This is a genomic window from Pseudomonas entomophila (assembly GCF_029193575.1).
Classification (GTDB): domain Bacteria; phylum Pseudomonadota; class Gammaproteobacteria; order Pseudomonadales; family Pseudomonadaceae; genus Aquipseudomonas; species Aquipseudomonas entomophila_G.
Window position 1 is genome coordinate 55,125 of record NZ_JARGCS010000024.1, and the last position, 54,879, is coordinate 110,003.

At 67.5% G+C, this 54,879-nt stretch carries 56 protein-coding genes and 1 riboswitch (1 of these 57 cut by a window edge); of the genes, 34 read left to right on the plus strand and 22 right to left on the minus strand.

What is annotated here, in order from left to right; genetic code table 11:
* Positions 1-89 precede the first annotated feature (89 nt).
* Both P0Y43_RS11405 and P0Y43_RS11410 read left to right on the plus strand, forming a co-directional pair.
* Positions 90-974, plus strand: coding sequence for a sugar nucleotide-binding protein (locus P0Y43_RS11405; protein ID WP_275637366.1), 885 nt, complete (start codon positions 90-92; stop codon positions 972-974).
* Positions 967-1,899, plus strand: a complete 933-nt coding sequence (locus P0Y43_RS11410) for an NAD-dependent epimerase/dehydratase family protein (protein WP_275637367.1) — start codon at positions 967-969, stop codon at positions 1,897-1,899. Before P0Y43_RS11405 ends, P0Y43_RS11410 begins: the two co-directional genes overlap by 8 nt.
* Positions 1,900-1,954: 55 nt before the next feature.
* On the opposite strand, the gene P0Y43_RS11415 is transcribed toward P0Y43_RS11410, so the two are convergent.
* Entirely contained in the window at positions 1,955-2,401 is a 447-nt protein-coding gene (locus P0Y43_RS11415; RefSeq protein ID WP_275637368.1) for a winged helix-turn-helix transcriptional regulator, read from the minus strand.
* Positions 2,402-2,504: 103 nt separating this feature from the next.
* Here P0Y43_RS11415 and P0Y43_RS11420 point away from each other — a divergent pair, with 103 nt between their 5' ends.
* Positions 2,505-3,683: an MFS transporter gene (locus tag P0Y43_RS11420; RefSeq protein ID WP_275637369.1), complete on the plus strand. Its 1,179-nt coding sequence runs from the start codon at positions 2,505-2,507 to the stop codon at positions 3,681-3,683.
* A 96-nt stretch (positions 3,684-3,779) separates the two neighbouring features.
* Here the strand turns inward: P0Y43_RS11420 and P0Y43_RS11425 are convergent, their stop codons facing one another.
* From P0Y43_RS11425 to P0Y43_RS11445, 5 genes are all read right to left on the minus strand, one after another.
* Entirely contained in the window at positions 3,780-4,463 is a 684-nt protein-coding gene (locus tag P0Y43_RS11425) for an OmpW/AlkL family protein (protein WP_275637370.1), read from the minus strand.
* A 110-nt stretch (positions 4,464-4,573) separates the two neighbouring features.
* Complete coding sequence (locus P0Y43_RS11430; protein ID WP_345774562.1) at positions 4,574-5,098, minus strand: DUF3299 domain-containing protein; 525 nt, start codon at positions 5,096-5,098, stop codon at positions 4,574-4,576.
* 72 nt (positions 5,099-5,170) lie between these two features.
* A complete protein-coding gene (locus P0Y43_RS11435) occupies positions 5,171-6,436 on the minus strand; it encodes an ABC transporter permease (RefSeq protein ID WP_275637372.1) in 1,266 nt (421 codons plus the stop codon).
* Entirely contained in the window at positions 6,436-7,146 is a 711-nt protein-coding gene (locus tag P0Y43_RS11440; RefSeq protein ID WP_275637373.1) for an ABC transporter ATP-binding protein, read from the minus strand. Before P0Y43_RS11440 ends, P0Y43_RS11435 begins: the two co-directional genes overlap by 1 nt.
* A gap of 1 nt (position 7,147) precedes the next feature.
* On the minus strand, positions 7,148-7,741 hold the full coding sequence (locus P0Y43_RS11445) for a DUF2796 domain-containing protein (RefSeq protein WP_275637374.1): 594 nt from the start codon (positions 7,739-7,741) through the stop codon (positions 7,148-7,150).
* 133 nt (positions 7,742-7,874) lie between these two features.
* On the opposite strand from P0Y43_RS11445, the gene P0Y43_RS11450 reads away from it, so the two are divergent.
* Positions 7,875-8,216 carry a hypothetical protein gene (locus P0Y43_RS11450; protein WP_275637375.1) on the plus strand — a complete coding sequence of 114 codons (342 nt, stop codon included), beginning with the start codon at positions 7,875-7,877 and terminating at the stop codon, positions 8,214-8,216.
* Between the two features lie 109 nt (positions 8,217-8,325).
* On the opposite strand, the gene trxA is transcribed toward P0Y43_RS11450, so the two are convergent.
* Genes trxA through P0Y43_RS11465 form a run of 3 tightly spaced genes read right to left on the minus strand, consistent with a single transcriptional unit; the run spans position 8,326 to position 10,345 of the window.
* Positions 8,326-9,198, minus strand: coding sequence for a thioredoxin (gene trxA / locus P0Y43_RS11455; RefSeq protein WP_275637376.1), 873 nt, complete (start codon positions 9,196-9,198; stop codon positions 8,326-8,328).
* Positions 9,199-9,229: 31 nt separating this feature from the next.
* Entirely contained in the window at positions 9,230-9,889 is a 660-nt protein-coding gene (locus P0Y43_RS11460) for a class I SAM-dependent methyltransferase (RefSeq protein WP_275637377.1), read from the minus strand.
* Positions 9,890-10,345: a YbaY family lipoprotein gene (locus tag P0Y43_RS11465; protein WP_275637378.1), complete on the minus strand. Its 456-nt coding sequence runs from the start codon at positions 10,343-10,345 to the stop codon at positions 9,890-9,892.
* Between the two features lie 105 nt (positions 10,346-10,450).
* Here P0Y43_RS11465 and nrdR point away from each other — a divergent pair, with 105 nt between their 5' ends.
* The 12 genes from nrdR (at position 10,451) to P0Y43_RS11525 (ending at position 19,160) form a co-directional block, all read left to right on the plus strand.
* Positions 10,451-10,915, plus strand: a complete 465-nt coding sequence (gene nrdR, locus P0Y43_RS11470) for a transcriptional regulator NrdR (protein WP_275637379.1) — start codon at positions 10,451-10,453, stop codon at positions 10,913-10,915.
* 2 nt (positions 10,916-10,917) lie between these two features.
* The gene (gene ribD / locus P0Y43_RS11475; RefSeq protein WP_275637380.1) at positions 10,918-12,048 is read left to right on the plus strand and encodes a bifunctional diaminohydroxyphosphoribosylaminopyrimidine deaminase/5-amino-6-(5-phosphoribosylamino)uracil reductase RibD; all 1,131 of its coding nucleotides are present in this window, start codon (positions 10,918-10,920) and stop codon (positions 12,046-12,048) included.
* Positions 12,049-12,090: 42 nt separating this feature from the next.
* On the plus strand, positions 12,091-12,756 hold the full coding sequence (locus P0Y43_RS11480) for a riboflavin synthase (protein WP_028690276.1): 666 nt from the start codon (positions 12,091-12,093) through the stop codon (positions 12,754-12,756).
* Between the two features lie 18 nt (positions 12,757-12,774).
* A complete protein-coding gene (gene ribBA, locus P0Y43_RS11485) occupies positions 12,775-13,866 on the plus strand; it encodes a bifunctional 3,4-dihydroxy-2-butanone-4-phosphate synthase/GTP cyclohydrolase II (RefSeq protein WP_275637381.1) in 1,092 nt (363 codons plus the stop codon).
* Positions 13,867-13,957: 91 nt separating this feature from the next.
* Positions 13,958-14,434: a 6,7-dimethyl-8-ribityllumazine synthase gene (gene ribH / locus P0Y43_RS11490; protein ID WP_186669179.1), complete on the plus strand. Its 477-nt coding sequence runs from the start codon at positions 13,958-13,960 to the stop codon at positions 14,432-14,434.
* A complete protein-coding gene (gene nusB / locus P0Y43_RS11495; RefSeq protein ID WP_275637382.1) occupies positions 14,431-14,931 on the plus strand; it encodes a transcription antitermination factor NusB in 501 nt (166 codons plus the stop codon). Before ribH ends, nusB begins: the two co-directional genes overlap by 4 nt.
* An 18-nt stretch (positions 14,932-14,949) precedes the next feature.
* Positions 14,950-15,918, plus strand: coding sequence for a thiamine-phosphate kinase (thiL, locus tag P0Y43_RS11500; protein WP_275637383.1), 969 nt, complete (start codon positions 14,950-14,952; stop codon positions 15,916-15,918).
* On the plus strand, positions 15,915-16,418 hold the full coding sequence (locus tag P0Y43_RS11505; RefSeq protein WP_275637384.1) for a phosphatidylglycerophosphatase A family protein: 504 nt from the start codon (positions 15,915-15,917) through the stop codon (positions 16,416-16,418). The genes thiL and P0Y43_RS11505 overlap by 4 nt, the downstream gene beginning before the upstream one ends.
* A gap of 16 nt (positions 16,419-16,434) precedes the next feature.
* Complete coding sequence (locus P0Y43_RS11510) at positions 16,435-17,181, plus strand: substrate-binding periplasmic protein (RefSeq protein ID WP_275637385.1); 747 nt, start codon at positions 16,435-16,437, stop codon at positions 17,179-17,181.
* 133 nt (positions 17,182-17,314) lie between these two features.
* Entirely contained in the window at positions 17,315-17,932 is a 618-nt protein-coding gene (gene ribA / locus P0Y43_RS11515) for a GTP cyclohydrolase II (protein WP_275637386.1), read from the plus strand.
* Positions 17,929-18,348, plus strand: coding sequence for an MFS transporter (locus P0Y43_RS11520; protein WP_275637387.1), 420 nt, complete (start codon positions 17,929-17,931; stop codon positions 18,346-18,348). The genes ribA and P0Y43_RS11520 overlap by 4 nt, the downstream gene beginning before the upstream one ends.
* Entirely contained in the window at positions 18,348-19,160 is an 813-nt protein-coding gene (locus tag P0Y43_RS11525; RefSeq protein WP_275637388.1) for a cobalamin-binding protein, read from the plus strand. The genes P0Y43_RS11520 and P0Y43_RS11525 overlap by 1 nt, the downstream gene beginning before the upstream one ends.
* Here the strand turns inward: P0Y43_RS11525 and P0Y43_RS11530 are convergent.
* The 4 genes from P0Y43_RS11530 to P0Y43_RS11545 form a co-directional block, all read right to left on the minus strand.
* Entirely contained in the window at positions 19,138-21,021 is a 1,884-nt protein-coding gene (locus P0Y43_RS11530; RefSeq protein WP_430540242.1) for a TonB-dependent receptor domain-containing protein, read from the minus strand. The two genes, P0Y43_RS11525 and P0Y43_RS11530, sit on opposite strands and share 23 nt — an antisense overlap.
* Positions 21,022-21,101: 80 nt before the next feature.
* Entirely contained in the window at positions 21,102-22,997 is a 1,896-nt protein-coding gene (gene dxs, locus P0Y43_RS11535) for a 1-deoxy-D-xylulose-5-phosphate synthase (protein ID WP_275637390.1), read from the minus strand.
* A 188-nt stretch (positions 22,998-23,185) separates the two neighbouring features.
* Positions 23,186-24,073, minus strand: a complete 888-nt coding sequence (gene ispA / locus P0Y43_RS11540) for a (2E,6E)-farnesyl diphosphate synthase (protein WP_275637391.1) — start codon at positions 24,071-24,073, stop codon at positions 23,186-23,188.
* Positions 24,070-24,312 carry an exodeoxyribonuclease VII small subunit gene (locus tag P0Y43_RS11545; RefSeq protein ID WP_186556633.1) on the minus strand — a complete coding sequence of 81 codons (243 nt, stop codon included), beginning with the start codon at positions 24,310-24,312 and terminating at the stop codon, positions 24,070-24,072. The genes ispA and P0Y43_RS11545 overlap by 4 nt, the downstream gene beginning before the upstream one ends.
* 240 nt (positions 24,313-24,552) lie before the next feature.
* On the opposite strand from P0Y43_RS11545, the gene P0Y43_RS11550 reads away from it, so the two are divergent.
* Genes P0Y43_RS11550 through P0Y43_RS11560 form a run of 3 tightly spaced genes read left to right on the plus strand, consistent with a single transcriptional unit; the run spans position 24,553 to position 28,187 of the window.
* Entirely contained in the window at positions 24,553-25,956 is a 1,404-nt protein-coding gene (locus tag P0Y43_RS11550; RefSeq protein ID WP_275637392.1) for an MBOAT family O-acyltransferase, read from the plus strand.
* Positions 25,943-27,001, plus strand: a complete 1,059-nt coding sequence (locus P0Y43_RS11555) for an SGNH/GDSL hydrolase family protein (protein WP_275637393.1) — start codon at positions 25,943-25,945, stop codon at positions 26,999-27,001. The genes P0Y43_RS11550 and P0Y43_RS11555 overlap by 14 nt, the downstream gene beginning before the upstream one ends.
* 1 nt (position 27,002) lies before the next feature.
* Positions 27,003-28,187 (plus strand): SGNH/GDSL hydrolase family protein, encoded by a 1,185-nt coding sequence (locus P0Y43_RS11560; RefSeq protein ID WP_275637394.1) that lies wholly within the window; start codon positions 27,003-27,005, stop codon positions 28,185-28,187.
* Positions 28,188-28,294: 107 nt separating this feature from the next.
* On the opposite strand, the gene ribB is transcribed toward P0Y43_RS11560, so the two are convergent.
* A complete protein-coding gene (gene ribB, locus P0Y43_RS11565; RefSeq protein ID WP_275637395.1) occupies positions 28,295-28,936 on the minus strand; it encodes a 3,4-dihydroxy-2-butanone-4-phosphate synthase in 642 nt (213 codons plus the stop codon).
* 79 nt (positions 28,937-29,015) lie between these two features.
* Positions 29,016-29,157: riboswitch (FMN riboswitch) on the minus strand.
* Between the two features lie 94 nt (positions 29,158-29,251).
* Here ribB and P0Y43_RS11570 point away from each other — a divergent pair.
* Complete coding sequence (locus P0Y43_RS11570) at positions 29,252-30,457, plus strand: RtcB family protein (protein ID WP_275637396.1); 1,206 nt, start codon at positions 29,252-29,254, stop codon at positions 30,455-30,457.
* 87 nt (positions 30,458-30,544) lie between these two features.
* Here the strand turns inward: P0Y43_RS11570 and P0Y43_RS11575 are convergent, their stop codons facing one another.
* Both P0Y43_RS11575 and P0Y43_RS11580 read right to left on the minus strand, forming a co-directional pair.
* Positions 30,545-31,987: a serine hydrolase domain-containing protein gene (locus P0Y43_RS11575; RefSeq protein WP_275637397.1), complete on the minus strand. Its 1,443-nt coding sequence runs from the start codon at positions 31,985-31,987 to the stop codon at positions 30,545-30,547.
* Positions 31,988-32,018: 31 nt separating this feature from the next.
* On the minus strand, positions 32,019-32,936 hold the full coding sequence (locus P0Y43_RS11580) for a LysR family transcriptional regulator (protein ID WP_275637398.1): 918 nt from the start codon (positions 32,934-32,936) through the stop codon (positions 32,019-32,021).
* A 405-nt stretch (positions 32,937-33,341) separates the two neighbouring features.
* Here P0Y43_RS11580 and P0Y43_RS11585 point away from each other — a divergent pair, with 405 nt between their 5' ends.
* The 10 genes from P0Y43_RS11585 to P0Y43_RS11630 all read left to right on the plus strand — a co-directional run bounded on the left by P0Y43_RS11585 (position 33,342) and on the right by P0Y43_RS11630 (position 46,355).
* Complete coding sequence (locus P0Y43_RS11585) at positions 33,342-34,901, plus strand: ABC transporter substrate-binding protein (RefSeq protein ID WP_275637399.1); 1,560 nt, start codon at positions 33,342-33,344, stop codon at positions 34,899-34,901.
* 1 nt (position 34,902) lies between these two features.
* The gene (locus P0Y43_RS11590; RefSeq protein WP_275637400.1) at positions 34,903-35,844 is read left to right on the plus strand and encodes an ABC transporter permease; all 942 of its coding nucleotides are present in this window, start codon (positions 34,903-34,905) and stop codon (positions 35,842-35,844) included.
* Positions 35,845-35,879: 35 nt separating this feature from the next.
* Positions 35,880-36,728: an ABC transporter permease gene (locus P0Y43_RS11595; RefSeq protein WP_430540245.1), complete on the plus strand. Its 849-nt coding sequence runs from the start codon at positions 35,880-35,882 to the stop codon at positions 36,726-36,728.
* Positions 36,725-38,362, plus strand: a complete 1,638-nt coding sequence (locus P0Y43_RS11600; protein WP_275637402.1) for a dipeptide ABC transporter ATP-binding protein — start codon at positions 36,725-36,727, stop codon at positions 38,360-38,362. The genes P0Y43_RS11595 and P0Y43_RS11600 overlap by 4 nt, the downstream gene beginning before the upstream one ends.
* Positions 38,363-38,485: 123 nt before the next feature.
* The gene (locus P0Y43_RS11605; RefSeq protein WP_275637403.1) at positions 38,486-39,733 is read left to right on the plus strand and encodes an OprD family porin; all 1,248 of its coding nucleotides are present in this window, start codon (positions 38,486-38,488) and stop codon (positions 39,731-39,733) included.
* A 75-nt stretch (positions 39,734-39,808) separates the two neighbouring features.
* Entirely contained in the window at positions 39,809-40,927 is a 1,119-nt protein-coding gene (locus tag P0Y43_RS11610; RefSeq protein ID WP_275637404.1) for a succinylglutamate desuccinylase/aspartoacylase family protein, read from the plus strand.
* Positions 40,928-40,940: 13 nt separating this feature from the next.
* Positions 40,941-42,131 (plus strand): ornithine--oxo-acid transaminase, encoded by a 1,191-nt coding sequence (rocD, locus tag P0Y43_RS11615; protein WP_275637405.1) that lies wholly within the window; start codon positions 40,941-40,943, stop codon positions 42,129-42,131.
* Between the two features lie 218 nt (positions 42,132-42,349).
* Complete coding sequence (locus P0Y43_RS11620; protein WP_275637406.1) at positions 42,350-43,513, plus strand: aromatic ring-hydroxylating oxygenase subunit alpha; 1,164 nt, start codon at positions 42,350-42,352, stop codon at positions 43,511-43,513.
* Positions 43,514-43,544: 31 nt separating this feature from the next.
* The gene (locus P0Y43_RS11625; RefSeq protein WP_275637407.1) at positions 43,545-45,206 is read left to right on the plus strand and encodes a choline dehydrogenase; all 1,662 of its coding nucleotides are present in this window, start codon (positions 43,545-43,547) and stop codon (positions 45,204-45,206) included.
* A 111-nt stretch (positions 45,207-45,317) separates the two neighbouring features.
* Positions 45,318-46,355, plus strand: a complete 1,038-nt coding sequence (locus tag P0Y43_RS11630; RefSeq protein ID WP_275637408.1) for a GlxA family transcriptional regulator — start codon at positions 45,318-45,320, stop codon at positions 46,353-46,355.
* 20 nt (positions 46,356-46,375) lie between these two features.
* Here the strand turns inward: P0Y43_RS11630 and P0Y43_RS11635 are convergent, their stop codons facing one another.
* The 6 genes from P0Y43_RS11635 to P0Y43_RS11660 form a co-directional block, all read right to left on the minus strand.
* The gene (locus P0Y43_RS11635) at positions 46,376-46,645 is read right to left on the minus strand and encodes a DUF3077 domain-containing protein (RefSeq protein ID WP_275637409.1); all 270 of its coding nucleotides are present in this window, start codon (positions 46,643-46,645) and stop codon (positions 46,376-46,378) included.
* A 70-nt stretch (positions 46,646-46,715) separates the two neighbouring features.
* Entirely contained in the window at positions 46,716-46,958 is a 243-nt protein-coding gene (locus P0Y43_RS11640; RefSeq protein WP_275637410.1) for a hypothetical protein, read from the minus strand.
* A gap of 349 nt (positions 46,959-47,307) precedes the next feature.
* On the minus strand, positions 47,308-47,550 hold the full coding sequence (locus tag P0Y43_RS11645; protein WP_275637411.1) for a hypothetical protein: 243 nt from the start codon (positions 47,548-47,550) through the stop codon (positions 47,308-47,310).
* Positions 47,551-47,894: 344 nt separating this feature from the next.
* Positions 47,895-48,146 (minus strand): hypothetical protein, encoded by a 252-nt coding sequence (locus P0Y43_RS11650; RefSeq protein ID WP_275637412.1) that lies wholly within the window; start codon positions 48,144-48,146, stop codon positions 47,895-47,897.
* A gap of 367 nt (positions 48,147-48,513) precedes the next feature.
* Positions 48,514-49,452, minus strand: coding sequence for a choline ABC transporter substrate-binding protein (gene choX / locus P0Y43_RS11655; RefSeq protein ID WP_275637413.1), 939 nt, complete (start codon positions 49,450-49,452; stop codon positions 48,514-48,516).
* A 29-nt stretch (positions 49,453-49,481) separates the two neighbouring features.
* Positions 49,482-50,231, minus strand: coding sequence for a class II aldolase and adducin N-terminal domain-containing protein (locus tag P0Y43_RS11660; RefSeq protein ID WP_275637414.1), 750 nt, complete (start codon positions 50,229-50,231; stop codon positions 49,482-49,484).
* 200 nt (positions 50,232-50,431) lie between these two features.
* Here P0Y43_RS11660 and P0Y43_RS11665 point away from each other — a divergent pair, with 200 nt between their 5' ends.
* The 4 genes from P0Y43_RS11665 to P0Y43_RS11680 form a co-directional block, all read left to right on the plus strand.
* Positions 50,432-51,901: an aldehyde dehydrogenase family protein gene (locus P0Y43_RS11665; protein ID WP_275637415.1), complete on the plus strand. Its 1,470-nt coding sequence runs from the start codon at positions 50,432-50,434 to the stop codon at positions 51,899-51,901.
* A gap of 229 nt (positions 51,902-52,130) precedes the next feature.
* The gene (locus P0Y43_RS11670; RefSeq protein ID WP_275637416.1) at positions 52,131-53,114 is read left to right on the plus strand and encodes a helix-turn-helix transcriptional regulator; all 984 of its coding nucleotides are present in this window, start codon (positions 52,131-52,133) and stop codon (positions 53,112-53,114) included.
* 139 nt (positions 53,115-53,253) lie between these two features.
* Positions 53,254-54,123, plus strand: a complete 870-nt coding sequence (locus P0Y43_RS11675; protein ID WP_275637417.1) for a transporter — start codon at positions 53,254-53,256, stop codon at positions 54,121-54,123.
* Positions 54,124-54,133: 10 nt separating this feature from the next.
* A protein-coding gene (locus P0Y43_RS11680) for an MFS transporter (RefSeq protein WP_275637418.1) crosses the window boundary here: on the plus strand, positions 54,134-54,879 show its 5' portion. 436 nt of this gene lie beyond the right edge of the window; the window shows 746 of its 1,182 coding nt (coding positions 1-746); it begins with the start codon at positions 54,134-54,136; its stop codon lies off the right edge, out of view.

Sequence of the window (54,879 nt, forward strand, 5' to 3'; positions counted from 1 at the left end):
TCCCCCGCGCCTGCCCAGGTTGGACTTCCCCGGACGGAAACCGCAAAATGGCCCCTTTCCTTCATTGATCTAGCGGACCTGCTGACTCTATGCGTATGCGCCTGATGCTATTGGGTGGTGGCAATGCCCTCGGGCAAGCGCTGATTCGTCTCGGGGCCGAGGAAGACATCGCGTTCCTGGCGCCGCGCCCGCCCGAGGGCGGCTGGGATGCGGCCAGCCTCACGCTGCTGCTCGACGAACACCGCCCCGATGCCCTGGTCAACCTGGCCTACTATTTCGACTGGTTCCAGGCCGAGTCGGTCAGCGAACAGCGCCTGGCGCAGCAGGAGCGGGCCGTGGAGCGCCTGGCCGAGCTGTGCCAGCACCACCAGATCACCCTGGTGCAGCCCTCCAGCTACCGGGTGTTCGACGGCTCCCGCGCCACCGCCTACAGCGAGAAGGACGAGCCGGTGCCCCTGGGCCTGCGTGGGCAGGCGCTGTTGCGCATCGAACAGAGCGTGCGCGCGGCCTGCCCGCACCATGTGCTGCTGCGCTTCGGCTGGGTGCTCGACGAAAGCCTCGACGGCGTGCTCGGGCGCTTCCTGACCCGCGCCGAACAGCCGCAGGAATTGCTGCTGGCCGATGACCGGCGCGGCAACCCGACGCCGGTGGACGACGCCGCGCGGGTGATCCTCTCGGTGCTCAAGCAGCTCGACTGCGCAGCGCCCCTGTGGGGCACCTACCATTACGCCGGCAACGAGGCGACCACGCCGCTGGCGCTGGGGCAGGCTATCCTTTCCGAGGCGGGCCAGTGGCGCAAGCTGGCCGTGCAGGCCCCCACCGCCCAGGCCCACGCCGCGCGCCCCGACGCCAGCGAAGAGCCACAGCACGCGGTGCTGGCCTGCAAGAAGATCCTACACACCTTCGGTATCAAGCCCCGTGCCTGGCGCGCCGGCTTGCCACCCTTACTGGACCGGTTCTACCGACATGGCTGACGCCCCCATCCTGATTACCGGCGGTGCCGGCTTCATCGGTTCCCACCTGTGCGATGCGTTGCTGGACAAAGGCTATTCGGTGCGCATCCTCGACGACCTGTCCACCGGCAAGCGCAGCAACCTGCGCATCGACCACCCCAACCTGCAACTGCTCGAGGGCGATGTCGCCGACGCCGCGCTGGTCACCCGCGCCGCGGCCGGCTGCGCGGCGGTGGTGCACCTGGCCGCAGTGGCCTCGGTGCAGGCCTCGGTGGAAGACCCGGTGCGTACCCACCAGAGCAACTTCATCGGCACCCTCAACGTCTGCGAGGCCCTGCGCATCAACGGCATTCGCCGGGTGCTGTTCGCCTCCAGCGCGGCGGTGTACGGCAACAACGGCGAAGGCCTGTCGATCACCGAAGACACCCCCAAGGCGCCACTGACACCCTATGCGGTGGACAAGCTGGCCGGCGAGCAGTACCTGGACTTCTACCGTCGCCAGCATGGCCTGGAGCCGGTGGTGTTCCGCTTCTTCAATATCTTCGGGCCACGGCAAGACCCGTCCTCGCCGTATTCCGGGGTGATCAGCATCTTCTGCGAGCGCGCCACCAAGGGCCTGCCGATCACCGTGTTCGGCGATGGCGAGCAGACGCGCGACTTCCTTTATGTCGGCGACCTGGTGCAGGTGATGGTCCAGGCGCTGGAGCAGGCGCAGGTGGAGGACGGCGCGGTGAACATCGGGCTGAACCAGGCCACCTCGCTGAACCAACTGCTGGCGGCGCTGGAGAAGGTGGTCGGCGCGCTGCCGGCGGTGAGCCATGGGCCGGCGCGCTCGGGGGACATTCGCCATTCGCGGGCGGATAACCAGCGGTTGCTGGCGCGGTTCGCGTTTGCTGAGCCGACGCCGATGGTGGAGGGTTTGGCGAGGTTGTTGGGCAAGCGGTAAGTCCGCGGCCATTGGGCTGGCTTGCGGGCCCTATCGCGGGGCACGCACAGGCGCGTCATGCTTGCTGGCGAACCACCCGCCGGTGGCAATCCTCCGGCCCCAGCACCCGCCCATCCCGCGCCCGCACCTGCAACCGCTCCACCGGCTGCCCCTTGCCGTTGTCCAGCAACGCTGAACGCGCCTCGCCTGCGTCGAACAGATACCGTTCCCCCCACTGGCGCAAGCCAACCACGATGGGAAACACCGAGCGGCCTTTCTCCGTCAGCGCATATTCCTTGTAGGCACTGCCGTCCGACGCCGGGCGCAATTCCAGCAACCCGCTCTCGACCAGCAGCTTCAGGCGCGTGGTGAGGATGTTCTTCGCCAGGCCGAGGTTCTTCTGGAACTCACTGAAGCGCCGCACCCCATCGAACGCATCGCGCAGGATCATCAGCGCCCAGCGCTCGCCCAGTACCTGAAGGGCACGAGCCACGGGGCATTGAAGGTTGTTGTCATCGAGCATGGTGTCGCCCCTGTTGGTCAATCTGGTTGCAGATTAAAACCAGGTTTGCTAAATAGCCAGCATGTGGTTTCAATTTGAAACCAGAATGCCCAGGGAGGCGCCCATGTCATCCACCCAGCCCCACCTTCAGCTCACCCGTTCGCTGACCCTGCTGCTGTCCGCCGCTTGTGCCTTGGCAGTGGCCACGGTGTATTTCGCCCAGCCCCTGCTCGAAGCCATGGCCGCCAGCCTGGCGGTGCCGACGCGGCTGATCGGCCTGGTGGTCGGCGCGACCCAGGCCGGGTACGCCCTGGGCCTGCTGCTGATCGTGCCGCTGGGCGACCTGTTCGACCGCAAGCGCCTGATCATCGGCCAGTTGCTGCTGTCGGCGCTGGCCTTGCTGGCGGTTGGCCTGGCCCAGGCCTGGGCGGCGTTGCTGGCGGCCATGGGCATGGTCGGGTTGATGGCGGTGGTGGTGCAGGTGATGGTCGCCCACGCCGCGACCCTGGCCACGCCGGCGCAGCAAGGGCAGGCGGTGGGCACAGTGACCAGTGGCGTGGTGCTGGGCATCCTGCTGGCGCGGCTGGTGGCAGGCGGCGGCGCTGACCTGGTGGGCTGGCGCGGGGTCTATTTCGCCGCGGCCGGGTTGGCGCTGGGCATGGCGCTGTGGCTCTGGCGGGTGATGCCCAGTGCGCGGCCTGTGGCACGGCGACAGGGCTACCTGGCGCTGCTGGGCTCGGTGCTCGAGCTGTACCGCCATGATCGCCTGCTGCGTCAACGTGGCGTGCTCGCGTTGCTGGTGTTCGCGGCGTTCAGCGTGCTGTGGAGCAGCCTGGTGCTGCCGCTGAGCGTGGCGCCATGGCGGTTGAGCCCGGCGCAGGTCGGGTTGTTCGGCTTGGCGGGCATTGCCGGGGCGCTGGCTGCCTCACGTGCCGGAGGCCTCGCTGACAAGGGGCTGGGGCAGCGCACCACGGGGCTGGCGCTCGGGCTGCTGACGCTCTCGTGGTTGCCGATCGGGTTCGCGGGGCAGTCGTTGTTGGCGCTGGTGTTGGGCGTGGTGTTGCTGGATCTGGCAGTGCAGGCGGTGCATGTGACCAACCAGAGCCTGTTGCTGGCGGGGCGGGGGGAGATGGCCAGTCGTTTGGTCGGGGCCTACATGTGCTGTTACTCGGTCGGCAGTGGCGTGGGCGCAGTGGCGGCGAGTTGGCTGTATGGGCAGTGGGGATGGATGGCGGTGTGCGGGTTGGGGGCGGGGATAAGCGCGGGGGCCTGGGTGTATTGGTGGGGAATGCGGCGTGGTTGAGGGCCCTATCGCGGGGCAAGCCCGCTCCCGCAGGATCGCCACCGTTCGCGATAGCGGTGCTGTACCTGCGGGAGCGGGCTTGCCCCGCGATGCGGTTTAGAACTTGTAGCCGATCCCGACCATGTACACCCACGGGTCGACATCCACATCGACCTTGGTCTTGCCCACGCCCAGGGCGGTCGGGCCATCGAGGGTGGCTTTAGTGTCGATGTCCACGTACCACACCGCGGCGTTGACCAGCAGGTTGTCGGTCAGCAGGTAGTCCATGCCCAGTTGGCCGGCCAGGCCCACCGAGTTCTGCAGCTTCATGTTGCTGAAACCCTGCTGCTTGCGTGCGCTGCTGAGGTCTTCATCGAAGAACAGCGTGTAGTTGATGCCGATGCCGGCGTATGGCTGGAACTTCGACGAGGCTTCCATCGGGTAGTACTGCAGCGACAGGGTCGGCGGCAGTTGCTTGATGTCGGCCAGCTTGCCGTCCAGGCCGCCGCCCAGGCCCTTGACGCCCACGGTGTGCTTGAACGGGGTGGCGGCGAGCAGCTCGAGGCCGATGTGGTCGGTGAGCATGTAGGCGAAGGCCAGGCCCAGCTGCGTGTCGCTGTCCAGGGTCGCCTTGGTGCCCGAGACCTTGGCGCCGTCGAGCTTGAGGTCGCTGCTGCTTTCGTTCGGCGCGGTGGTGATGGCGCCGGAACGGAGGATGAAGTCACCCGCCTGATAGGCATGGGCGACGGGTGCTGCGAGCGCCAGGGCAACCAGCGAGGCGCCGAGCAAGGACTTGTTCATGGGGGCTCCCAAAAGGACGTGAGTAATCAAGTAGTCCAATGGTAAGGAGCCGATTAAACAGAAAGTTTGACCCAGCTCAATGAAGCCGCGTCATGGGGTGGACGTAGTTCTCATTTCAGCTCGTAAGCGTAGATTTTCTCGGCTTCCATCTGGTAACCGGCATCGGCCAGCTCGCTGCTGGTGGCCTTGACCTGCATGCGGCCCTCGATCCAGTAGGGCTGGTAGAGGTCTTCGACGCGCACGCCCATCTCGCTGAAGATGTGCACGATCTGGTTGGACGGCGGCGGCGGCACGTGGATGCACGCGCCGTAGTACGGCACCAGCAGGAACTCGGTGGTGCGCCCTTCCTCGCTGACCTCCAGCGGCACGATGTAGCCGGGTAGCTTGACTTGCTGGCCGTCCAGCGCCTGAACCACCGGCGCGTTGGGCGACTGCTGGCGGGCGGCGGGGGCGGACTCGGCGGCCAGGGCGTCGCCGAGCGAGCTGCCCATCTGCGACAGGTCGTGCAGCGGCGTCAGCTGCGGCGGGACCACCGGCGCGCCCTCGGGGATCAGCGCTGGCCAGTCCAGCTCACGCGGCTCGCCCGCCCAGGCCGGGATGATCAGCACCAGCAACAGCAGCAGGAGGATCTGCAGCGCCTTCTTCGCGGGTAAACCCGCTCCCTCAGGCGCGGGGGTGTTTGCAAGCTGGCTGAACATGAACATCTCTCAGAGGTAAATCGACAGGCCATCCGCCAGCGACTGCCGATACGCGCGCCAGGCTGGCACGCTGCCCATCAGCAGCGCCGCGCCAAGGATAACTGCCAGCAGCGTCCATTCGTGAGCGCTCGGCAGCGCCAGGGGCAGATACAGCCCGTAGTTGGCCTGCACGTAGCCTTGGGCCAGGGCGATGCCCGCGTACAGCAGGCCCAGCCCGGCGACGATGCCGGTCAGCGCCAAGGCCAGCGCCTCGAGCACCAGCAACCCGGCGATATGCCAGGGCCGCGCGCCCACCGAGCGCAGGATGGCCATCTCCCGGCGGCGTTCGTTGAGGCTGGTGAGGATCGCCGTGAGCATGCCGATCAGCCCGGTCAGCACCACGAACAGCGAGACCACGAACAGCGCCTGCTCGGCGGTGCCCATCAAGCTCCACAGCTCCTGCAGGGCGACCCCGGGAAGGATCGCCAGCAGCGGCTCGCCCCGGTACTCGTTGATTTCCCGTTGCAGGCTGAAGGTCGCGACCTTGCTGTTAAGGCCCAGCATGAACGCGGTGATGGCGCTCGGTTGCAGGTCCATGGTGCGGGCCTGGTCGGCGCTGATGCGCCCCGCGCCCCGGGCCGGCACGCCGTTGTGCCAGTCGACGTGGATCGCCTCCATGCCCGCCAGGCTGATGTGCAGGGTGCGGTCCACCGGGGTGCCGGTGCGTTGCAGCACGCCGACCACGGTGAACGGCTTGTCGTCGTGCTTGACCAGGCTGATCGCCGCCACGCCATGGGCCAGCACCAACTGGTCGCCGAGCGTGTAGTGCAGCGCCTCGGCCACTTCGGCGCCGAGCACCACCTCGAACGGGTCGTCGGCGAACGGGCGGCCCTGGCTCAGTTGCAGGTGCTGCTGGCGGCCGTACTGGTAGTGGCTGAAATAGTCGCCGGTGGTGCCCATCACCCGGTAGCCGCGGTGCGAGTCGCCCAAGGAAATCGGGATGGCCCACTTCACCCGTGGGTCCTTGGCGTAGTGCTGGTAGCTGTCCCAGCGGATGTTGTTGGTGGCGTTGCCGATGCGGAACACCGAATACAGCAGCAGGTTCACCGAGCCCGAGCGGGCGCCGACGATCAGGTCGGTGCCGCTGAGGGTGCTGGCGAAACTGGCGCGCGCCTCGGTGCGCACCCGTTCGACGGCCAGCAACAGGCACACCGACAGGGCGATGGCGAAGGCGGTGAGAAAGGCGGTGAAGCGGCGGTTGGCCAGGCTGGCCAGGGCAAGGCGGAGCAGGTACATCAGGCCTCCCGGGGCTTGGCGGCGCGGTTGAGCTCGGTCAGGGACAGGTGACGGTCGAACAGCGGCGCCAGGCTCTGGTCATGGCTGACGAACAGCAGGCTGGAGCCGGCGGCGCGGCATTCGTCGAACAGCAGGCGGATGAACGCCTCGCGGGTGTCGGCATCCAGCGCCGAGGTCGGTTCGTCGGCGATCACCAACTCGGGCTGGCCGATCAATGCGCGGGCGGCGGCGACCCGCTGCTGCTGGCCGATCGACAGGCTGTCGGCGCGCCGCGCGAGCAGCGCCGGGTCGCCCAGGCCCAGGTGGGCGAGCAGTTGCTCGGCCGCCTGGTCGATGCTGCCATGGCGCTGGATGGCGCGTTCGGCGCGGCTTTTCGAAAAGCGGCAGGGCAACTCGACGTTTTCCCGCACCGACAGGAACGGCAGCAGGTTGAACTGCTGGAAGATGTAGCCGGTGTGGTCGACGCGGAAGCGGTCGCGCTCGCCCTGGCCAAGTTCGCCAAGCTCCTGGCCGAGCAGGCGGATGCTGCCCTGGCCCGGCCGGTTGACCCCGCCCAGCAGGCCGAGCAGGGTGGTCTTGCCGCTGCCGCTGGGGCCCTTGAGGAACAGCGCCTCGCCGACCTCCAGGCGGAACTCGGGAATGTCCAGCAACGCTGGCTGGCCGGGCCAGGCGAAGCCCAGGCCGTGCAGTTCGATCAGCGGTTTGCGCATGTCAGAAACTGACCACGGCCTTGGCCGGCGTGGTTTCGACGCCTTTCTGGCCGTTCGGGCCGATCAACTGCACATTGATCTTCTGGGTTTGCGGAAAAGCCTTGTACAGCGGCGCCAGGTCGATCTGCGTGAGTTTGGCCGGGGTGGCGCAGCTCAGCTGGTAATGCGCGTGGATCTCGCTGTGTTCGTGGTCATGGCCGTGCTCATGGTCGTGATCGTCGTCGCCATCATCGTCCTTGGCCGAGGGCTGGTCGCCGAACAGCGGGCTTTCCAGGTCCTGGTTTTCCTCCTTGCAGCCGGCGGCGCTGGCCAGGCCGAACAGTTTCAGCGGTTGTTCCAGCACCTGGCGGGCGGCGGCGACCTTGGCCTTGTCGGCGTCGGTGCTGGCAGCGTGCTCGAACCCGACCAGGTTCATCGCCGGGCTGTCCAGCTCCAGCTCCAGGGTGTTGCCGTCGAGCACCGCGTTGAGGCGGGCGACGCCATGCTCGTGGGCGCCCAGCGAGCCGTGTTCATGGTCGTGATCATGGTCTTCGTGGGCGTGGGCCACGGCGAGGGGGAGCAGGGCGAACGGCAGGGCGAGGAGCAGGCGGCGCATGGACGACTCCAGAAGCAGGGATGAGAGATTTTGCAATGTTATAACAACTTTTCGTGAGGGTGCCAGCCCGCCTGGCGCAGGTTTCATGTTCGTGGGAGCATGACGACCGTGCTTTTGACTCAAGGAACGCATCGTGAGAATTCGCGGACAGATCGGCGCCTGGCCGGTGGACCTGATCCTGGAGCTGTCGCCGGAGGAGTGGGCGCAGTTGGGGCGGCGCCTGGAGAGCCCGCCGGTGGCGGTGGAAACGCCCGTGGCGCCCGTGGTGGCGCGTCAGGACGATGGGCAGTGGGCGGCAGCCTGCGAGGTGCTGCGCCAGGCGGGTGCGCTCAGTGGGCCGGAATTGCTGGAGCGGCTGGAAGGGCTGGCCGGGAGCGTCGCGGCGGGCAAGCGGCTGTTGGTGCGGTTGCGCCATAGCGGCGAGGTGAAGGTGGAAAGCGGGGCGGATGCCCCGGTGTATCGCTGGGTGGGCTGAACAGCATCGCGGGGCAGGCCGGCTTCCGCAGGTACCCCGTTGCCCTGAGATCAGCGAGGTACCTGTGGGGCTCGCCCCGCGATTGGGCTGCAACGCAGCCCTGGCGATCTCAGAACATCGCCGCCGACAGCTTGCGGCGGTACACGCCGACCAACGGGTGGTCGCCCCCCAGCAGTTCGAACACCTGCAGCAGCGCCTTCTGCGGCAAGCCGTTCTCATAACCGCGATTACGCTGGAACAGCTTCAGCAGCCCGTCGAGCGCCGGCTCGTACTGCTGGCGTGCCAGTTGCTGGATGCTCAACTGGTAGGCCGCCTCGTCATCCTGCGGGTTCTGCGCCAGGCGGGTCTTCAGGTCGGCGACCTCCGGCAGGCTGGCGGCCTGGCGCAGGAAGGTCAATTGCGCCTTGGCGCCGGCCAGGGCGGCCTTGTGCTCGTCGGTCTTGACCGCGTCCAGCACCACCTGCGCCTCACCCAGCTCGCCGCGTTCGGCCAGGCAGCGGGCGTAGTAGATCAGCGCCTCGGCATTGCTGTTGTCTTCACCCAGCAGGGCCTGCAGCACGGCTTCGGCCTCGCTGAAACGGCTCTCGGCGAACAGTGCCTTGGCCTGTTCCAGCGGCGAGGCGCTGGGCGCGGCGGGCAGTTGCACATGGGGCTCGAGCATGGCGCGGATCGCCGATTCCGGCTGGGCGCCGGCGAAGCCATCGACCGGTTGGCCATCCTTGAACAGCACCACGGTCGGCAGGCTGCGAATGCCGAACTGGGCGACGATCTGTTGTTCCACGTCGCAGTTGATCTTGGCCAGCAGCAGCTCGCCCTGGTAGCCCTCGGCGATCTTCGCCAGCAGCGGCATCAGCGCCTTGCACGGCGCGCACCACTCAGCCCAGAAGTCCACCAGCACCGGCTTGTGGAAGGAGTTCTCGATCACCAGTTGCTGGAAGTTGGCATCGGTGGCGTCGAAGATGTACGGCGTGGCTTGGTTCATCGCGTTTCTCGAAAATCCGTCAATGGCGCCACTATAAAGGCTCGCGGCTGGCGTGGTACAGGCTGACCCGGCGGAATTCGTGCGGTTCGGCCAGGTCCGGCAGGGTCAGGGCGTCGAGCACGCCCAGCGGGCGGTACCGCGGGTGGTTGAAGTCGCGCACCCGCGAGTCGGCCACCAGCGCCTGGCGGCCACGGCTGAGAAACTGGTCGAGCAGCGGCAGGTTGGCACGGTCGTAGAGCACGTCGGCGACCAGCACCAGGTCGAAGCGGTCGGCCTCGGCGAAGAAGTCCTCGCTGTAGCCGAGCTCGACGCCATTGAGCGCCGCGTTGGCGCGGCAGGCGTCCAGCGCCAGCGGGTCGAGGTCGCAGGCCACCACTTCCAGCGCCCCGGCGCGTGCGGCGGCGATGCCGGCGATGCCGGAGCCGGCGCCGAAGTCCAGCACGCGCTTGCCGCGTACCCACTCGGGGCGCTCGGCCAGGTAGCGCGCCATGGCCAGGCCGCTGGCCCAGCAGAAGCTCCAGTACGGTGGCTCCTCGAGGATGCGCCGGGTTTCCTCGGCGTTGAAGGCGCGGTCCATGTTCTCGGCGTCGATCAGCCAGAGTTTCAGGTCACAACCCGGCAAGTCGCTGGGCACCAGACGGGCCTCGCCGATCAAGGCGCTCAGGGCCTGCTGCAAGTGCACAGGCGCCATTCACGGCGCCTTTTCGAAGCGCAGCGGACCGGTGGCCTGGGTTTCGGCCTGGGCGATGCGTTGCGGCGGCAGGTGCAGGATCAACTGCCCGGACTGGCTGGCGCGGCCACGCAGCTCGACGCGGGCGCCGGCGGGAAAGGCCTCGGGGTTGAAGCGCAGGCGGTAGGGCAGGGCCTGGCCGTTGCCGGTGAAGCTCTCGCTGGCCAGCAGGCGTTGCGGGCGGCCGCGTTCGTCGATCACCAGCAGTGCCAGCTCCACCTCGGCGCCGCGCGGGATTTCCAGCAGGGTGCCGCTCAACTCGCGCTGGTAGGCCGGTAGCGGGCCCAGTTCCTCGGCCGGCTTGACCACGGTTTTCGCGGGCACCGGCGCGGGTGGCAGGTCGGGCTTGGGGCGGTCGCTGCCGCAGGCGGCCAGCAGGCCGGCCAGGCTCAGCACGACGAGCGCTCGATGATGCATGGGGTAATCCTTCACGGGCAGATTTCTCAGGATGGTAACCCCTTTGGCTTGTCTTGCCAGTGGGATGCGCTACCATGGCCATCCCTTTTTTTGTTGCCTGCCACCATGCACTGTCCCTTTTGCGGTGCCAACGACACCAAGGTCATCGATTCGCGCCTGGTCGCCGAGGGCGAACAGGTGCGTCGTCGCCGTGAATGCGTCGCCTGCGGCGAGCGCTTCACCACCTTCGAGACCGCCGAGCTGGTGCTGCCGCGCCTGATCAAGCAGGACGGCACGCGCCAGCCGTTCGACGAGGACAAGCTGCGCGCCGGCATGCAGCGCGCGCTGGAAAAGCGCCCGGTGAGCGTCGAGCGCCTGGAAGCGGCGCTGGCGCACATCAAGCACCGGCTGCGCGCCACGGGTGAGCGCGAGGTCAAGTCGCTGGTGGTCGGCGAACTGGTGATGGCCGAGCTGCGCAAGCTCGACGAAGTCGCCTACATCCGTTTCGCCTCGGTCTACCGGCGTTTCCAGGACCTCGACGAATTCCGCGAAGAGATCGACCGCCTGGCCCGAGAGCCAGCCAAAGAGTAAGCATGCCCAGCCAGACCGCCATCCTCGACGCCCACTACATGGCCCGGGCCCTGGAACTGGCCCGCAAGGGCCTGTACAGCACCCACCCCAACCCCCGTGTGGGCTGCGTGATCGTGCGCGACGGCGAGGTGGTCGGCGAAGGCTGGCATGAGCGCGCCGGCGAGCCCCACGCCGAAGTGCATGCCCTGCGCCAGGCCGGCGAACGCGCCCGCGGCGCCACCGCCTACGTCACCCTCGAACCCTGCAGCCACCATGGTCGCACGCCGCCGTGCGCCGAAGCGCTGGTCAAGGCCGGGGTGGCGCGGGTGGTGGCGGCGATGCAAGACCCCAACCCGCAGGTGGCGGGCAATGGCCTCAGGCGCCTGGCCGAGGCCGGTATCGAAGTCGCCAGCGGCGTGCTGGAAAGCGAAGCCCGTGCCCTCAACCCCGGTTTCCTCAAGCGCATGGAGCATGGCCTGCCGTTCGTGCGGGCCAAGCTGGCCATGAGCCTGGACGGCCGCACCGCCATGGCCAGTGGTGAAAGCCAGTGGATCACCGGCCCTGCCGCCCGCGCCGCAGTGCAGCGCCTGCGCGCGCGCTCCAGCGTGGTGCTGACCAGCGCCCAGAGCGTGCTCGCCGACAACGCGCGCATGACCGTGCGCGGCGCCGAGCTGGGGCTGGATGCCGAACTGACCGCCCTGGCCCTGTCACGCCCGCCGCTGCGCGTGCTGGTCGACGGGCGCCTGCGCCTGCCGCTGGACGCGCCATTCTTCCAGGCGGGCCCGGCCCTGGTGGTCACCGCCCGTGATGACGACCCCCGCTACGCCGCCGCTGGCCATGAGCTGCTGAGCCTGCCCGGCGCCGACGGTCGCGTCGACCTGCCGGCGCTGCTCGTGGCCCTGGCCGCGCGCGGGGTCAATGAAATCCTGCTGGAGGCCGGCGCCGGCCTGGTCGGCGCCTTCGCCCAGCGCGGCCTGGTCGATGAATACCAGTTGTTCGTCGCCGGCACCTTCCTCGGCTCCGAGGCCCGCCCGCTGCTCGACTGGCCGTTGGCGACCATGAGCGAGGCGCCGCGCTTGAAGATCACCGGCATGCGCGCGGTTGGCGATGACTGGCGGGTCACGGCCATCCCCTTGCCCGCGCCCGGCGTATAATGCCTGGCTTGCCCCGCGCAGCCCGTCCCTGAGGAGCACACCATGTTCACCGGCATCATCGAATCCATCGGCACCATCCGCAGCCTGACCCCCAAGGGTGGCGACGTGCGGGTCTACGTAGAGACCGGCAAGCTCGACCTGGGCGACGTCAAGCTTGGCGACAGCATCGCCGTCAACGGCGTGTGCCTGACCGCCGTGGAGCTGCCTGGCGACGGTTTCTGGGCCGACGTCAGCGTCGAGACCCTCAAGCGCACCGCCATGGTCGACCTCAAGAGCGGCAGCCGGGTCAACCTGGAAAAGGCCCTGACCCCCACCACCCGCCTGGGCGGCCACCTGGTCAGCGGCCACGTCGACGGCGTCGGCGAGATCGTCTCGCGGGCCGATAACGCCCGCGCCATCCAGTTCCGCGTGCGCGCACCCAAGGAGCTGGCCAAGTACATTGCCCACAAGGGCTCGATCACCGTCGATGGCACCAGCCTGACGGTCAACGAAGTCGATGGCGCCGAGTTCGAGCTGACCATCGTCCCGCACACCCTGTCCGAAACCATCATGGCCGACTACCGCGCAGGTCGTCGGGTGAACCTTGAGGTCGACCTGCTGGCCCGTTACCTGGAGCGTCTGCTGCTGGGCGACAAGGCCGCCGAGCCGAGCAAAGGCAGTGGCATCACCGAAAGCTTCCTGGCCGCCAACGGCTTCTTGAAATCCTGATTGAGAAGGGGGTGCCGCGTGGCGCTCAACAGCATCGAAGAACTGGTCGAAGACATCCGCCAGGGCAAAATGGTCATCCTCATGGATGACGAAGACCGCGAGAACGAAGGCGACATCATCATGGCGGCCGAGTGCTGCCTGCCCGAGCACATCAACTTCATGGCCAAGCACGCCCGTGGCCTGATCTGCATGCCGATGACCCGCGAGCGCTGCGAAACGCTCAAGCTGCCGCTGATGGCGCCGCGCAACGGCTCGGGCTTCGGCACCAAGTTCACCGTGTCGATCGAGGCCGCCGAGGGCGTCACCACCGGCATCTCCGCCGCTGACCGCGCGCGCACCGTGCAGGCCGCCGCGGCCAAGGACGCCAAGGCCGAAGACATCGTCAGCCCCGGCCACATCTTCCCGCTGATGGCCCAGCCGGGCGGCACCCTGGCCCGCGCCGGCCACACCGAGGCCGCTTGCGACCTGGCGCGCATGGCCGGTTTCGAGCCGAGCGGCGTCATCTGCGAAGTGATGAACGACGACGGCACCATGTCGCGCCGCGCCGAGCTGGAAGTGTTCGCCGCCGAGCACGGCCTGAAGATCGGCACCATCGCCGACCTGATCCACTACCGCATGATCCACGAGCGCACCGTGCAGCGTGTCTCCGAGCAGCCGCTGGACAGCGAGCTGGGCCAGTTCAACCTGGTCACCTACCGCGACTCGGTCGAAGGCGACGTGCACATGGCCCTGACCCTGGGCAAGATCTGCGCCGAAGAGCCGACCCTGGTGCGCGTGCACAACATGGACCCGCTGCGCGACCTGCTGATGGTCAAGCAACCCGGCCGCTGGAGCCTGCGCGCGGCGATGAGCGCCGTGGCCGAGGCCGGCAGTGGCGTGGTGCTGCTGCTGGGCCACCCGCTCGATGGCGACGTGCTGCTGGCGCACATCCGCGAAAGCGCCGGCGAAGTGCACGCCAAGACCCCGTCCACCTACAGCACGGTCGGTGCCGGCTCGCAGATCCTGCGTGACCTCGGCGTGCGCAAGATGCGCCTGATGAGCTCGCCGATGAAGTTCAACGCGATATCCGGATTCGATCTGGAAGTTGTAGAATACGTGCCCTCCGAGTGACACAGGCGTAACGACCCGTCCTGCCGCTCGTGTCCAAACCCTCCCGCAGGCCGCCTAGAGCGGCCTCGCTCTTTAAGATGAGAACACCGGAATGACCCTGAAGACCATCGAAGGTACCTTCATCGCCCCCAAAGGTCGCTATGCTTTGGTGGTTGGCCGCTTCAACAGCTTCGTCGTCGAAAGCCTGGTGAGCGGTGCCGTTGATGCCCTGGTACGCCATGGTGTCAGCGAAAGCGACATCACCATCATCCGTGCCCCGGGCGCCTTCGAGATCCCGCTGGTGGCACAGAAGGTCGCCCAGCAAGGCGACTACAGCGCGATCATCGCCCTGGGCGCGGTGATCCGTGGCGGTACCCCGCACTTCGAGTACGTGGCGGGCGAGTGCACCAAGGGCCTGGCCCAGGTGTCCATGGAGTTCGGCGTTCCGGTGGCCTTCGGCGTGCTGACCGTCGACTCCATCGAGCAAGCCATCGAGCGTTCCGGCACCAAGGCCGGTAACAAAGGCGCCGAAGCAGCCCTGTCCGCCCTGGAAATGGTCAGCCTGCTGGCGCAGTTGGAGGCCAAGTGATTAGCGACGACAGCGATCGTTTCAACCCGCGCGATCCAAAACCCGCGGATGCCGGCAAGCCGTCGAAGAGCGCCAAGCGCCGCGAAGCGCGCAAGCTTGCCACCCAGGCCCTGTATCAATGGCACATGGCCCAGCATTCGCTGAACGAGATCGAAGCGCAGTTCCGGGTCGATAACGATTTCTCCGATGTCGATGGCGCCTATTTCCGCGAGATCCTGCACGGGGTTCCGGCGATCAAGGGTGAAATCGACAACGCGCTCAAGCCATGCCTGGACCTGGCCCTCGAAGAGCTCGACCCGGTCGAACTGGCGGTATTGCGCCTGTCCACCTGGGAGTTCATCAAGCGCGTCGACGTGCCGTACCGCGTGGTGATCAACGAAGGCGTGGAGCTGGCCAAGGTGTTCGGCGCCACCGACGGGCACAAGTTCGTCAACGGTGTGCTGGACAAGCTCGCGCCGACCCTGCGCGAAGCGGAAGTCAAGGCGAACAAGCGCTGATCGCAGCGCTGACGGCCCATGGGTGAGTTCGAGCTGATCCGCCGCTACTTCGCCGCCGCGCCCTGTGCGCAGGGCGGCGAGGGCGTGGCCCTGGGCATCGGCGACGACTGCGCCCTGCTCGAGGTGCCAAGCGGCCAGCAACTGGCGGTGTCCACTGACACGCTGGTGGCCGGCGTGCATTTCCCCAATGCGTGCGACGCGCGGCTGCTCGGCCAGCGTTCCCTGGCCGTGGCGGCCAGCGACCTGGCGGCCATGGGCGCCGAGCCCGTGGCCTTCACCCTGGCGCTGACCTTGCCCGAGGTCAGCGCCAGTTGGCTTCAGGCCTACGCCGAAGGCCTGCAACGCATGGCCGGGCACTGCCGCCTCAGCCTGATCGGCGGCGACACCACCCGCGGCCCCTTGAGCATCACCGTCACTGTGTTCGGACGCGTTCCCAGCGGCCAGGCCCTGCGCCGCAGCGGCGCCCGCCCGGGCGACCTGCTGTGCGTCGGTGGCTGCCTGGGCAACGCCGCCGGTGCCTTGCCGCTGGTGCTCGGCGAGCGCCAGGCCCCGGTCGAGCAAGCCGAGCCGCTGCTGGCCCAGTACTGGGCGCCGCAGCCGCAGTTCGCCCTGGGCCTCGCCTTGCGCGGGCGGGCCACGGCGGCCCTGGACATCTCCGACGGCCTGCTGGCCGACTGCGGGCATATCGCCAAGGCCTCCGGCGTGGCGCTCGAGGTGAACCTGGCCCAGGTGCCGGTGTCTCCTGCCTTGCAGGCCTTCCTCGGCCGCGAGGCCGCCTGGCAGGCGGCGTTGAGCGGGGGCGACGACTACGTGCTGGCGTTCACCCTGCCGGCGCAGCAGCTTGCCGGCCTGGCGCAGGCCGGCTTTTCCGAGGTCAAGGTCATTGGCCAGGTCTGCGAAGGGCAGGGCGTGACCCTGCGCGACGCCGAGGGCCGTGACATCACCCCCCGGCAACGGGGCTATCAACATTTTAGGGAGACACCGTGACCGACCACCCCAACCAGGTGCCTGCGGAGTTCGTTCCGCCTTCGGTCTGGCGCAACCCGTGGCACTTCATCGCCTTCGGCTTCGGCTCCGGCACCCTGCCCAAGGCACCGGGCACCTGGGGCTCGCTGGTGGCGCTGCCGTTCATCCCGCTGTGGCAGATGCTGCCGGACTGGGGCTACTGGCTGTTGCTGGGGCTGACCATGCTGTTCGGCTTCTGGCTGTGCGGCAAGGTGGCGAACGACTTGCGCGTGCACGACCATGAAGGCATCGTCTGGGACGAGATGGTCGGCATGTGGATCACCCTGTGGCTGGTGCCGGAAGGCTGGCAGTGGCTGCTGGCGGGGTTCCTGATGTTCCGCTTCTTCGACATCCTCAAGCCGTGGCCGATCCGCTGGGTCGACCGCCATGTGCACGGCGGCGTGGGGATCATGCTCGACGATATCCTGGCCGGCGTGTTCGCCTGGCTGGGCATGCAGGGTCTGGTCTGGTTGGTTGCCTGATACAGGGAGTGTGTCGATGGCCATGAGGAATGTGCTGCTCGCGTTGCTGCTGCTGGCGCCTTGGGCGCAGGCGGCCAAGCCCGAAGCCGTGCCCGCGCAGGTGCGCCTGGTCAGCGAACAGTGGCTGGACTACACCAACGCCGACGGCACCGGCGTGGCCTGGGACGTGTTGCGCAAAGTGTTCGAGCCGGCAGGGGTCAAGGTCGTGATCCAGAGCGCGCCGTACAGCCGCGCCGTGGGCCTGGTCAAACGCGGCGAGGCCGATGCCTGGGTGGGCTCGTACAAGAACGAGGACAACGAGAACCTCTACCCGCGCTGGCATTTCGATATGGACCACATCTACGCCCTGGGCCTGGCCAGCCAGCCGGTGCCGACGCTGGAGACGGTGGGCAAGTATCGCCTGGCCTGGGTACGCGGCTACGACTATCAGAACTACTTGCCGCGCGTTGGCAATTACCGCGAGATCCAGCGCCGCGAGGGCATCCTGCCGATGCTCGAGCATGATCGGGTGGATTTCTACATCGACGCGCTCACCGAAGTCGACTACGTGCTGGAGCAGTCCAGCGAGCCGGGGCGTTTCCGCCGCACCCACATCGCCGAGTTGCCGTTGTACCTGGCCTTCACCCGCAGCGACCAGGGCAAGCTCTTGCGCGACCTGTTCGACAAACGCATGGAACAGTTGGTGCGCAGTGGCGAGTTGCGGCCGATCTTCGAGCGCTGGAAGCAGCCTTACCCGTTCGCCTCCGACAGCCAGCCCCAGTGATTGCTGGCGCGCCGCGCCCGGGCCTATGCATCGAACTTTTCGATCTTAAGCCACGAGATTCAGCCTGCGCACGCCCGCAGGGCTGCTGATACAATCGCGCCATCTGAAATTTCCTACTTACCAGGAGCACAACGTGCCCGTCGTCTTTGTTGCCGCTTCGAAACTGCCAACGCCTTTCGCGACCTTCACCATGCATGGCTTCCTCGACGAAGCCACCGGCCGTGAGCACGTGGTGCTCAGCCTGGGTGACATCAGCGATGGCGCACCAGTACTCGGGCGTCTGCACTCCGAATGCCTGACCGGCGACGCCCTGTTCAGCCAGCGCTGCGATTGCGGCTCGCAACTGGAGGCCGCGCTGCAGGCCATCGCCCGTGAAGGCCGTGGCGTGCTGCTGTACCTGCGCCAGGAAGGCCGGGGCATCGGCCTGCTGAACAAGATCCGCGCCTATGAACTGCAGGACGGCGGCGCCGACACCGTCGAGGCCAATGAGCGCCTGGGCTTCGCCGCCGACCAGCGCGACTACGCCATGTGCCTGCCAATGCTTGAGCACCTGGGCGTCAAGTCGCTGCGCCTGATGACCAACAACCCGCGCAAGGTCAAGGCGCTGACCGCGATGAACATCGCCGTGGCCGAGCGTGTGCCGCTGCACACCGGGCACAACCCGCACAACCGCCTCTACCTGGCAACCAAGGCCGGCAAGCTCGGCCACATGATGGGCAACGAGCACCAGGGCGAGGTGCCCCAGGCGTGACCCGTGGCCAGGTGAAGCGGCGCCTGACCCTGGCCTGGTGGCAATACCTGGCGGTCGGCCTGCTGCCGCTGCCCGTGATGGCCTGGGCCTTCGGCGGGGGCACGGCGCTGATGCCGGTGCTGGCCATGCCGTTGTTTCTCGCCGGCGCCGCGACCATGTTCCTCAGCCTGCCGCGCTTCGGCGCCTACAAGCGCGCGTTGATCGCCACCTCCGAGGCCCTCGGCACGCCCGAGGAGCCCGCCGCGTGGATCGAGCTGGCGCGGGTGCGGCGCCTGGCCATGCTGTTCGCCTGCATTCCCGCTTGGGTCGCCGCGCTGTCGGTGCTGGTGGGCCTGGAGGCGGTGCCGCAGATCCTCCTGGCGCTGTCCAGCGTGGTGATCCTCTACCTCTACCGCATTCCCCGCCAGCTGGGTTGATGCGCGCGCTGCTGTTCGGCCTTTCCCTGCTCACCTTCGCCGCCCTGGCGGCGGAACCGCCGCGCGTGGTCAGCCTGGCGCCGTCGATGAGCGAGGTGGTGCTCGAACTGGGCGCCGCCGAGCTGCTGGTGGGCGTGCTCGACGGCGGCGAGCGCCCCACGGCACTCGACGCTGTGCCGTCGGTCGGGCGCTATGGCCAACTGGACATGGAGCGCCTGCTCGCGCTCAAGCCCGACCTGCTGCTGCTCTGGCCCGGCAGCGTGCCGCCCGCCCAGCGCGAGCAGCTCGCGCGCCTGGGCATCCCCACCTTCAGCGGCGAACCCCACGACCTCGACCAGTTGATCGAACAGATCGAAGCCATCGCCGTGCGCCTGGGGCGCGCCGAGCAGGGCCGCGCCCATGCCGACGCCCTGCGCGCGCGCCTGGCCGGGCTGCGCGAGCGCTATCGCCGGGCGACGCCGCTGCGGGTGTTCTACCAGGTGTGGGATGCGCCGCTGTATACCCTCGGCGGCGGGCAGATCGTCAGCGACGCCCTGGCCGTGTGCGGCGCGCGCAACGTGTTCGCCGACCTCAGCCAGCCGGCGCCGCAGGTCAGCGTCGAGTCGGTGCTGGCGCGCGACCCAGAGGTGATCCTGGCGGGCGATCAGGCGCAACTGGCGAGCTGGCGGCGTTGGCCAGGGCTCAATGCCGTGGCCAACGGGCGCCTGCTGGTGGTGCCCGACAAGGGCCTGGAGCGGCCCAGTGGGCAGATGATCGAGGCCACCGCGCAGTTGTGCGCGGTGCTCGACGCTACAGCGCCGGCGTCCAGGTAACGCTCAGCAGCCAGGTGCGGCCCGCCTCGCGGTAGCCGTAGTCGCTGCCTTCGTAGCTGTACAGGGCGCGGCTGTAGGCTTTGTCCAGCAGATTGTCGAGCTTGGCTTTGAACTTCACCTCAGGGCTCGCCGCCCAGCTGCCACGCAGGCCGAGCAGGCCATAGCCGCCCAGGCGCTTGCGGTTGGCCTCGTCGTCGTAGCTGCCGCTCACCGCCTGCCAACTGGCACCCACGGCGAAACGCTCGAACTGCCGGTCCAGGTCCAGGCTCAGCGTGCGCCGCGCGCGGCGTGCCAGGGTGTGGCCGGTGTCGCGGTCGCGCGGGTCGATGAGCGCCAGGCCCAGTTGGCTGCGCCAGTCGCCCCAGCGCTGGTCCAGTGCCAGCTCCATACCGTCGATGCGGGCCGAGGCGACATTCCGGGGGATCGAGCCTTCGCCGAAGATGATCGCGTCGCGCAGGTCGGTGCGGTACAGCGACGCCTCCAGGCGGCTGCTGTCGCTCAGTTGGCTGCGCCATTGCAGCTCGTAGCTCTTCGAGCGCTCCGGGTCCAGGTCGGGGTTGCTGAACATCGGGTAGTACAGGTCGTTGAAGGTCGGCGCGCGAAAACCCTCGCTGTAGGACAGCAGCAGGTCGTTGGCCGGGTTCAGCGGCAGGGTCAGGCTGCCGCTCCAGGTGGTCTGGCCGCCGAACTGTTGGTTCTGGTCGCGGCGCACGCCCACTTCGCTGGAGAACGCCTCGCCGCTGAAGCGGTGCTGCACGAAGGCGGCGCGGTTGTAACGGCTGTCCTGGTCGAAGGCGGTGCTGCCGTGGACACGCTCCTGGTACCCATCGGCGCCCAGCAGCAGGCTGTTGCGCGCATCCAGGGCCAGGTCGTTCTGCCAGGTCACCTGGTCGCGGTAGGTGTTGAACACGCTGGCCTCGGCGCTGAGCTTGTCGCGCTTGTCGTCACGGTTCTCGCTGTGGCCGAGTTCCAGGCGCGAATGCCACCGCTCGGTGAGCTGGGCGTCGAGGTAGGTGCCCAGGCTGCTGACGGTGAAGTCGGTGTAGGGCTTTTGCCCGACGCTTTCGGAGGTGACGGGGTCGAAGCGGCCGAAGGGGTTGTCGTACTCGCTGCGGCCACGGCTGTCGAGCAGGTTCAGGCCGGCTTCAAAGCGTTCGTTGAAGGTGTGGCTCAGGCTCAGGTTGAGCGAGCGGTCGCGGTAGGCGTCGTGGTCGCGGTCGCTGGCGAACGACGGGCCGGTCGAATCGATGCCGGCGGTTTCGTCGAGGCTGGCGCCCAGGTTGAAGCGGGTCTGCCCATCGCCGCCGGACAGCCCCAGGCTGCGCTGGAAGGTGCGCTGGCTGCCGGCGGCCAGGCGCAGGCGCGGTTGCAGGCCGGGGCCGCTGGCGCGGCGGGTGAAGATCTGGATCACCCCGCCGATGGCGTCGCTGCCGTACAGCGCCGAGCGCGAGCCACGCAGCACTTCGACGCGCTCGATCTGCTCGACGTCGAGCAATTGCAGGCCGCTGTCGCCGGAGGTGGCGTTGGCGATGCGCACGCCGTCGACCAGCACCAGGCTCTGCGCGGCCTTGGTGCCGCGGATGAAGATCCCTGGCAGGCTGCCGCGGCCACCGGTGGGCGCCACCTGCACGCCGGGCACGCGGCTGAGCAGGTCGGTGACGCTGGTGGGTTGCAGGCGTTCGATGTCGCTGCGGGTGAAGACGCTGTTGGCGGCGCTGGTGGCGGTGCGCGACTCGACCTGGCGGTTGGCGCTGATCAGCGTGTCGGGGAGTTTCAGGGCGTCGTCGCGGGTGGCGGCCAGCAGGGGCGCGGGGAGGCAGAGAAGGGCGAGCAGGGTTGAGGTTTTCATGGGCTGTTCCATAGCGATCGCGGGGCAAGCCCGCGCCTACAGGTACAGCGCTGTACCTGTGGGCGCGGGCTTGCCCCGCGAGGGTGTTCCGCTCAGAGACCGAGCTTGGCGATGCGCGCCCGGATCGATGCCTCGATCCCCGCCGCGTCCAACCCGCACTCGGCGAGCATCTGCGCCGGCTTGGCGTGTTCCACGTAGATGTCCGGCAACCCCAGGTGCAGCAGCGGCTTGACCACCGCCTCGCGCGCCAGGCACTCACCCACCGCGGCGCCGGCGCCACCCATGATGGCGTTTTCCTCGAGGGTTACCAGCAGCTCGTGGTTGGCCGCCAGTTCCAGCACCAAGGCTTCGTCCAGTGGCTTGACGAAGCGCATGTCGACCACCGTGGCGTCCAGCGTCTCGGCCACGTTCAGCGCTTCGGCCAGCTGCACGCCGAACACCAGCAGGGCGACCTTGCTGCCCTGGCGGCGCACCACGCCCTTGCCGATCTCCAGCGGTTCCAGGTCGCCGTCGATCGGTGCGTTGGGGCCGGTGCCGCGCGGGTAGCGCACCGCCGCCGGGCCTTTGTACAGGTGGCCGGTGCTGAGCATCTTGCGCAGCTCGTTCTCGTCGCTCGGGGTCATCACCAGCATGCCGGGGATGCAGCGCAGGTAGGAAAGGTCGAAGCTGCCGGCGTGGGTCGGGCCGTCTTCGCCGACCAGGCCGGCGCGGTCGATGGCGAACAGCACGTCCAGGTCCTGCACCGCCACGTCGTGGATCAATTGGTCGTAGGCGCGTTGCAGGAAGGTCGAGTAGATCGCCACCACCGGCTTGGCACCCTCGCAGGCCATGCCCGCAGCGAACGTCACCGCGTGCTGCTCGGCGATGGCGACGTCGAAGTAGCGCTCGGGGAAGCGCTCGCTGAAGGCCACCAGGTCCGAACCTTCCTTCATCGCCGGGGTGATCCCCACCAGGCGATTGTCGGCGGCGGCCATGTCGCACAGCCACTGGCCGAACACCGCGGAGTACTTCGGCCCGCTGGACTTCTTCGGCGCGGCGGGCTTGTCGGCGGGTTCGAGCTTGGTGATGGCGTGGTAGCCGATCGGGTCGACCTCGGCGGGGGCGAAGCCCTTGCCCTTCTTGGTCACCACGTGCAGGAACTGCGGGCCCTTGAGATCGCGCATGTTGCGCAGGGTGGCGATCAGGGTCGGCAGGTCGTGGCCGTCGATCGGGCCGATGTAGTTCCAGCCCAGTTCCTCGAACAGGGTGCCGGGCACCAGCATGCCCTTGGCGTATTCCTCGGTGCGGCGGGCGATTTCCCAGGCACCGGGCAGGCGCGACAGGACCTTCTTGCTGCCCTCGCGCATGCTCGCGTAGGTGCGGCTGGAGAGGATCTTGGCCAGGTAGTTGGACAGCCCACCGACGTTGCGCGAGATCGACATGTCGTTGTCGTTGAGGATCACCAGCATGTCGGCGTCGACTTCCTGGGCGTGGTTCAACGCCTCGAAGGCCATGCCGGCGGTCAGCGCGCCGTCACCGATCACCGCGATGGATTTGCGCGGGTCGTTCTGCAGCCGGGCGGCGATGGCCATGCCCAGCGCGGCGCTGATCGAGGTGCTGGAGTGGCCGACGCCGAAGGTGTCGTACTCGCTTTCGCTGCGCCGCGGGAAGGCGGCGATGCCGTCCTTCTGGCGCAGGCTGAGCATGCGGTCGCGCCGGCCGGTGAGGATCTTGTGCGGGTAGGCCTGGTGGCCGACGTCCCACACCAGGCGGTCGTCCGGGGTGTCGAAGACGTAGTGCAGGGCGATCGTCAGCTCGATCACGCCCAGGCCGGCACCGAAATGCCCACCGGTCTGACCCACGGTGTAGAGCAACTCCTGGCGCAACTCGTCGGCCAGGGTCTCCAGGTCGGCTTCAGCCAGCCGGCGCAAGCCAGCGGGCGTGTCGGCGCGGTCCAGCAGCGGCGTGACCGGGCGTTCGCGGGGGATCTCTTGAAACGTCGTGGGCATCAGGCGTGTCGTTATAGGTTTGAAGACGCGGCAGTTTACCCCATTGTGGGAAAAGCTGCCCATTCACGCAGGAGGTCGCCTCGGGGACGACGCAACCCTTCTAGGAGCGGGCTTGCCTTGCGATAGCCAGGGTGAACTCACCGGCGCTATCGCGGGGCAAGCCCGCTCCTACAAGGGATAGGGGGTGTTCAGTGACGGCGTTCGACGATGTAGCGGGCCAGCGCGCGCAGTGGCTCGGCTTGCTCAGCGAACCCGGCGAGGGCCGCCAGGGCCTGGTCGCGCAGCTCCAGGGCGTAGGCCTTGGCCGCCTCCAGCCCGAGCAGCGCCGGGTAGGTCGGTTTGTCACGGGCGATGTCGGCGCCTTGGCGTTTGCCCAGGGTGGCGGTGTCGCTCTCCACGTCGAGGATGTCGTCCTGCACCTGGAACGCCAGGCCGATCGCCTGGGCGTAAACCTGCAGCGCATCCAGTTGCGCCGGTTCGGCGCGGCCGCTGGCCAGGGCGCCGAGGCGCACGCTGGCTTCGATCAACGCGCCGGTCTTGTGCCGGTGCATGTATTCCAGCGCCTGCTGGTCGAGTTTCACACCCACCGACCCGAGGTCGATGGCCTGGCCGCCGACCATGCCGGCGGGGCCGGCGGCCTTGGCCAGGGCCTGCACCATGGACAGGCGGATGGCCTCCGGCAGTGTGCTCAAGCGCGGGTCGAGCAGGGCGCTGAAGGCCAGGCTCTGCAAGCCGTCACCGGCGAGGATCGCGCAGGCCTCGTCGAAAGCCTTGTGGGTGGTTGGCTGGCCGCGGCGCAAGTCGTCGTCGTCCATTGCCGGCAGGTCGTCGTGCACCAGCGAGTAGGCGTGGATCAGCTCCACCGCGCAGGCCGCGCCGTTGGCCTGCTCGGCCGGGGCGCCCAGGGCTTCGCAGGCGGCGTAGGCGAGCAGCGGGCGCACGCGCTTGCCGCCGTTCATCACGCTGTAGCGCATGGCCGCGTAGAGCCGCTCCAGTTCCTTGGACGGCGCCTGGAACAACGGCTCCAGGGCCGCATCGACGCGGGCCTGGCAGGTGGCCTGGTAGGAGGTGATCATTCCTGCGGCTCCGCGTCGAACGGCTGGGCTGCCAGTTCGCCATCACGCTCCAGGAGGATCTGCACCTTCTGCTCTGCCTGTGCCAGCGCGCCCTGGCAGTCGCGGGTCAGGGCAATGCCCTGCTCGAACGCCGCCAGCGACTCTTCCAGCGACAGTTCGCCGTTCTCCAGGCGCTCGACCAGGGCTTGCAGGTCGGCGAGGGATTGTTCGAAATCGATGGAGGTTTTTTTGCGGGCCATGGCGACATTCTCGGTGGCATTTTGAACGGCGCGACACTAGCAGAGCGGGGCGGGGGGAGCAAATAAAGGGGCGGGCTGCGCATAACATCTTGTTGCACTTGTTGGCGAAGACTCCTCTTGCATTTTGCGATGTAGTCGAATTGTTGCCGTTCAGGCCCTCTGCCATAATTCCGCGCGCTCTGCCCCGCGCCCGGCGCGGCGCACCAAGCCCCTTCCCGACGTCACGTAACGGACTACGTTGTGAGCTTCCTCTCGATCGAATTCGGCCTCTGTTTCACGCTGTTCTTCATCCTCTACTGGAGCCTGTGCTGGAGCGTGCGCCTGCAGAACCTGCTGCTGCTGGCCGCCAGCTACGGGCTGGTGGCGAGTTTCAGCCTGCCTGCGTTGGGCATCCTGCTCGGCTACAGCGCGCTGGTGCATGTACTTGGACGGCTGGCCGCGCGCCACCCGGGGCGCGGGTTCAACACCGTGCTGCTCTTGGCGCTGGTGCTGGGCTGCTTCTACCTGTTCAAGTACCAGGCCTTCTTCGTCGAAGGCGCCCAGGCCGCGCTGGCGGCGGCGGGGCTGACGGTGTCGCTGCCGATCGTCGAGGTGCTGGCGCCGATCGGCCTGTCGTTCTATGCCTTCCACTCGGTCAGCTACCTGGTGTCGGTCAACCGCCGCGAGTTGGCGCCGGTTGCGGCGCTGGACGTGGCGTTGTACCTGGCGTTCTTCCCCAGCCTGGTCGCCGGGCCGGTGAACCGCGCGGCGCACCTGTTGCCGCAGATCCGCCCCACGGCCATGCGCCAGGTACTGGAGCCACAACGCGCGCTGGGGCTGATCGCTCTGGCGGTGGTCAAGCTGTTCCTGCTGGGTGGCTGGTTGGCCAGCACCTGGGTCGACCCGGTGTTCGACACCCCCGGCAGCTACACCCCGGAACAGGTGCTGCTGAGCGTTTATGGCTACAGCTTCCTGATCTATTTCAACTTCAGCGGCTACACCAACCTGGTCACCGGCATCGCCCTGCTGTTGGGGTTCCGCCTGCCGGAGAACTTCGACGCGCCGTATGCCGCGCGCAACCTCAAGGCGTTCTGGGGGCGTTGGCACATCAGCCTGTCGCGGTTCATCCGCGATTACGTGTACATCCCCCTGGGTGGCAACCGCCGGGGTGCATGGCGCGGCAATCTGAACATGCTGCTGGCGATGCTGGTATCGGGGTTGTGGCATGGCGCCAGCGCCAACTTCCTGATCTGGGGCGCCCTGCACGGCGTGGGACTGGCGCTGTACAAGCTGTTCGACGCACTGCTGCCTGGCTTCGCGCGGGCACCCGGCAGCGACCTGCTGGCGCGGCTGCTGACATTCCACTACGTGGCTTTCGCCTGGATCTTCTTCCGCAGCCCGACCCTGGGCGGCGCCTGGGAGATGCTCGACGCCATCACCGGGGTCAGCCTGGCCGGGCTGAACTCGGCCACTGGCGCGCTGCTGCTGGGCTGCGTGTTGTACGTGGCGAGTTATCCACAATGGCTGATGTTGCTGCGCCAGGGCTCCGCCGCCAGCCAGCGCCTGCCTTGGGCCTTGTACCCAGTGCCGTTGGCGGTGTTCATGGCGCTGGTGATCTTCGCGTCGCAATCGGGTGTGCCGGGGTTCATCTATGCAAGCTTCTGATAGCCGCCAACTGTTGCGGGCGCAACTGGGCGCGGCCCGCGCGCTGTATGCGATCGTCGTGGCCAGCCTGTTGCTGTTCTGGTTCAACCAGGACTCGATCAGCCTGTATTGCCAGCAAAAATACCACCGCAGCTGCGAGCTGCCGGCGCTCGGCCAATGGCCGGCGTGGCGCCTGGGGGCCGGGTTGAACAGTGCCTTGGGCGAAGGGCGTGACAGTTTCGTCGCGAGCCTGGAGCGCCAGGCTCGCGAGGCCGAGGCCCCACCGGTGCAAGAGCTGCCGGCGCCGATGCCGGTGGTCACGGTCAACCTCGATGCGCCTGCCCGGCCAGCGCCCGTGGCGGTCGTCACGCCGGTTATGGCGCACGCCCCACAGCAGCCCGGCACACTGGTCAGCCTGGCCTCGGGCGATACGGTGTTCCTGGTCGGCGACTCGCTGATGCAGGGCGTGGCGCCGCACCTGGCCAACAGCCTGCGCAAGCGCCACCAGGTGCGCACCGTCAACCTCAGTCGGCAGAGCACGGGCCTGGCCTACCCCGGCTTCTTCAACTGGCCGCGCACGGTCGCCGAAACCCTGGCCAACAGCCCGGACATCCGCCTGATGGTGGTGTTCCTCGGCCCCAACGACCCCTGGGACATGCCCCAGGGCAAGGGCAAGCCGTTCCTGCGCTTCAAGTCGCCGGAATGGGAGGCGGCCTACCGCGAGCGCATCGACGCGGTCCTCGAACAGGCGCGCGAGCATCGGGTGGAGGTGCTCTGGGTTGGCCCGCCGAACATGGAGAAGGGGCGCCTGTCGACGGCCATGGGCTACCTCAGCGGCCTTTACCAGGAACGCGCGGCGCAGTTCGGCCAGCACTACGTCTCGGCCAATCCCATGCTCGGCTACCCCGACGAACAGTTCTCGTATACGGTGCAGGCGCCGGACGGCGCGCGGGTCAAGGTTCGTGGCGACGACGGCATCCATTTCACCATTACCGGCCAGAAACTGATCGCCGAACACGTGCTGTCGCTGATCAGCTTCCCGGGCCTGACCGTTACAGGACACTGAGATGCGCCAATGGCATCACCTGCTGGGCCTGGCCCTGATGTTCGGCGCCTTGCCCGGCTGCAACGCCAGCCCGCCGGCCAAGCCTGCGGCCCAGGTGGCTGCGGCGCCCAGCCCGCGCGACGACGGCAACCTGGCGCTGTTCGCCGGCAAGCTGCGCAACGCCGGGCGGGCGCCGGTCGCCATCGTCCAGCTGGGCGACTCGCACACCGCCGCCGACCTGTTCAGCGGCGAGCTGCGCCGCCTGTTGCAGGCACGCTATGGCGACGGTGGCATCGGTTTGCTGCCGGCCACGGCGGTGCCGGGCACGCGCAATGACCGGGTGATCATCGACAGCGACCGCCGCCAGTGGCAGTTGGTGTCGGCACGCAACCAGCAAAGCAGCCAGTTCCCCTTGGGCGGCTACCTGTCGTTGCCGCTGGTCGATCGCCCCTCCGTGGCCTTGCGTCCGCGCGACCCCGACGCGCAGCGCTACCGGGTCTCGGCGTTGTACCAGGCCAGCCGCAACAGCACCCTGGTGGCGGCGGGCACACAGCGGCGCATGCTGCCCGCCAGCGACGGTCAATGGCGCCTGAGCCCGGCGTTCGTCAACCTCGGCCTGCCCCTGCAGCTAGGCGTGGAAGGCGCGCAAGGCGTGGCCTTGGGTGGCTGGTACGTGCAAGGGCAGAAAAGCGCCGGGGTGACCTATTCGGCGCTGGGCATCAATGGCGCGCGCCAGGACGTGGTGGACAAGTGGCAGCCGGGCTGGCAGCAGACCCTGGTGGCGTTGCGCCCAGACCTGGTGATCCTCGCCTACGGCACCAACGAGGCTTTCGACGACACCCTCGACCTGGCGCTGTACCAGGCGCAGCTCGACGCCACCCTCACGCGCCTGCGCCAGGACCTGCCCAAGGCGGCGATCCTGCTGGTCGGGCCGCCGGATTCGATCAAGCAGCGCAAGGCGCGCTCGTGCGCGGCGCGCCAGCCCCGGCCATTGGCCGATGTGGTGCGTATCCAGCGGCAGTTGGCGCAGCGGCACAAGGCGCTGTTCTGGGATTGGCAGGGGTACATGGGCGGGCCGTGTTCGATCGCGGCGTGGCAGGCCGGTGGCTTGGCGCGGCCTGACCTGGTGCACCTGACGGCCGAGGGGTATCGCAAGAGTGCGGCGGGGTTGTACGCCTTCTTGAAGGGGCCGCTGGGGATACGCTGAGGATGGCCGGGGCGTAGCCCCGGATCGCGGGGCAAGCCCGCACACACGGGTACCGCGCAGCCCTTGCGAACGGCGGGGGGACCTGTGGGGCGGGCCCCTGCGCTCTATCAGGCTGGCTCGGCCTCGCGCTCGAGCAGCGCTTCCCGATACCGCGCCAGCTCCTCGATGGTCAGCACCGGCAGGTTGTACTGCCGCGCATACACCGCCACCTGCTCGCCGCGGGCCATGCTGCCGTCGGGGTTCATCAACTCGCACAGCACCGCCGCCGGGCGCAGGCCGGCCAGGCGCGCCAGGTCCACCGAGCCTTCGGTGTGGCCACGCCGGGCCAGCACGCCGCCGTTGCGCGCGCGCAGCGGGAATACATGGCCTGGGCTGACGATATGCCGCTGCTGCGCGGTCGAGCGCAGCGCCGCTTCGATGGTGGTGATGCGGTCCTGGGCCGACACACCGGTGCTGACGCCTTCGGCCGCCTCGATGCTGACGGTGAAGCCGGTGCCATGGCGGGCCTGGTTGTTCTGCACCATCGGCGCCAACTGCAGGGCGTCGACCGTGGTCTCGTCCAGGCACAGGCAAACGATGCCGCTGCAATCGCGGATCATCATCGCCATGGTCTGCAACGACAGGTTTTCGGCCGCGGCGACGATATCGGCTTCGTCCTCACGGTCGTCGTCGTCGAGCAGCAGCACGGGGCGCCCGGCCTGGAAGGCGGCGATGGCGGCGGTGACGTTGGGGAATGCGGGGTGTGGCATGAAACGCTCCTCGTGAATGATCGATGAACGTCTCGGGGCGAACAAAACGCGCGCGCAGGGGCGCCCGATGGCCCCTGCATGACGCCTTCTTTCATCCGGACTATGACCGTCGGCCCTGGAATCTCACCAGGTCTGCTGACCCCCGGCATGGCCGGGGCGCTCGCGGGCTCATCTTTCGATTTACCGCCGGTGGGGACTTTCACCCCGCCCTGAAGACCGCGCAAGCATACCCCAGCCCGCCACCCCGCTGGCAAGCGCACCGCCTACGACCTTCGGCGGTATCATGGTCGGCATGCCTCTTGTGGAACCCCTTTCATGGACATTCTCGAAGTCGCCGGCGGCAAGCCGATCAAGCTATGGACCGACGGCGTGCCGGTCGAGGACGACGCCCGCCGCCAGTTGCTCAACACCGCGCGCATGCCATTCATCTTCAAGCACCTGGCGGTGATGCCCGACGTGCACCTGGGCAAGGGCTCGACCATCGGCAGCGTGATCCCCACCGTCGGCGCGATCATCCCCGCCGCCGTGGGCGTGGACATCGGCTGCGGCATGATCGCCGCCCGCACCTCGCTGCACGCCCGCGACCTGCCCGACAACCTGCATGGCCTGCGCAGCGCCATCGAAAAGGCGGTGCCCCACGGCAAGACCTTCGGCCGCCACGACCAGGGCGCCTGGAGCGATGTGCCGGCCCACGCGGACCAGGCCTGGCGCGCCCTGGCTGGGCGCTTCCGGGCGATCACCGACAAGCACCCGCGCCTGGAGAAGACCAACAACCGCCACCACCTGGGCACCTTGGGCGGCGGCAACCACTTCATCGAGGTTTGCCTGGACCAGGCCGAGCGCGTCTGGTTCATGTTGCACAGCGGTTCGCGCGGGGTCGGCAACGCCATCGGCAACCTGTTCATCGAGCTGGCCCAGGCCGATATGCGCCAGCACCTGGCCAACCTGCCGGACAAGGACCTGGCCTATTTCGAGGAGGGCAGCCGGCATTTCGCCGACTACGTCGAGGCGCTGGAATGGGCCCAGGACTTCGCCCGGCAGAATCGCGAACTGATGATGCGCGCCGTGATCGACGCCGCACGCAAGGTGCTGGGCAGGCCGTTCGAGGCGCGCCTCGAGGCGGTCAACTGCCACCACAACTACGTGCAGCGCGAGCGCCACTTCGGCCGCGAAGTACTGGTGACGCGCAAGGGCGCGGTGTCGGCGCAAAAGGGCGAGCTGGGCATCATCCCCGGCTCGATGGGCGCCAAGAGCTTCATCGTCCGGGGCTTGGGCAACGAAGAGGCGTTCTGTTCCTGTAGCCATGGCGCAGGCAGGGTGATGAGCCGCACCAAGGCCAAGGGCCTGTTCAGCGTCGAGGACCAGCGCCGCGCCACCGCCCACGTGGAATGCCGCAAGGACAAGGACGTGATCGACGAGATCCCCATGGCCTACAAGGACATCGATGCGGTGATGCGAGCGCAGCGCGAGTTGGTGGAGGTGGTGCACACCTTGCGCCAGGTGGTGTGCGTGAAAGGCTGAAGGCCGCATCGCGGGGCCCACAGGTTCACCGTTGGCCCTGAGAACTGCGGGGAACCTGCAGGCGCGGGCTTGCCCCGCGATTGGCCCTTACGCCAGGCGCGCGCCCAGCAACGGCGCCCACTCCCTGACCCCGCTATTGATGTTGACCCGCCGCTCGACCCGCACCCGCGCGCCCTCGAAGGCCAGTTGCAACACATCGCGGAATGCCGAGCGGGGGTAGATCCACTCCATTTCCAAGCGATCGGCCGACACCCAGTGCGCGCCAGCGATCACTGGCGCGTCACGCAGCGAATAGCCGTGGTGCAGTTGCGCGCCCGGCATCGAGCAGGTGCCGCTCAGCCATTGATCGAGGCCCACTTCGATGGCGTGGGTGCCCGTCTCATCGACCAGCTCCAGCACCAGGCGATCTGCCTGCTGGCGCAGGTTCAGGCGTTCGAGCCCATAGGGGTTGGCCTCCAGCGCATAGCTCAGCAGCGCGGGCAAGGGGGCGGTCGGCCGGGCGCTGGAGCGCAGGGGGCGTGGCGCGGCGAAGCGTTCGATGGTCTGGCGCAACCGTTCGTCGGCTTGCGCGCCCGCGCGCTCGCCCCGCAACGCGGCGCCCAGGTGGCGGTCGATGTACGGTGTCACCACGGCGGACTTCTCCATCGCCCCGAACACCGCCAGGGTGGCGCGCTCGCCCGGGATCACCGCAGCCAGCTGCGCGAACACGCCCACGGCGCTGTAGCCGTTGGCCGGGCGGTCGGTCCACCAGTGGTAGCCGTAGCGGCTGCCTTCACCGCCTTGCGGGCGGGTCGCGGCGCTCACCCACTCCGCCGACAACAGTTGGCGTCCCTGCCAGCGCCCACCCTCGCGGTGCAGCATGGCGAGCTTCAGGACATCCAGTGGCCGCGCGGTCAGGCCGTTGCCGCCGGGGTTGATGCCGTCTGGGCTGATGTCCCAGCTTTCCCCGGCGAAGCCCAGGGGCTGGAACAGCCGTGGCGTGAGGTACTGGTGCAGGGTCTGGCCGGTCACCTGGGTGAGGATCGCCGACAGCATGTAGCTGGCGGCGCTGGTGTAGACGAACGCCGTGCCCGGCTCGCTGACCAGTGGAATGCGGAAGAACTCCTCGACCCAGCTGCCGTCGATGCCGCGCCACACCGAGCCCGAGGTGTTGCCGCCGTGGCCGGTGCGCATGGTCAGCAACTGCTCGACGGTGATGCCGGCGCTACGCGGGTCGCTGGCCCGTGCGGCGGCTTCGGGGAAGAAGCGCGACAGCGGGTCGTTCAGGCGCAGCAGGCCGTCGTCGATGGCCAGGCCGATGGCGCAGGCGGCGAAGCTCTTGGTGATCGAGTGGGTCACCCGCGGGGTATGGGCGTTGTACGGCCAGCGCCAGGCGTCCACGGCGAGCAGGCCGTCGCGCTCGATCATCACCCCGTGCACCTCCAGGCCCGCTTCCTGCACCGCCTCCAGGAAGTCGGCGACCGCGTGGCCATCGATGCCCAGGGTGGAGGGCGCGGCGGTGGGCAGGTCGAAGGCGTTTGACTCAGGCATGGGCATTCCTCGTGGGTTCGGGGGCGGAGGGTCAGTCGGCGGAGCGCGGGTGGACCAGACGGCTGTACGACACCAGCATGCCGATGAACACCTGCGCCACGCTGGTCAGGGTGGCGTTCTTGCGGGTGATCAGGGCGACGTCGCGGTGGCTCAGGCGCTCCTCGATGGGGATCTGGATCAACGACGAGGAGAACAGCTTCAGCGACGGGATGATCTCCGGCTCGATGGTCAGGTAGTCGGTCTCGGCGACAATGTGCAGGGTTTCCAGCAGCGATTCGGTGGTAATGCCGATCTTCGGCGCACCCAGCCCGTGCGAGCGGAACAGCTCGATCAGGCGGCTTTCGGCACCGCCGACCAGGCCGTCGCGGCGCACGCTGATCCATTTGCACTGGGTCAGGTCGCGCACCGAGCGGGCGTCGCGCAGCGGGTGGTCGCGGCGCGCCAGCACCCCGGCGCGCGAGGCGTGCAGGCGCTGGATCGACAGGTCGATCTCCGCCACATGGGCGGGCAGGGCGCACAGGGCGAAGTCCAGGCGGCCTTCGCGCAGCTTCTCTATAAGGGTTTTCGACGAACCGCTGGTGACTTCCAGGCGCGTTTGTGGATGCTGTGCGGTAAAGCTCTCGAACACCGGCACCAGCAACTCCGCCAGCGGCTCGGAGGTCACGCCCAGGGCCACATGGCCCTGCGGTTCGCTGAGGGCGCGCACGTCGGCCATGGCGCGGTCGCAGTCGTGGAGGATGGCGCGGGCATGGGCGATGAAGCGCTGGCCGCTGTCGCTCAGCTTGATGCCCTGGTTGGTGCGGTGCAGCAGCGGCGCGCCAAGCTCGCGCTCCAGTGCCTGCACCGACTGGGTCAGGGTGCTCTGGGCAATGTTCAGTTGGCGGGCCGCGGCCCGGAAGCTGCCCATGTCGACCACGGAGCAAAAGGCGCGCAGGTGGGTCAAGGTCATCGGTCGTGCTCCGCGAAAGGGTGCATTGGATGGCTGCCATGGTAGAGAGCGATCGCTAAAGCTGTCAGCACGCTTTTGCAGATCCCGATTGTTTTGTTGGATCATCCGCGCCGCCGGTGCTTCCCGCGTTGAGCCTTGTTGCAGGGCCTTTTCCGGCGCCCTCTACGTAGATACTTAGGGAAAGCAACGAATTTAACGATTGCATAAGACGCTCATGATCGGAAATTGCGTGCTTACGCAATGCCGCCGGCTGAGACACGATGGCCTGGCACGGCTACTGAGGCCCCAAGGCGCGCATCGCCTTGGGTCTCGGTCATAAAAACAACAACGAGTTCCCGAATCGGGCATCACGACTTTTCGTAGCATCTGCCCCCGATTGTATGAACTCGAGCTGGAGGGGATACCTTGAGGAAGACACTGATTCTGACGGCCGGCCTGATGGCCGCCATCTGCGCCAACGCGCAGGCCCAGGGCACGCTGAATGTGGCGATGAACGCCGACATCCGCAGCACCCAGCCTGGCGTCAACCGCGACACCAACTCCGACGCCGTGGTACTGCACCTGTTCGAGGGCCTGGTGGCCTTCCGCGAGGATGCGACCGTCGGCCCACTGCTGGCCAGTGAGGTGACCACCTCCGCGGACGGCCTGACCTATACCTTCAAGTTGCGCGACGGCGTGACCTTCCACAACGGCAAGCCACTCACTTCCAACGAAGTGCTGTGGACCTGGAAACGCTACCTGAACCCGGCCACCCAGTGGCGCTGCACCGCCTCGTTCGATGGCAGCAGCGGGGCCAAGGTGGTCGACCTGCAGGCGCCCGACGAGCACACCGTGGTGTTCACCCTCGACCAGCCCAACGCGCTGTTCCTGGCCAGCATGGCCCTGCCCGAGTGCGGCGGCAGCGGCATCATCCACCCGGACTCGGTGATCGGCGACCAGTGGATGGCGCCCATCGGCACCGGCCCGTTCAAGCTCAAGGAGTGGAAGCCCGGCCAGTACCTGGACCTGGTCCGCTTCGATGGCTACAAGCCACGTGACGAGAAAGACGCCGACGGCTACACCGGCAACAAGTCCACCACCCTGGACCGCGTGCACCTGACCATCATCCCCGACCCGGCCGCCGCCAAGGCCGCGCTGCTGTCGCGCAACGTCGATATGCTCAACGACGTCAGTGCCCTGGAAGCCAAGGAACTGGAAACCCTGCCGGGCGTGCGTATCTCGGCCAGCACCACGATGTCCACCAGCGCCGTGCTGTTCCAGACCCAGGACCCGCTGTTCTCCGACGTGCGCATGCGCAAGGCCCTGGCCCACGCGCTGGACACCTCGACCATCGTCACCGCGCTGACCGAAGGCCGCTCCAAGCCGAACCCGTCGATGGTCGCCCTGGGCAGCCGTTACCACACCGCCGCGCAGAACGAAGGCTTTGCCTACTCGCCCGAGGAAAGCCGCCGCCTGCTCAAGGAAGCCGGCTACAAAGGCCAGCCGATCCAGCTGATCACCAACAAGCGCTACCCGAACATGTTCGACATCGCCGTGTACGTGCAGGCGATGGCCAGCCAGGTGGGCTTGAACATCCAGCTGCAGACCATGGAGTGGGGTACCCAGCTCGAGCGTTACCAGAGCGGCAACTACCAGGTGATGGTCTCGACCTACTCCGAGCGCCTGGACCCGGCCCTGAACTACGACGCCGCGACCGGCGACAAGGCCAAGGAGCCGCGCAAGGTCTGGGGCGACGCCAAGGCCCGCGAGCTGATCGCCGAAGCCCGCCGCGAAGGCGAGCCGGCCAAGCGCCAGGCGCTGTTCGACGAACTGCACAAGGACATGCTGCGCGACCTGCCCCTGATCCCGCTGTACAACGGCAATGCGATCACCGTCACCCGCGACTACGTCCAGGGCCAGCGCCCATGGCCGGTGTCCAAGCCGCGGTTGTGGATGATCAGCCTCGATAACCAAGGGAAGAGCTGACATGTTCCGGTACATCCTTCAGCGGCTGGGCATGGCGATACCGACCCTGCTGCTGATCGCGGTGGCGGTGTTCACCATCATTCGCCTGATTCCAGGCGACCCTGCGCTGCTGATGCTGGGCGACATGGCCGATGAACAGAGCCTGGCGGCTACCCGCCAGGCCCTGGGCCTGGACCAGCCCATGGCGGTGCAGTTCGTGATCTGGTTCAAGGCCGTCCTCAGCGGCGACCTCGGCCACTCCATCACCACCCGCGAGGCGGTGCTGCCGATGATGCTCGAGCGTTTCGAGGTCAGCTCCAGCATCGTCCTGCTAGCGGTCTTCCTGGCCAGCCTGATCGCCGTGCCGGCGGGCATGCTGGCAGCGTGGAAGCAGAACGGCGCGCTCGACCTGTCGGTGGTGGCCGTGGCCACCCTGCTGCTGTCGATCCCGTCGTTCTGGCTGGGCCTGCTGCTGCTTTATGGCTTCGGCATCAAGCTGGGCTGGCTGCCGATCGTCGGCTACGTGACCTTCGACCAGGATGCCTGGCAGGCCATGCGCTACATGATCCTGCCAGTGGCCACCCTGACCCTGGTGGAAATCGGCGCCATCACCCGCATGGCCCGTGCCAACGCCATCGAAGTGCTGCGCCTGGAGTACATCACCCATGCGCGGGCCAAGGGCCTGTCGGAAAGCACGGTGCTGTGGAAGCACGCCCTGCGCAACGCCTTCGCCCCGACCATGACGCTGATCGGCCTGATCCTCGGCAACCTGCTGGGCGGCATCGCGGTGCTGGAAACCGTGTTCACCCTGCCGGGCATCGGTCGACTGATGGTCGACGCGATCTTCGGCCGTGACTACCCGGTGCTGCAAGGCTGCCTGCTGCTGGTCACCTTCATCTTCGTGCTGGTCAACCTGCTGGTGGACCTGCTGTACCCACTGTTCGACCCACGGGTGAAGCTATGAGCAAGCCTCAGACTGCAACCCTGTCCGCCACGGACATGACCGCCAAGCCCGCTCCGCGCAGCCGCCGCCGGCCGCTGCCGATGAACGCCCTGGTGGGCCTGACCCTGCTCAGCCTGCTGGCCGTAGTGGCGCTGCTGGGCCTGATCTGGACCCCGCACGACCCGGTGCGCCTGGACCTGCTGGCGCGCCTGCAACCGCCGTCGTCCGCCCACTGGCTGGGCACCGACGAATACGGCCGCGACGTGCTCAGCCGGCTGATGGTCGGCGCCCACACCAGCCTTTGGGTCAGCCTGCTGACCGTGGTGGTCGCGGTCAGCTGCGGCACCCTGCTGGGCCTGTTGGCCGGCTACCTGCGCGGCAACGTCGACCGTGTGCTGATGATGATCAACGACACCCTGCTGGCGTTCCCCGGCATCCTCATGGCGCTGGCGCTGATGGCGATCATCGGCCCGAGCGAGTACGGCATCATCCTGGCCCTGAGCATTGCCTACACGCCCTCGGTGGTGCGGGTGGTGCGCAGCAGCGTGCTGTCGCTGCGCGAGCGTGAGTTCGTCGAGGCTTCGCGGGTGATCGGCAACTCCGAGCTGTACACCATGCTGCGCCACGTGGCGCCCAACTGCGTGGCCCCGGTGTGCGTGATCGCCACCAGCATGTTCGGTTGGACCATCCTTGCCGAAAGCTCGCTGAGCTTCCTCGGCCTGGGCGTGCCGCCACCCGCCGCGACCTGGGGCAACATGCTCGCCGCCAGCCGTCCGTTCATCGCCTCCGCGGGCTGGCTCGGCCTGTTCCCGGGGCTGTGCATCGCCCTCTCGCTGTTGGCCTTCAACCTTGCCGGCGACGCCCTGCGCGACCGCCTCGACCCGCGCATGAGGAGCCTGCGATGAGTCACAACCAAGCTTTGCTGGCCGTCGAGGGCCTGAAGATCCGTGTTGGCGTCGATGGCCCGGTGGTGGTCGACGACCTGTCGTTCGACATCGCCCCGGGGCAGATCGTCGCCCTGGTGGGTGAGTCCGGCAGCGGCAAGACCATGGCGGCGCGTGCGGCCATCGGCCTGCTGCCGATGCCCATGCAGGTCTGCGGTGGCGCCGTCCGCTTCCAGGGCCAGGACCTCAACACCCTGGCGCCCCAGGCGCTGCGTGAGATCCGTGGCGCGAAGATCGGCATGGTGTTCCAGGAGCCGATGGTTTCGCTGAACCCGGCGCTGCGCATCGGCGAGCAGATGGCCGAAGGCATGCGCCTGCACACCGAGTTCGACGAGGCGACCATTCGCGCCAAGTGCGTGCAGATGCTCAACGACATCGGCATCCGTGACGCCGAGCGTTGCCTGTCGGCCTACCCGCACGAGTTCTCCGGTGGCATGCGCCAGCGCATCATGCTGGCCTCGGTGATGCTGCTGCGCCCGGCGCTGCTGATCGCCGACGAGCCGACCACCGCGCTCGACTGCCTGGCCCAGCTGGACGTGCTCAAGCTGATGCTCGAGCTGACCCGCAAGCAGGGCACTGCCGTGCTGTTCATCAGCCACGACCTGTCGCTGGTGGCGCGCTATGCCCACAAAGTGGTGGTGATGCGCAACGGCAAGGAAGTCGAGCAGGGGCCGATCGACCAGGTGCTGCTCAACCCCCGCGCCGATTACACCCGCCAGCTGCTCGAAGCGCTGCCCAGCCGTGGCGAGCTGCCGCCGCTGCCGGTCGCCAAGGAGCCGCTGCTGCGCATCGACGGCGTGCAGATTAGCTACCCCGGCCCGCGCAAGCTGTGGCGCAAGGGCGAGGCGCGGCGCGTGGTGCACGGCGCCAACCTGCACATCGCCCCGGGCGAGACCCTGGCGCTGGTCGGCGGCAGCGGTTCGGGCAAGACCACCCTGGGCCGTGCCATCGTCGGGCTGGTCAAGCCCAGCGCCGGGCAGATCAGCTTCCATGGCCACGACATCGTCCAGGCCAGCAACCGCACGCACCGCTTGCAGTGCCAGATGATCTTCCAGGACCCGTTCTCCTCGCTGAACCCGCGCATGACCATCGGCCAGATCCTCGCCGAACCCCTGCGCCACGTCGCGGGCATGACCGCCGCGCAGCGCCGCGAGCGGGTGCTGGCGACCCTGGTCGACATCAACTTGCCCGAGCGCCTGATCGACCGTTTGCCCCATGAGCTGTCCGGCGGCCAGCGCCAACGCGTGGCGATCGGCCGCGCACTGGTGCGCCGACCGAGCCTGGTGGTGGCCGACGAGCCGATCTCGGCATTGGACATGACCGTGCAGAAACAGATCCTCGAGTTGTTCGAGCGTCTGCAAAAGCAGTATGGCTTCGCCTGCTTGTTCATCTCCCACGACCTGGCGGCGGTGGAACGCATCGCCCACCGGGTGGCGGTGATGTGCCAGGGCGACGTCGTCGAAATCGGGCCGCGCGACGAGATCTTCGATCGCCCACAGCATGCCTATACCCGGCAATTGCTGGCAGCGTCGTGCCCGTTGGAGAAGCTTGAGGGGGGCGGCTTCCGGCTGCGCCAGGTGCCCGCCACCGGCTGATCCATAGCACCTTGGTTTCACCTTCTTCACCAGGCGCCGACCCCCGGGTCCGGCGCCCAGGGGGAAGTCATGCCTGCAAAACGACCAACAACCAAAAAAAAAGTACAGGTGGGGAGCATTGACATGAACCGTAACTTTCACAAGATCCTGATTGGCGCCAGCGTCGTCACGGCATTGCCGGGCGCTGCGCAGGCCGAGTTCTTCAAGGACTCCAGCGCCAACCTGGATACCAAGAACTACTACTTCAACCGCGACTACCGCGAGGAAGCCAAGCAGTCCAAGCGCGATGAATGGGCGCAGGGCTTCACCTTCAACTTCCTCTCCGGCTACACCGAAGGCACGGTCGGCTTCGGCCTCGACGTCACCGGCATGCTCGGCATCAAGCTCGACTCCAGCCCGGACCGTTCCGGCACCGGCCTGCTGCTGCGCGGCAGCGATGGTCGCGCCAAGGACGAGTACTCCAAGCTCGGTGTGGCCGGCAAGGTGCGTTTCGCCAAGAGCGAGCTGCGCGTCGGCGAGCAGATCGCCAAGCTGCCGGTCCTGCAATCGAACACCAGCCGGATCTTCCCGCAGACCTTCTCGGGCACCGCGATCACTTCGAAGGACATCAGCAACCTGACCTTCACCCTCGGCCAGTACGACCGCATGCGCGACCGCGACTCGACCGACTACGAAACCATGGGCCTGACCGCTCAGAACGGCGCCTACAAGGCCGCGACCAGCAACAAGTTCCGCTTCGTCGGCGGCGACTACAACGTGCGTCCGGACCTGACCCTGAGCTACTACCACGCCGAGCTGTCGAGCCTGTACCAGCAGCACTTCGTCGGCCTCAAGCACGGCGTCAAGGTCGGCCCCGGCACCCTGCGCAGCGAACTGCGCTACTTCGCCGCCGATGAAGACGGCGCGGGCCTGGCTGGCAAGGTCGACAACCGTGCGCTGAGCACCCGCTTCAGCTACGAGTTGAACGGCCACAACTTCGGCATCGGCTACCAGAAGCAATACGGTGACACGCCGTTCACCTACGTGGATGGCTCCAACACCTACCTGTTCACCGAGTACCAGCTGGTCAACTTCTCGCAGACCAACGAACGCGCGTGGCACGCCCGCTACGAATACGACTTCGCCTCCCTGGGGCTGCCGGGCCTGACCTTCGGCATGCGCTACGCCAAGGGTGACGGCATCGAGACCACCAAGCTGGTCGGCGAGCACGGCCGCGAGTGGGAACGCGACCTGGACTTGAGCTACGTGATCCAGTCCGGCCCGGTCAAGGGCCTGTCGTTCCGCTGGCGCAACGCGAACCTCAACTCCAGCTACGCCAACGACATGAACGAAAACCGCTTCATCGTGGGATACACCTGGACGCTCTGGTAGCCGACAGCTAGCCCCGCGAGAGGTGGACTGCCTACTGCCTCCTGAACGACGCCGCCCGCGGCCATGGAACCTTGTATGAAACGACTCACACATTCATTGCTCACTGCCACGCCGGGGACACGGCGCGATGTTGTCAGCGAGCACTACGGCCCCGAGCAATACACCAGGAAGGTGTACATCCAGGCTTGCCTGCACGCCGACGAGACCCCGGCGATGCTGGTGGCGAGCGAACTGCGCCAGCGTCTGCTGGCGCTGGAGGCGGCGGGCCGGTTGGCGGCGCAGGTGGTACTGGTGCCGGTGGCCAACCCGGCGGGCCTGGGGCAGTTCATCATGGGCGCGCCGAGCGGGCGCTTCGAGCTGGGCAGCGGTCGTAACTACAACCGTGATTTCCCCTTCCCGCTGGAGGCGATCCTGCAGCGTGTGGAGGGCCAGCTCACGGACGACCCCGCGCACAACCTGCAGGTGGTGCGCGTGGCCTGGCGAGAAAGCCTGGAGGCGATCACCCCGCGCGACGAGATGGCCTCGCTGCAACGCCAGCTGATGCTGCTGGCCTGCGACGCCGAGCTGGTGCTCGACCTGCATTGCTCGCGCGAAGCGGTGATGCACCTGTACTCCTCCGAGTGGAGCTGGGCGCAGGTCGAGCCGCTGGCGCGCTACATCGGCTCGCAAGCCACGCTGCTGTCGGTGGACTCCCAGGCGCTGTCGTTCGATGAGGCCTTGAGCCTGATCTGGTGGCGCCTGCGTGAACGCCTGCAAGGGCAGTACCCGATCCCGCTGGGCAATGCCTGCGTGACCGTCGAGCACCGTGGGCAGCGTGACGTGGACGCCGACCTGGCACGCCAGGACGCCGACGCGATCATCGCCACCCTGGTGCACGGCGGGTTCATCACCGGCGAGCCCGAGCCCTTGCCCGAACTGCTGTGGCCAGCCACCCCGCTGGCTGGCAGCGAACAGTTCATCGCCCCGGTGGGCGGCGTGCTGGTGCACCGTGTCGCGTTGGGCACTCAGGTCAGCCCAGGCCAGGCGATGTTCGACCTGGTCGACCCGCTCAGCGGCGAGGTGACCACGGTGCACAGCGCCACCGCCGGGGTGCTGTACATGCGTCGGGACGTGCGCTTCGTGCGCCCCGGCGACCCGCTCGGTCGCGTCACCGGCCACGTGCCGGTGCGCACCGGCAAACTGCTTAGCGCTTGATCCAGGAATCATCATGAACATTGAAAGCATCATCGGCCGCGAACAGGCGTTCGGGGCCAACAACTACACGCCGCTGCCCGTGGCCATCGCCCGCGGGCGTGGGGCCTGGGTGGAGGACTGCGACGGCAAGCGTTACCTGGACATGATGTCCGCCTACTCGGCGGTGAGCCACGGCCACGCCCACCCGCGCATCGTCGCGGCGGCCATCGAGCAGCTGCAGAAAGTCAGCGTGGTGTCGCGGGCGTTCCACTCCGAGACCCTCGGCGACTTCCTCGAAGCGCTGTGCAAGATTTCCGGTTTCGACGCCGCGCTGCCAATGAACAGCGGCGCCGAGGCGGTGGAAACCGCGATCAAGGCGGCGCGCCGCTGGGGCTACCGGGTCAAGGGCATCGCCCGTGACCGCGCGCGCATCGTCACCGCCACCGACAACTTCCACGGCCGGACCAGCACCATCGTCGGCTTCTCCACCGAGCCGCAGTACAAGGATGGCTTCGGGCCGTTCTGCGACGGCTTCGACACCGCCACCTTCGGCGACATCGACAGCTTCCGCGCGGCCATCGGGCCTGAGACCTGCGCCGTGCTGATCGAGCCGATCCAGGGCGAGGCGGGCATCCGCGTGCCGCCGCAGGGCTTCCTGCGCCAGTTGCGCGAGCTGTGCGACAGCACCAATACCTTGTTGATCCTCGACGAGATCCAGTCGGGGCTGGGCCGCACCGGCAAGACCTTCGCCTTCGAGCACGAGGGCATTCGCCCGGACGGGCTGATCGTCGGCAAGGCGCTGGGTGGCGGCATCCTGCCGGTGTCGGCGTTCATCGCCAGCCGCGCGCTGATGGACCTGTTCGACCCGGGCAGCCATGGTTCGACCTTCGGCGGCAACCCGCTGGCGGCGGCGGTGGGGCTGGAGGCGCTGCGCGTGCTGGAAGACGAGCAACTGGCGCAGAACAGCGCCGAGCTTGGCGCCTACCTGCAACAGCGCCTGCGTGAGATGGCCGTGCCGTTCGTGCGTGATATCCGTGGCCGTGGGCTGTGGGTCGGGGTCGAGCTGGACCGCCCGGCGCGGCCTTACTGCGAGGCGCTGATGGCGCTGGGCGTGCTGGCCAAGGAAACCCACGAGACCGTGCTGCGCATCGCGCCGCCGCTGTGCATCAGCCGCGAGGAGCTGGACTGGGGGCTGGAGCGCATCCAGCAGGTACTGGTCGGCTGAGGCGGGCGGCCCCCTCGCGGGGCCAGCCCGCTCCCACAAAGGGCAATGCAGTCCTTGTGGAGCGGGCTTTCCCCGCGACAGGGCCAGATGCACAGGCTGACTGTCAGGCCGTCACAGGTTGTCGCTTTCCATCAATTCCCCCCGCCCGGTCTCCCCTAGATTGACTCCCAAGCAAGCCCCGAACCCACCAAGGGGCAGCGTCTGGGAGGAGACCCGCCATGCAGTCCGTCGATCAGATCAAGCACGCCAGTTCCACCGCCAACTGGGCCGAGCAGCGCCCTGAAACCGCCTTCACCCTGCCGTCTCGCTACTTCTTCGACGAGCAGATCTTCGCCGCCGAGCGCGACCGCATCTTCATGAGCGCCTGGCACCTGGCCGGCCACCGCAACGAATTCGCCGAACCCGGGCAATACGTGGTTTGCGACATCTTCGACCAGAGCGTGGTGGTGGCCTGTGGCAAGGATGGCCAGCTCAACGCCTTCCACAACGTCTGCCAGCACCGCGGCAACCGCCTGCTGGAAACCCGCCGCGGCACCGACACCCACGTGCTGCGTTGCGCCTACCACTCCTGGTGCTACGAGATGGACGGCAGCCTGCGCAGCGCCCCGCGCAGCGAGCGGCTGATCGCCTTCGACAAGCAGCAGTTCAACATCCCCAAGGTGCGCGTCGAGGAACTCGGCGGCTTCGTCTACTTCAACTTCGACGCCAGCGCGCCGTCGCTGGCCGAGCTGTTCCCCGGTGCCGACGAACAGATGCGCGCGGTGTTCCCCAACCTGGGCCAGATGCGCCTGATCGAGGAGCAGGACGTGATCGTGCCGGCCAACTGGAAGGTGATCATGGACAACTCCATCGAGGGCTACCACTTCAAGCTCTCCGGCCCCTGCCACATCGACCTGGCCAAGCTCATCGACTTCAAGGGCTACCGCCTGACCAAGCGCGACAACTGGTGGACCTACATCGCCCCGGCCAACCTGCAGGCCGACGCCGCCTACGGCGTGAAGCTCAGCGGCGCGCGCAACCCCGACGAGCGCTTCTTCAACATCGGCCTGTGGCCCAACAACACCTTCTACACCTTCCCGTATTCCGAGTTCCTCGGCACCTTCATCATGATCCCGCTGGACGCCGAGCGCTCGCTGCTGCGCTTTGGCTACTACAGCCCGCACGAGCAGGTGCCGGAGGTCTCCCACGCCTGCATGAAGTGGATGAACGAAGACCTCGGCCCCGAGGACATCGAGCTCAACATCAGCGTGCAGAAGGGCCTGCGCTCACTCGGCTACGACCAGGGCCGCTACATGATCGACGCCGAGCGCAGCAACGAGAGCGAGCACCTGGTGCACCACTTCCACAAGCTGGTGTTCGACGGCCTCGCCGCCGGCCGCTGACCCTCGCGCCTTCTCGTCATGGGAGAGCCCTATGCTCGGGCATGAATACGACTACGTGATCATTGGCGCCGGCTCGGCCGGCTGCGTATTGGCCAAGCGCCTGGGCGAAGACCCGGCGCTGCGCATCCTGGTGCTGGAGTCCGGCCCGCCGGACGCCAGCTGGACCATCGACATGCCCTCGGCGGTGGGCATCGTGGTCGGCGGCACGCGCTTCAACTGGCACTACACCAGCGAGCCGGAGCCGGGCCTCGACGGCCGGCGCATCGGCACCCCGCGCGGGCGCACCCTGGGCGGTTCGTCGTCGATCAACGGCATGGTCTACATCCGTGGCCATGCCCGCGACTACGACGGCTGGGCCGAGGGCGGCTGCGAGGGCTGGAGCTACCGCGAGGTGCTACCGTACTTCATCCGCGCGCAGCACCACCAGGGCGGTGCCGACGCCTACCGGGGCGGCGCCGGGCTGCTGCACGTCACCCCCGGCGACACCTCGCCGCCGTTGTGCCAGGCGTTCATCCAGGCCGGCGTGCAGGCCGGCTATGGCGTCAGCCACGACCTCAATGGCCAGCGCCAGGAAGGCTTCGGCCCGGTCGACCGCACCACCCGCGACGGCAAGCGCTGGAGCACTGCGCGTGGTTACTTGGGCGAGGCGCTCAAGGGCGGCAACGTCAGCGTGGCGACTTCGGCGCTGAGCCGGCGCATCTTGTTCGATGGCGACCGCGCCTACGGCGTGGAGTATGAGATGGACGGCGCGCTGCGCGAGGTGCGTGTCACCCGTGAGGTGCTGCTCAGCGCCGGGGCGATCAACTCGCCGCAACTGCTGATGCTCTCGGGCATCGGCCCGGCGCGTGAGCTGGAGCGCCTGGGCATCCCGCTGGTGCGCGACGTACCTGGGGTCGGCCAGCGCCTGAACGACCACCCCGACACCGTGGTGCAGTACCGCTGCAAGCAGCCAGTGTCGATCTACCCGTGGACCCGCGCGCCCGGCAAGTGGCTGATCGGTGCGCGCTGGTTCGCCACCCATGACGGCCTGGCGGCCAGCAACCACTTCGAGGCTGGGGCGTTCATCCGTTCGCGGGCCGGCGTGGAGTTCCCCGACCTGCAGCTGACCTTCATGCCGCTGGCGGTGCAGCCGGGCAGTGTCGACCTGGTGCCGGAGCATGCCTTCCAGGTGCACATCGACCTGATGCGACCGACCAGCCTGGGCAGCGTCAGCCTAACCAGCGCCGACCCGCACCAGGCGCCGCGCATCCTGTTCAACTACCTGAGCACTGAACGCGACCGCGCCGACATGCGCGCCGGTGCCCGGCTGGTGCGCGAGATCCTCGCCCAGCCGGCGATGCGCGCCTACGCCGGCGACGAGTTGGTGCCCGGCGCCGACCAGGTCAGCGACGCCCAGCTCGACGCCTGGGCACGGCGCGTCACCGAGACCGGCTACCACGCCAGCGGCACCTGCAAGATGGGCCCGGCGCACGATCCCGAGGCAGTGGTCGACCCGCAGCTGCGCGTGCATGGGCTGCGTGGCGTGCGGGTGGTCGATGCGTCGATCATGCCGCAGATCGTCAGCGGCAACACCAACGCGCCGACGGTGATGATCGCCGAGAAGGCCAGCGACCTGATCCGTGGCCAGGCGCCGTTGCCGGCCAACGATGCCCCGGTGTGGATTCACCCGCACTGGCGCGAGCGCCAGCGCTGAAAGGCGCTTGCCAACACCCGGCCCGCTGCGCTTGCATGCGCCCAGCGGGCCTATTCTATGAACGAGGCCGCGACCGATGCAGTCGCGGCCCATTGCCTAGCCGGGTGAACCATGAACCGAACCGAAACGCCCAGCCTCGACTGGCAGGGCCCCGCCAGCCCTCCCGTGCGCATCGGCATCCTGCTGTTGCCGTCGTTTTCCAACTTTGGCCTGGCGGCGCTGATCGAGCCGCTGTCGATCGCCAACTGGCTGGCCCAGCGCAGCCTGTTCCAGTGGACGCTGCTGTCGGTGGACGGCCAGCCGGTGCCAGCCAGCAACGGCCTGCTGGCCAGCGCCCAGGCGGGCATCGGCGAGTCGCCGGAGTTCGACGCCTGCGTGGTGATCGCCAGCTTCGACGTGCACCGCCACGCGCGCAACCCGGCGCTGAAGGCTTGGATCAAGCGCCAGGCGGCGTTCGGCGCGGTGCTGGTGGGCATCGAGACCGGCACCGAGCTGCTCGCCGCCGCGGGCGCCCTGGACGGCCACCCGGCGGCCGTGCATTGGGACAACTTGCAGGGCTTCCAGGAAAGCTACCCACGGGTGCAGGCCTGCGCGCAGCTGTATTCCCTGGGGCGTCGGCGGCTGACCTGCGCAGGGGCCACGGCGGTGCTGGACATGGTGCTGAACTGGCTGGACAACCTGGCCGGCGGCAACCTGGCGCGCGAGGTGGCGATGCACATGCTGATCGAGCAGGTGCGCGAGCCGCAGGTGGCGCAGGGGGAGGGGTATCGCCGCCAGGCCGGCAAGATGGGCCGCGCCATCGAGCTGATGGAGCAGCACCTGGAGGAACCGCTGAGCTGCGAGGCGATCGCCGAGCGGGTGTCGTTGTCGCGGCGCCAGCTGGAGCGCCAGTTCATGCAGCACACCGGGCTGACGCCGTTGAAGTATTACCTGAGCCTGCGCCTGGCGCGGGCGCACAACCTGTTGCAGCAGACCCGCATGAGCGTGGCCCAGGTGGCGGCGAGCGCGGGGTTTGGGTCGCTGGAGCATTTCTCCCGGGCGTACCGCGCCAAGTTCGGCTGTGCGCCGAGCAATGACCGCTCGCAGGTGCTGGGCGCGCCGGTGATGCGCCAGCCGTTGGCGCATGACCGGCCGCACCTGCCGTACTAGAGGGGCTTTTCGCGAGGGGGTCAGTGCATCATGCCCAGCTCGGCGTCATCCATCAGCGCCTTTGCCAGGGCGCTGAGGTAGTGCGAGGCCCAGACCAGTTGGGGGTTGTTGTCCAGCACGCCGCTGAGGGTCATGTCGCGCACGTAGCCCATCAGCTCCGAGGCCTGCTCGCGGGCGTGCTGGCAGGGGATGCCAGGTTCGATGCAGAACAGCGGTTGGGTCATGCCCTCGCCCTGGTAGAACTTGGTCTTGCCGACGGTGGTTTTCTGCGGGGTGTCGTCGTTGGTCATGGTTTGGTCTCCCTGGACTTTCTGTTGCCTGTGCGGGCCCTATCGCGGGGCCGCGCAGACGATGCATAACCTAATGCCGCACCTGCGAAACCGCGGGCATCTGCACCTGGATCAGCGCCGATTCAAGCAACACACGCAGCGCTTCGACTTCATGCATCGACGCCATCATCAGGATCGCGGCCGGGGCCTTGGGCTGCAGCAGGATCGCCTGATGCGCCACGGTCAATGCGCACAGGGCGTATTCGCTGGCCTGGATGAGGGTGTCTTCGAGGGAGTGATGATGGTGGGGTGGGTCGGGGACTATCTTCAGCATGGTAATTGTCCTGTTCTTAAATGAGGACCACCACCGCATGCTGTCAAACAAGAAGGTGGCGGCTGTGCATGGGTTGACAGACCGGTGAACAGAACCAAAAACCGGCGCACACGAGGTGCCCCACGCACAGCCGCCATGAAAGGCAAAGCCATGCGGTTTTGTTCAAGTCGGCCTGTCAAAGCCGGTCGCTGATTTCGCAACGACCGCCGGAGACTAGAAGCCAACCCAGACCACCGCAATGGCTCAAAGGGCCTGAAAGTATGTTTGGGAAATGGCCTACAAGGAATAAGGAAAGCCTTAGAAATCCTGTAAGAAATGCGGGGTCGCCATCGCGCAGACGATGCATAACCTAATGCCGCACCTGCGAAACCACAGGCATCTGCACCTGGATCAGCGCCGATTCGAGCAACACACGCAGCGCTTCGACTTTATGCATCGACGCCATCATCAGGATGGAGGCCGGGGTCTTGGGCTGTAGCAGGATCGCCTGATGCGCCACGGTCAATGCGCACAGGGCGTATTCGCTGGCCTGGATGAGGGTGTCTTCGAGGGAGTGATGATTGTGGGGTGGGTCGGGGACTATCTTCAGCATTGGTTTTCTCCAAGGAGGCAACCACAGTTCGCTGTCAAACAAAGGGTGGCAGCTGTGCATGGGTTGACAGACCGGTAGAAAACCTAAAACCCGGCGCACACGAAGTGCCCCACGCACAGCCGCCATATGAGGCAAGCCGTGAGATTTTCTAGTCGGCCTGTCAAAGCCGGTCGTTGATTCGCAACGACCGCCGGAGACTAGAAGCCAACCCAGACCACCGCAATGGCTCAAAGGGCCTGAAAGTATGTCTGGGAAATGGCCTACAAGGAATAAGGAAAGCCTTAGAAATCCTGTAAGAAATGCGAGGCCGCCATCGCGGGGCCTAGGCGATTCAGGACACCCGGTTACTCCCGGCCCCGCCCGAAATAGTTAGATCGCCTGAAGAGCAACCGCGTGGCGATCACCGTGAAAAAAATCGCCCAGAGCCCACCATCCAAGTGCATGACCTCACGAGCGCCCAATTGAGAGCAGGTGGTGATACCGGTTGTCATAAACACGACATAGAGCATGCGTCGCAACGTTTTGGACTGGCATGCCCAGTCAGCCAGGGTGCCTGCGATCAACGCATAGAGGACTAGATAGAGTTCTGCTTGCATGCACACTTCCCTTTGGTCGCCTTGTGGGCTGTCTCCGCAAGGCGCGGACGATGGCGGGCGGGAAGTTGTTCGTACATTCGGCTGGGTCTGGTTTTGTTGTGGGAAGTTTCTTTTTTGGAGGATGGGTGGCGCTGCTAAAGGGGCCTGGGAACGGGCGTGTTTCCGTGTTGTGAAGGCTGGCGTCATCGCGAGGCAAGCCCGCTCCAGGTACACCGCCGAATCTGAAGGCGGCGCCGCACCTGTAGGAGCGGCGGTGCGGCGATCCTACTTGCCCCGCGATGGCGTCCATCCAGGCGACGTGGTTGTTGCGGCTGGCGCTATCGCGGGACAAGCCCGCTCCTTCAGGGTCATCGCCGAATGCCTATACCTACAACCCCAGGTACCGCCGCACCGCCGGCACCCCCGGCTGCCCGTCGAAGGTGGTCACCCCCGCCAGCCAACCGTCCAGCACCTGCGGGTTGCGCACCAGCCACTCACGCGAGGCCAGCGCCGGCTTCTGCTTGTCGTTGAGGATCGCGCCCATGATCTGGTTCTCCATCCCCAGCTGGAACTCCAACTGCTTGAGCAGCATCGCCACGTTCGGGCACTGCGCACCATAGCCCTTGCGGGTATGGGTGTCGACCACCGCCGCGCCGTAGTCCGGCCCGAACTCGGCATCGCCGCCGCTCAGGTAGCGCATCGACAGCTGGGTGTTCATCGGGTGCGGCTCCCAGGCCAGGAACACGATCGGCTTGCGTGCACGCACCGCGCGGCGCACTTCCACGAGCATGCCGGCCTCGCTGGAGTCGACCAGGCGGAAGCCCTTCAAGCCATGTGCGTCCTTGTCGATCATGCCCTGGATGATCTGGTTGCCGTCGTTGCCAGCCTCGATGCCGTAAAGGCGCCCCTGCAACGGTTCGCGAAAGCTCGCGATGTCCTTGAAGTCCTTGAGCCCCGCGTCGTAGGCGTAGTCCGGCACGGCCAGGGTGTACTTGGCGCCGACCAGGTTGGTGCGCACCCGCTCGACCTTGCCGCTGTCGAGGAACGGCTTGGCGATCACCGCCATCGACGGCATCCAGGCGCCGAGGTAGACGTCGATGTTGTTCATCTCCATGGCCTGGTAGGCCACCGGGATCGACAGCATCTGCGTCTTGGTCTGGTAGCCCAGGCCCTGCAGCACCGTGGTGGCGAGGCCGGTGGTGGCGGCGATGTCGGCCCAGCCGACCTCGGCGAAGTTCACCGTCTTGCAGGCCGCGGGTTCGGCGGCCTGGGCGGTGGCGATGGACGCTGCGAGCAGCGTGGCGGCGATCAGGCTGTGCTGGGGCATGCGCGTGACTCCTGGGGGGGCGGGGGTGGTCAGGTGCGGTAGTCGGGTTCTTCCTGGTCGAGGATCTGCTGCAACGCGGCGAAGTGGCGCACCGCGAAATCCGGGTAGTCCTGCCACTGGCGCGCGGTCTTGCGCGCCACCTCGTCGCTGGCGATGCGCAACGGGCGGCCGGTGGAAAGCGCGGTGAGGTACAGCTCGCAGGCGCGCTCGAAGTAGTACAGGTCGTCGAACGCCTGGGCCACGCTGGGCGCGGCCACCAGCACGCCGTGGTTGCCCATCAGCAGGATCGGCTTGTCACCCAGCAGCCGGGCGACACGTTCGGCCTCGTCGCCCAGGCCCATGCCGTCGAACCCCTCGTCGATGGCCACGCGCTCGAAAAAGCGCATGGCGTTCTGCTCGATCGGTGGCAGGCGCGCGTCGGCCAGGCACGCCAGCGCGGTGGCGTACTTCGAGTGCACGTGCAGGATGCAGCGCGCGTGGCGGTGCTGGCGGTGCAGCGCGCCGTGCAGGGCCCAGGCGGTGATGTCCGGGGCGTCCGGGCGTTGCAGCGCGGCGGGGTCGTCGGCGTCGAGCAGCAGCAGGTCGCTGGCACGCACGCGCGAGAAATGCCGGCCATAGGGGTTGATCAAAAAGCGCCGGCCATCGTCGGACACCGCCAGGCTGAAGTGGTTGGCGATGGCCTCGTGCAGGCCCAGGCGGGCGGCCCAGCGAAAGGCGCAGGCGAGCTCGGCGCGTGCCTGCGCATGCGCCTCGGGGAAGGCGATGGGGTCGTGGTGCATGGCGGGTCCTCGGTGTCGGGCACCCTTCGCGGGCGCTGTCGGTACCTTCGAGTCTAGGGACGCGGCGGCGGGCGACTTGATGCGATGCGACCTGGGTTGTCGTTATTCGGCGGCGGGGTGGCGTGTCGCATTCGATCAAGTCGCGCGTGGGCGCCTGGCTATGGTGGGGCCAGAGCCATTCAGAACAGAGGAGAGGCCGCGTGTCAGACAAGCAACTGTTCATCGCCGGGCAATGGTGCGCCGCGCGCAACGGGCGCCAGCGCGCCATCGTCAACCCGGCCAGCGAGGCGCCGCTGGCCCACGTGGCCGATGCCGGCAGCGAGGAGGTCGAGGCCGCGATAGCCGCCGCCCGCGAGGCCTTCGACCACGGCCCCTGGCCGCAGCTGCCGGCCACCGAGCGCAGCGCCCTGTTGTTGCGCCTGGCCACGGCCATCGACGCGGACGCCGCGCAGCTGGCGCGCCTGGAAACCCTCAACACCGGCAAGACCCTCGGTGAAAGCGAGGCGGACATCGCCTGCGTGGCGGCGACCTTCCGCTACTACGCCGGCCTGCTCGAAGCGCGCACCGACCAGGCCCACCCTCACGCCCCGGCGCACGTCATCAGCCTGGCGCGGCACGAACCGGTGGGCGTGTGCGCGTTGATCGTGCCGTGGAACTACCCGCTGCTGCAGACTGCCTGGAAGCTCGCCCCGGCGCTGGCGGCGGGCAACACGGTGGTGCTCAAGCCCAGCGAGCTGACGCCGCTGACCGCCTTGCGTCTGGCCGAGCTGCTGGCGGCGCTGCCGCTGCCGCCGGGGGTGTTCAACCTGGTGTGCGGCGACGGCGCCGTGGGCGGGCAACTGGCGGCCAGCCCGCGTGTCGACCTGGTGTCGTTCACCGGTGGCGCGGCGGCGGGGGCCAAGGTGATGTGCGCGGCCAGTGGCAACTTCAAGCGCGTGGCGCTGGAGCTAGGGGGCAAGAACCCGAACATCGTGTTCGCCGATGCCGACCTGGACGTGGCGCTGGACCAAGCGCTGAACGCGGTGTTCTTCAATGCCGGGCAGGTGTGTTCGGCGGGCTCGCGGTTGTTGCTGGAGGCGTCGATCCACGACGCCTTCGTCGAGCGCCTGGCGGCGCGTATCGAGGCGATCGTGCTGGGCGATGGCTTCGATGCGCATACGCAGATGGGGCCGTTGATTTCGGCGGCGCATCGTGAGCGGGTGCTGGCGCTGGTCCAGGCGGCGCAGGGGGAGGGCGCGCGGTTGCGTGCGGGCGGCGTGGTGCCTGCCGGGGCGCGGTTCGAGCAGGGGTTCTGGCTACGGCCGACGTTGCTGACCGAGGTGCATGCGGGCATGGGTATCGCCCGTGAGGAGATCTTCGGGCCGGTGATCACCGTGGAGCGTTTCGAAGGGGAAGAGCAGGCGCTGCGGCTGGCCAACGACACGGTCTATGGGCTGGCCGCGGGCGTTTGGACCCGCGACCTGGCACGGGCCAACCGCCTGGCGCGGCGGTTGCGGGTCGGGACGCTATGGATCAACGACTACAACGCGGCGTTTCCCCAGGCGCCGTGGGGGGGCTTCAAGGCCAGTGGGATCGGGCGTGAGCTGTCGCTGGCGGGGCTGGAGGAGTTCAGCGAGGTGAAGCATGTGTACCTGAACTGTGAGCCGCAGGGGCTGGGCTGGTTTGGGTGAACTGGGGCGGCGGCGACCTCGCCGCAGCCTATCCACACATCGAAAAAGCGGCGACGCCTCACAAGGCATTGCGCCTCCGGGGTTATCCTGCATCTGTAGGATAGCCGTCGTCCATTTCCTTGGAGATACTCGTTTCAGGCCCTGCCCTTCAAACGTGGCCGCTCACTGATGACTGGGAACCGCCTGACGGTTCACATAAAAATAACAAAGTCGCAGCCAGGTATTTGCCATGAGCACCCATGATGATCATTGCATCCGTGCCAGCCATCTTGCCGCGTTCAACGCTTTGGCGCTTGAGCTGCAACGGCTGGCACAGGACGAGCCGCTGTCGAACTTCCACCGCCAGGCGTTGCTGCGCTTGCAAGGGCTGGTCGGTTTCGACAAGGCCTGGTGGGGGCGTGCCGCCGTGATCGACGGCCTGCCGGAAGAGCACAGTAGCCACCTATTCCAGCTCCCCGAGGCTTACGTGGACGATTGGCTGTCGATCCGTGAGCAGGACATCACCGTGTCCCTCGTGCATGCCAACCCTGGGCGCTCGGTCGTTATCGACAGCCAGGCCCAGGAGACGCCAGCGGGCCTTCGTTGGCTGGGGCAGAAGTACGCTTTCGGGGAATTCCTCTGCGTCATCCATATCGACCTGCAGACCCAGCTCAGGGAGCACCTGACGCTCTACCGCAAGGCCACGGATGCGCCGTTCACGGCGACCGACCAGTTATTGCTCGATCATCTGATGCCGCACCTGGTCGCCGCCGAAGGTGTCAGCCAGGTGCGTGCCCTGGTCGCGCTGCGCGAGACCCTGGATGGGCCCAATACCCTGTCCGTGGCCATCTGCGACCGCCAGGGCATCCTGCACTACGCCGAGCGCGGCTTCGTCCAGCGCTTGCTGGTCGAGTACCCCGACTGGAGCGGGCCGCGCCTGCCCCGGGAGGTCAGCCCCGGCGGCTACCATGGGCGTCGCCTGATCGTCGATTCCAGCCAGGTCGGTGACCTGTACCTGCTGATCGCCCACCCCTGCTCGGCCCTGGCGCAGCTCAGTGCGCGCGAAGAGGCCGTGGCCAAGCGTTTCGGAGGTGGCAGTACCTACAAGGAAATCGCCCGTGACCTGGGCCTGGCGCCCAATACCGTTCGCCACCATATCCGAAGCATCTACGGCAAGCTGGGCGTCAACGGCAAGGCCGGTATCGCACACCTGTTGCATCCCCCCCTCAGCTAGCCCTGTTCGTCCCTACCCGTTGTAACCCAACCCTCCACTGAACCGTTTTCAGACCCGCCCGCCGTCCATGACAGCGGGGTTGGGGAAGATTTGCCTGCCGATTGCCACCACCACGATAACTCGACAGAGGATCACTCCCATGCTGTACCGTTGCGTGCAATTGCTATCGATCGTTGGAGTCCTCGTCCTGGGCAATGCCCAGGCGGCTGACTTCAACGCTCGGGACTTCTTCTCGGCGCCTGCAGGGACCAGCGCTGCCATCGTTTATCTGCCGGTCACGCGGGCCAATGAATTCCGCGGCGCTAACGGCAGTGACAAGCACGCCGACCTCTCGGTCAACGCGCTGGTCTATCGCCAGATCTGGTTCAGTGACCTGTGCGGCACGCTGTGCACGCCTCAGTTCGTCGTGCCCTACGTCGACATCGATGCACGCCTGCCCGGGGCGAACGGCAGCGCCCATGAGCGCGGCATCGGCGACCCGCAGATCGGCGGCACGTTGTTCTTCATCAACGACCCCCAGTCACGCACCTACAGCGGCCTGCTGACCATGCTCAGCGTGCCGGTCGGTGAGTATCACGGGCGCAACCCGGATGTGTCGCCAGGCACCAACCGCTGGGGCCTGACGTTCAACTACAACTACACCCAGGGCGTTGGCGAGAAGTGGGTGCTCGAGGCCAACCTTGAAGCCCAGCTCTACGGCAAGAACGATGACTACTACGGCGTCGACTTCGAGCAGAAGCCCCTCTACCGCCTGCAGGCATTCGCCTCTTACGACTTCACCCCTGCCACGTATGGCGCACTTCGCCTGATTCATGCCGACGGTGGTGAACTGAAGATCAACGGCAATGCGATCGACGATACCCATCAACGCTATACCCAGGTCGGTTTCGAAGTCGGCCACTGGCTGGACCGCAGTAACCAGGTGCTGCTGGGTTTGACACGCAACGTGGCCAGCGACAACGCCTTCGTCCAGAACAACCTCCTGTTGCGCTTCGTCCACGTGTTCTGAGGACCCGTCCATGTCTCTATTCTCTGCAATCGGGCTGGCGCCCTTGCGCTTGCTGGCCATCGTCCTGTTCGCGGCCATCGTGCCAAGCGTACTGATGACGGCCCCTGTGGTCGCGACCCAATATGCAACCCAGCTTGGCCTGGGCCCTGCACGCATTGGCCAGCTGTTCTCGGTGGAGCTCTTCGCGATGAGCCTGGCCACGCTGCCTGCCTACTTCTGGCAGGTGCGCTGGGACTGGCGACAGGTCGCCCGTGGTGCGGCGCTGCTGTTCATCCTGGCCAACCTGGCCTCGGCATGGAGCAATGACTACGGTGCGTTGCTGGCCCTGCGCGCAGTCAGCGCACTGGCGGGTGGAACCCTCATGGTCATCTGCATTGCCAGCGCGGCGGGCAGTGCACAGCCTGACCGTGTCTATGGGTTGTGGGTCAGCGGCCAGTTGATTCTCGGGGCGCTTGGCCTGTGGCTGTTGCCGCCGCTGTTCGCCAGCATCGGGCTGAAGGCGCTGTACCTGAGCCTGGCATTGCTGATGTTGCTGTGCCTGCCCCTGGCGGGTGCATTCCCACCCTCGGCACCTATCGCCCCGGGGAATGCCTCGCGTGCCGCCGGGGCGCACCGCTGGTTGCCTGGGTTGTGCGGTCTGTTCGCGGTGCTGCTGTTCTACATCGGGCTCAGCGCGGTCTGGACCTTCATCGGCAGCATCGCGGGCGCCGCTCAGATCGACCCCGCTAGCAGCGGCCTCATTCTGTCCGTGGCCAC

What these genes read in the sequence shown, in the direction of transcription:
- P0Y43_RS11405 (WP_275637366.1), top strand. Translation starts at nt 90, where the DNA reads ATGCGTATGCGCCTGATGCTATTGGGTGGTGGCAATGCCCTCGGGCAA.
- P0Y43_RS11410 (WP_275637367.1), top strand. Translation starts at nt 967, where the DNA reads ATGGCTGACGCCCCCATCCTGATTACCGGCGGTGCCGGCTTCATCGGT.
- P0Y43_RS11415 (WP_275637368.1), bottom strand. Translation starts at nt 2,401, where the DNA reads ATGCTCGATGACAACAACCTTCAATGCCCCGTGGCTCGTGCCCTTCAG.
- P0Y43_RS11420 (WP_275637369.1), top strand. Translation starts at nt 2,505, where the DNA reads ATGTCATCCACCCAGCCCCACCTTCAGCTCACCCGTTCGCTGACCCTG.
- P0Y43_RS11425 (WP_275637370.1), bottom strand. Translation starts at nt 4,463, where the DNA reads ATGAACAAGTCCTTGCTCGGCGCCTCGCTGGTTGCCCTGGCGCTCGCA.
- P0Y43_RS11435 (WP_275637372.1), bottom strand. Translation starts at nt 6,436, where the DNA reads ATGTACCTGCTCCGCCTTGCCCTGGCCAGCCTGGCCAACCGCCGCTTC.
- P0Y43_RS11440 (WP_275637373.1), bottom strand. Translation starts at nt 7,146, where the DNA reads ATGCGCAAACCGCTGATCGAACTGCACGGCCTGGGCTTCGCCTGGCCC.
- P0Y43_RS11445 (WP_275637374.1), bottom strand. Translation starts at nt 7,741, where the DNA reads ATGCGCCGCCTGCTCCTCGCCCTGCCGTTCGCCCTGCTCCCCCTCGCC.
- trxA (WP_275637376.1), bottom strand. Translation starts at nt 9,198, where the DNA reads ATGAACCAAGCCACGCCGTACATCTTCGACGCCACCGATGCCAACTTC.
- P0Y43_RS11460 (WP_275637377.1), bottom strand. Translation starts at nt 9,889, where the DNA reads ATGGCGCCTGTGCACTTGCAGCAGGCCCTGAGCGCCTTGATCGGCGAG.
- P0Y43_RS11465 (WP_275637378.1), bottom strand. Translation starts at nt 10,345, where the DNA reads ATGCATCATCGAGCGCTCGTCGTGCTGAGCCTGGCCGGCCTGCTGGCC.
- nrdR (WP_275637379.1), top strand. Translation starts at nt 10,451, where the DNA reads ATGCACTGTCCCTTTTGCGGTGCCAACGACACCAAGGTCATCGATTCG.
- ribD (WP_275637380.1), top strand. Translation starts at nt 10,918, where the DNA reads ATGCCCAGCCAGACCGCCATCCTCGACGCCCACTACATGGCCCGGGCC.
- P0Y43_RS11480 (WP_028690276.1), top strand. Translation starts at nt 12,091, where the DNA reads ATGTTCACCGGCATCATCGAATCCATCGGCACCATCCGCAGCCTGACC.
- ribH (WP_186669179.1), top strand. Translation starts at nt 13,958, where the DNA reads ATGACCCTGAAGACCATCGAAGGTACCTTCATCGCCCCCAAAGGTCGC.
- thiL (WP_275637383.1), top strand. Translation starts at nt 14,950, where the DNA reads ATGGGTGAGTTCGAGCTGATCCGCCGCTACTTCGCCGCCGCGCCCTGT.
- P0Y43_RS11510 (WP_275637385.1), top strand. Translation starts at nt 16,435, where the DNA reads ATGGCCATGAGGAATGTGCTGCTCGCGTTGCTGCTGCTGGCGCCTTGG.
- P0Y43_RS11525 (WP_275637388.1), top strand. Translation starts at nt 18,348, where the DNA reads ATGCGCGCGCTGCTGTTCGGCCTTTCCCTGCTCACCTTCGCCGCCCTG.
- P0Y43_RS11530 (WP_430540242.1), bottom strand. Translation starts at nt 21,021, where the DNA reads ATGGAACAGCCCATGAAAACCTCAACCCTGCTCGCCCTTCTCTGCCTC.
- dxs (WP_275637390.1), bottom strand. Translation starts at nt 22,997, where the DNA reads ATGCCCACGACGTTTCAAGAGATCCCCCGCGAACGCCCGGTCACGCCG.
- ispA (WP_275637391.1), bottom strand. Translation starts at nt 24,073, where the DNA reads ATGATCACCTCCTACCAGGCCACCTGCCAGGCCCGCGTCGATGCGGCC.
- P0Y43_RS11545 (WP_186556633.1), bottom strand. Translation starts at nt 24,312, where the DNA reads ATGGCCCGCAAAAAAACCTCCATCGATTTCGAACAATCCCTCGCCGAC.
- P0Y43_RS11555 (WP_275637393.1), top strand. Translation starts at nt 25,943, where the DNA reads ATGCAAGCTTCTGATAGCCGCCAACTGTTGCGGGCGCAACTGGGCGCG.
- P0Y43_RS11560 (WP_275637394.1), top strand. Translation starts at nt 27,003, where the DNA reads ATGCGCCAATGGCATCACCTGCTGGGCCTGGCCCTGATGTTCGGCGCC.
- ribB (WP_275637395.1), bottom strand. Translation starts at nt 28,936, where the DNA reads ATGCCACACCCCGCATTCCCCAACGTCACCGCCGCCATCGCCGCCTTC.
- P0Y43_RS11570 (WP_275637396.1), top strand. Translation starts at nt 29,252, where the DNA reads ATGGACATTCTCGAAGTCGCCGGCGGCAAGCCGATCAAGCTATGGACC.
- P0Y43_RS11575 (WP_275637397.1), bottom strand. Translation starts at nt 31,987, where the DNA reads ATGCCTGAGTCAAACGCCTTCGACCTGCCCACCGCCGCGCCCTCCACC.
- P0Y43_RS11580 (WP_275637398.1), bottom strand. Translation starts at nt 32,936, where the DNA reads ATGACCTTGACCCACCTGCGCGCCTTTTGCTCCGTGGTCGACATGGGC.
- P0Y43_RS11590 (WP_275637400.1), top strand. Translation starts at nt 34,903, where the DNA reads ATGTTCCGGTACATCCTTCAGCGGCTGGGCATGGCGATACCGACCCTG.
- P0Y43_RS11595 (WP_430540245.1), top strand. Translation starts at nt 35,880, where the DNA reads ATGACCGCCAAGCCCGCTCCGCGCAGCCGCCGCCGGCCGCTGCCGATG.
- P0Y43_RS11600 (WP_275637402.1), top strand. Translation starts at nt 36,725, where the DNA reads ATGAGTCACAACCAAGCTTTGCTGGCCGTCGAGGGCCTGAAGATCCGT.
- P0Y43_RS11605 (WP_275637403.1), top strand. Translation starts at nt 38,486, where the DNA reads ATGAACCGTAACTTTCACAAGATCCTGATTGGCGCCAGCGTCGTCACG.
- P0Y43_RS11610 (WP_275637404.1), top strand. Translation starts at nt 39,809, where the DNA reads ATGAAACGACTCACACATTCATTGCTCACTGCCACGCCGGGGACACGG.
- rocD (WP_275637405.1), top strand. Translation starts at nt 40,941, where the DNA reads ATGAACATTGAAAGCATCATCGGCCGCGAACAGGCGTTCGGGGCCAAC.
- P0Y43_RS11620 (WP_275637406.1), top strand. Translation starts at nt 42,350, where the DNA reads ATGCAGTCCGTCGATCAGATCAAGCACGCCAGTTCCACCGCCAACTGG.
- P0Y43_RS11625 (WP_275637407.1), top strand. Translation starts at nt 43,545, where the DNA reads ATGCTCGGGCATGAATACGACTACGTGATCATTGGCGCCGGCTCGGCC.
- P0Y43_RS11630 (WP_275637408.1), top strand. Translation starts at nt 45,318, where the DNA reads ATGAACCGAACCGAAACGCCCAGCCTCGACTGGCAGGGCCCCGCCAGC.
- P0Y43_RS11635 (WP_275637409.1), bottom strand. Translation starts at nt 46,645, where the DNA reads ATGACCAACGACGACACCCCGCAGAAAACCACCGTCGGCAAGACCAAG.
- P0Y43_RS11640 (WP_275637410.1), bottom strand. Translation starts at nt 46,958, where the DNA reads ATGCTGAAGATAGTCCCCGACCCACCCCACCATCATCACTCCCTCGAA.
- P0Y43_RS11645 (WP_275637411.1), bottom strand. Translation starts at nt 47,550, where the DNA reads ATGCTGAAGATAGTCCCCGACCCACCCCACAATCATCACTCCCTCGAA.
- P0Y43_RS11650 (WP_275637412.1), bottom strand. Translation starts at nt 48,146, where the DNA reads ATGCAAGCAGAACTCTATCTAGTCCTCTATGCGTTGATCGCAGGCACC.
- choX (WP_275637413.1), bottom strand. Translation starts at nt 49,452, where the DNA reads ATGCCCCAGCACAGCCTGATCGCCGCCACGCTGCTCGCAGCGTCCATC.
- P0Y43_RS11660 (WP_275637414.1), bottom strand. Translation starts at nt 50,231, where the DNA reads ATGCACCACGACCCCATCGCCTTCCCCGAGGCGCATGCGCAGGCACGC.
- P0Y43_RS11670 (WP_275637416.1), top strand. Translation starts at nt 52,131, where the DNA reads ATGAGCACCCATGATGATCATTGCATCCGTGCCAGCCATCTTGCCGCG.
- P0Y43_RS11675 (WP_275637417.1), top strand. Translation starts at nt 53,254, where the DNA reads ATGCTGTACCGTTGCGTGCAATTGCTATCGATCGTTGGAGTCCTCGTC.